The following is a 47,706-nucleotide window of genomic DNA, read 5'->3' on the forward strand; positions in this document are numbered from 1 at the left end:
CTCGCCGCGCAAATGCTATACTACGACAACAATTCACCAGCTTTTTGGGGAGAATCGCGATGTCCGCAAACGAACTGAGCGCCGGGCTTACGGAAAAAGTCAACGAGTATAGAATGATGAGCGCGCCGCTCGAACAGGCCATGCGCGAATTGGAGTACGCCCAGTCGCTGCTCAAAGCGCGGGCCGAGGACGATATCGCAAAGACGGTTCCCGCGCTGGGCGCCCTGGCGGACATTCTGGGGATTTCAGCGCTGGATCTGCTGACGTCGCCCGATCGCATGGCGTTTCTTCAGGAAGCAATGACGCGCCAGGAGATCAGCGCCGAGGAAGTCGGCCATTTGATGCGCGCGCAGGTGGAATCCGCACAGTCGCGCGATGAGCTCAAGGCGCTGGGACTGGGCGAACAGATTTCACAATGACACAGCAACAAAAAGGGGAAGGAGCCGCATGCTCCTTCCCCTTTTTGTTTGAATAAACACCGAAATGAACGGTCCAGCAATTAATGTGCGGACGCCATCTCGCCCTGCCGTGGGCGGGAAATCTGATCCCAGGTATTGTTGACGCGCTGATAACACGCGACGCGACCATCAAGGCTGGCCGGCAGTACGTCCTCATGCTCAAGAACGATGCTCTTGCCATTACCGCCGACTTGCCTGTAACGCCCTGGGTTAACCCGCTGGCCTGCAAGATACAGGTCATCGTTCTGCTCGTGAAATTCAGGACCTTGCCACATTGTTACATCTCCTTAAGTGGTCGCTCGTGTTAACATGAAATAGAGTGGGTGAGCCCTTCCTTGGACTGCGTCCAATGGTATTCTTCCACGATTTGCAGGCATTCTAACTAGTTTTTTTGCGCCCATTTCAAGAGAGGAGTTTATTCTCATCAGGAACGGCGTAAGAGCCAATCGTTAATGGCGGCGATTATGCTATAATTTCCGCATCACGCCCATGCCTTCCACCACAACAAACGTCATCATCGTCAACCCCACGGCCGGCCGTGGGGAAGCGGGGAAACAAGTTCCCGCAATCCGCCGCCTACTGGAAGCGGATTCGGCCGACTGGATCTGGCTTTACACCAAGGCTCGCGGCGACGCCGAGCGGATGGCGCGCGAAGCCGCCGCGAACGGCGCATCTATCGTGGTGGCGGTCGGCGGCGACGGTACTTTGCACGAAGTGGCGAACGGATTGCTCGGATCTCAGTCGACTCTTGCCCTAATCCCCATCGGCACCGGCAACGATCTGGCCAGGGCTCTGAAACTGCACGGGAACTTGGAAGTCGCCTGCCGCGCTGTTACGCATGGAAACATTCTGCATATTGATGTCGGAGTCATCGAAGGAGCGGGATTTACAGGGCCACGCCACTTTTTGGTGATTGCAGGCACGGGGTTTGACGCACGCACCGCACAGACCGTCAATGAAGGCGTGCGATGGATCAGCGGCGCGCCCGCCTATGTCGTCGGCGCAATCAAAACATTGATGGGATTCACGCCGTTTGAACTCACGCTAACGACGGATGGCGAGAAGCGACAAACACGCGCCATGTTCGTCTCCGTGGCGAACGCCGAAACTACCGGCGGCGGCATGAAGATCGCTCCGGGCGCAAAAGTCGACGACGGTCAATTCGATCTCTGTCTGGTGGGAGCCGTGCCGAAGCTAACGCTGCTGAACCAATTGACCAAAGTTTTTGACGGGAAGCATGTACTCCATCCCGCCGTCACGATGCTGCGCGCCTCGGAAATCACGCTGGACGCCGATCCGCCGCAGCCGCTGCTGATCGATGGCGAAGTGCTGGGAACCACGCCCGCGCGCATCACGCTGATGCGCGGCGCCCTGCCGATCAAAGTTCCGGCCGAGACGCCGCCCGTTGGATAGCGCCCCGGAAAGTCTGATGGACGCAGTGATCCCCGCTGGCGGAACGATCGATGCGGCTTACGAAGCCGCCATCGGATCTCCTCACCGGGCGCTGGCGCCGATTGGGACGAGCAAAACACCGGTGGTGCAGGTTGTCGTGGACGCCCTGCGCGCGAGCGGAGCCGTTCGCCAGATCATCGCCGTCGCCGATCCGGCTCTGCAAAGAACCATTCAGGGCGTCGATCGCTGGGTCGACGCCACAGATTCGGGACCGAAAAACATTATTGCGGGTCTCTCGCTAGTCCAAACGCCGAGGGCGCTCGTCTGCACATCGGATTTGCCTTTGATCCAATCCGCGAGCATTGCGGCGTTCGCCGCGCGTATTCCCGAAGACGCGGATATCGCGCTCGGATTGGTGGATGCAAACGAGTTTAATGCGGCCTATCCCGACGCGCCGCCGTCCACATTTGTCTCACTGCGGGGTATGGCGCCGATCACTGTCGCCGGCCTGTTCGCAGTGCGGCCGAATATACTGATCGACAACAGCGACCTCCTTCAAACGGCCTTTGAGTCGCGCAAGAGCCAGTGGCGCTCCGCGCAGCTGCTCGGCCCACAGTTGACCTGGCAGTTTTTGGCTCGAAGGCTAAGTCTCACAGCAGTCGTCCAGCGCGCCGAGACGATTTTGAAGTGCCACGCCGCCGTTTTGGAGAAGTGCGCGCCTGATCTCGCATTCGATATTGACGCCGTTGAAGACTATCAATACGCTACCACCAGAAAGTGACACGAAGAACGGCGCTATGACACACGCAGCCGCCAAACCATCCCGTCCTATGCTTGTACGGGTCGCGACCGGCATCGTCGGCGCCCTGCTGTACAGCATCATGATCTTCCTGGGCGACGGCCTGCCGTTCGCCGCAGGCGTCGCCGTCTTCGCCGTCCTCGGCGTGGATGAGTTCTACCGAGCGGTTCGTAAGCAAGGGGCCGATCCCAACAAATTTCTCGGCTTCCTCGCCTGCATCGTCTTTCAATACGCCGCCTGGACACACGGCGGCGCGGCCTTCGCCTCCTATCTGCCTGCCGTTCTGATGCTGATGGTGATGGCGAACCTGACTACGGAGATGGTAAAACGACAGCCCAGCCCCATCAGCAGCGTCGGCGCCACGCTGCTCGGCGCGGTCTATGTCGGGTGGCTATTTTCTTACTTGACGCTGCTGCGCGGAACGAACGCCAATATTCTCACGCCTCCGATCCACGGAACCACGCCCGCCGAGTGGCTGGTGGTTTTCGTGACGGCGACGACCTGGCTCTCGGACGCCGGCGCCCTCTTCGCGGGCAAAGCGCTGGGCCGCAACAAATTGGCGCCCGAAATCAGCCCCGCCAAAACGGTGGAGGGCAGTATCGGCGGTTTAGTCGCCTCGGGCCTCGGCGGCGTGGCGCTCAGTTTGTGGCTGCATCTGCCGATGGGACACGCCGTCATCCTCGGCGTTCTCTGCGGATTCGCCGGCCAGATCGGCGACCTCTGCGAATCGCTGCTCAAGCGCGAATTGAAGATGAAGGACTTCGGGCACTGGATTCCCGGTCACGGAGGCGTTCTGGACCGCATCGACAGCCTGCTCTTTTCCGCGCCCCTGGCGTACTATTACATCCAGTTTTTCCTGATCAACAAACATTAGAGAATCCCATGGCTTTCAAAACGCGCTTTTCTTTGGGCGTCGCCCTCGCAATGGCTCTGGGCGCATGCCTGTACGCCGACACCGCCATGGCGCAGACGGCGGCGCCTCCGCTGCGCTGCCTGATCGTCGGCGGCGGTCCGGACAAAGATTACAATCAAGTCGCGATCGAAAGCAACGTCCGGTACGTCCAGCGCCTGCTGCCGGCCGGCACGAAACGCCGTATTCTCTTTACAAACGGAAGCCTCACGGCGGCGAACGTCCAGTACGAAGACACGCGTGGACGAGAGCGGTTTCGCCCCACCCTCCTCAAGAACATCGATGGTCCCGCGCGATACGCGACCTTTCAGAAAACCTTTGAAGGACTGGCGGCCGATCCCAAAGGTCCCTTGCTGCTTTACTTCACCGGCCATGGCAGCCCCGATGACGACGGCAGTTTCGCCAACAACGCCTACGATATGTGGGGAAACGATCTGCTCACCGTGGACACGCTGTCGGACGCGCTCGACGCCGCTCCCACCTCCACGCCCACCGTGCTTGTGATGGCGCAGTGCTTCTCCGGCGCGTTCGCCGACACCGTGTTCCGCGCCGCCAGCGCCAAGGGCCCGGCCCTGCGCCCCAACTTTTGCGGCTTCTTCGCCAGCATCTCCGTGCGTCCCGCCGCAGGCTGCACCCCCGAAGTCAACGAAGCCAATTACCACGACTTTACCTCCTACTTCTTCGGCGCGCTCAGCGGTCGAGACCGCCTTGGCAAGCCCGTGACTGGCGCCGACTACGATCACGATGGGCGCGTCGGCATGAACGAAGCCTTCGCCTACTCCCTGATCCACGATATCTCGATCGACACGCCCGTCGCCACCTCCGATGTTTTCGTGCGTCGTTACGTCAAAACCCCAGAACCGACCATTTTCCGCACCCCCTACTCCGACCTCCTGAAATGGTCCACACCCGCCCAGGCGGCCGCACTGGAAGGACTTTCCAAGCAGCTCGAACTGCGCGGCGAACTGCGCCTCATGACCGCTTATCGAACCTCCAAGCAGCGCGGCGAAGAAACGCCCGACGAGGACGCCCTCGAAGAAGAAGACGTGCTCACCGCCCGCTGGATCCGCATCGTCCGCCTCGCCAAAACCGTCGTCCTCGCGCACACGCTCACAACCGGCCCCAACGAATCCCTCAAAACCCAATACGCCTCGCTCATTCAGTCCGAAGCCGTAAACCCGATCGCGCCCAAAACCCCATAATTTCTGAAGTTATGGGATAAAATACTATCGACTTTGGAAAGTGCGATGGTCTGGGAGAATAGAGGCATGGCCAAGCAACCTATGCAAGCGTCAAAACTTGACACTTTGACTGCAATTGACCTCTTCGACGCAATCGGCGGTTCGGCGAAATGCCGCGAGCTTTCCGCCGCATTCTATGCTCGTGTGGACAACGATCCGACGTTAAGTCCAATGTTTCCGGGAAAGACCCACAAGTGCGCCATTGAGGAGATAGCGGCGTTCCTGGTTCAGTTTCTGGATGGCCCATCCGAGGACGCGCAGCGCCGGTGGTGGCTGAGCCTGCGGGAATCGCATCTCCGGTTTCAGATCGGACAAAATGAGCGGAACGCGTGGTTAGAACTGATGACTGAGACGCTTCACGATGTAGAGATCAGCCAACCCATGCGAAGCGCCTTGGCGGAACTCTTCGAAGAAGCATCGGCATATGTTGTCAATACCGGCCCGTCTGCGTCCGCGACAATACATCGATTGGAAACCTCGGATGTACACACGCAGATCCGATGTCGATGGCAACAGCAGCGCGAGTTAGACGAAATGGTGTCGGCTGTCCGCGAGGGCGAATTGAACCGGGTGACTGCTCTGATCGAAAGTCCGCTGCTGCAGTCACGATTCCAGCAGAACCGCTCGGTGTTTGCCCAATTCGTTGGTGTTTTGATCGGCAGCGGCCATAACGTCATGGCGGAGTACGCACAGCGAATTTTGCGCGATAATCCCGATCTGGCGCACGAACGCTACAGCGGCCTCACCCTGCTGCACGCAGCGTCCGCCGCCGGGAATCTGGCGCTGGTGGCGGAACTCCTGAAGCTGGGAGTCGACGCCAACATCCAAGACGAAGGCGGTCACACCCCGCTTTACCGTGCGGGAAACGAATGCGCCGGCAGCGCCGACATTGTCAGAGCATTAATTCACGGCGGCGCAAATGTGGACGCCTGTGATGGGACTAAGCGCTGCACGGCGCTGCACATGGCGGCCCGGCGCGGTAACGTCGAGGCTGCCGAGGCCTTGGTAGAGTGTGGCGCTAACATCGAAGCGCGTGATAGTTATGGCGATACGCCCCTTCGGCGCGCCGTCAATTGCGGAAAGACTACCGTTGCAGCCCTCTTACTGGCAAAAGGAGCCGATCCGCTTTCCATGGGAAGCAAGGGCCTCACTCCTTTCTCGGCCGCGCGCACAGACCAAATGCGATGTCTCTTTCAAACCCGGACCGGCTCATAATGCAACACGAAGACCTCCCATGGCGGCCTCATCAGGAACCACTTCGCGTCACACTGACGCGAACAGTTGCGATCGCGCTGATCGTCGGCGCGCTGCTGGCCCTGCGCATGGGCAGCTTGGCCTACTGGCCAAAAGCGACTCTTTTGATGCTCTGGCCGTCGTTCGGCGGCCACTGGGTGGAACTCTGGTTTCTCAACTATTTGCGCCCACGCCTTCGCGTCGCGCGTGTCGTGCAGGCCAGCGTCCGTGTTGTGGTGTGGTTCATCGCGGGCGTCGTTCTGTTTCTGGCCGTGAAGCTGACCGCATCAGCGCTGCCAGGGTTTCAGCTGCGGCGTTGGCCTGCCTGGTGGCGCGGCGGGCTGTTCTTCATCGGCATCGAGCTTGTGGCGCATCTCGCGCTGCATCTGCGCGGGCGCCCCAGTTTTTACAATTCGCGCGGGTAGAGCGCAAGCGTCCGTGGCGCATCACCCCAAAATCGAAGCCTCACACTTTTTTGACCATCTATTGAGTGAGACACGGTATTGTATTCTCGCGCGGGCAATATGTCCGCGCGAGTTTTTTCGTTTGCCTAATAAATCATGTGAGGCGTCTTATGAAAGCGTTGGTCAAGAGTAAAGCGGAGCGGGGGTTGTGGCTGGAGGATGTGCCGATGCCGAAGGTCGGCATCAACGACGTGCTGATCAAAGTCGATCGCACGGGCATCTGCGGCACGGACCTGCATATCTATCATTGGGACGCCTGGGCGCGCAAGACGATCCCCGTTCCTCTGGTGACCGGCCATGAGTTCGTCGGCGAGATCGTCGAAGTCGGCTCCAATGTCAACGACTTTTTCCCGGGCGAAATTGTCAGCGGCGAAGGGCACGTCGTCTGCGGACGCTGCCGTAACTGTCTGGCGGGCCGGCGGCATCTCTGCAAGGATACGCAGGGCATCGGCGTCAATCGCCAGGGCGCCTTCGCGGAGTATATTTCCCTGCCGATGACAAATGTCTGGCACCACCGTGAAGGCGTGGATCTGGATCAGGCGTCGATCTTCGATCCCTTCGGCAACGCCGTCCACACGGCGCTTTCGTTCCCCATTCTCGGCGAAGACGTACTGATTACCGGCGCGGGTCCCATCGGCGTGATGGCCGCCGCCGTCTGCAAACATGCCGGCGCGCGTTTCGTCGTGGTCACCGATGTCAACGAGTACCGGCTCGATCTCGCCCGCAAGATGGGCGCGACGCTGGCGGTGAATGTTCGGGAGCAAAATCTGGCGGATGTCCAAAAGCAGCTCGGCATGACCGAAGGCTTCGATGTCGGCCTGGAGATGTCGGGTAACCCGGCGGCGATGCAGGACATGATTGGGAATATGTGCCACGGCGGCAAGATCGCCATGCTCGGCATTCCCTCAGGATCGATCGATGTCGATTGGAACAAGGTCGTCTTCAACATGCTGACGATCAAGGGCATCTATGGACGCGAAATGTACGAGACCTGGTACATGATGACTGTGATGCTCCAAAACGGCCTGGACATCTCCCCTGTGATTACCCATCGATTTCACTATACGGAGTTCGAAAAGGGATTTGAAGCGATGGATTCGGGCCAATCGGGCAAGGTCATTCTGAACTGGCGCGATGCCTGACCGGAAAGGAAGAGCAATGTACGGAGCGGTGAAAGACCGGATTACGCGCGAGCTGGACGCGATCCGTGAGGCGGGCCTCTACAAAAACGAGCGGGTGCTGAGCACGCCGCAGGACGCCCACGTGCAGGTCGGCGCGGAAGCGCCCGTGCTGAACATGTGCGCGAACAACTATCTCGGTCTGGCCGAGCATCCCGAGGTTCTGGCCGCCGCGCGCGGTTCGCTGGACCGCTGGGGCTACGGCTTGGCGTCCGTGCGATTTATCTGCGGTACGCAGCAGATTCACAAGCAGCTCGAAGCCGAGATCAGCAAGTTCCTCGGCATGGAAGACACGATCCTTTACTCGTCGTGCTTCGACGCCAACGGCGGCCTCTTTGAGACCCTGCTGGGCGCTGAGGACGCCGTGATCTCGGATGAGCTGAACCACGCCTCCATCATCGACGGCGTTCGGCTCTGCAAAGCGCAGCGGTTCCGGTATCGCAACAACAACATGGAGGACCTGGAAGCCAAGCTGAAGGAAGCGGCCGGAGCGCGCACGCGCCTGATCGCCACCGACGGCGTCTTTTCCATGGACGGCATCATCGCCGACCTTCCCGCGATCTGCGAGCTGGCTGAGAAGTACGACGCGCTCGTGATGGTGGACGACTCGCACGCTGTCGGCTTCATGGGCAAAACCGGCCGGGGCACCCCCGAGCACCACCACGTGATGGATAAGATCGACATCATCACCGGCACTCTTGGCAAAGCCCTCGGCGGCGCCAGCGGCGGTTACACGAGCGGCCGGCGAGAGATCGTCGAGCTGCTGCGCCAGCGTTCGCGCCCGTATCTTTTCTCCAACACGCTGGCGCCGACCATCACCGTAGCGTCCCTCGCGGTTCTGGAAATGCTGACGAACTCCACCGAGCGCCGCGATAAACTCGAAGAAAACACGAAATTCTTCCGCAAGGGCATCACGGATCTCGGTTACACAGTCGTTCCCGGCGAGCACCCGATCGTCCCGATCATGCTCGGCGACGCCGCCCTCGCCGGCCGCGTCTCCGAAGCGATGCTCAAGAAGGGCGTCTACGTCGTCGGATTCTCCTACCCCGTCGTCCCGCAGGGCAAGGCGCGCATCCGCACCCAAGTGTCGGCCGCTCACTCACGCGAAGATTTGGAATTCGCGATCGCAAAGTTCGGGGAAGTCAAAGCCGAGCTGGGCATTTAGCCAGTCCTTAGCCGGCGAATGAATTCGCGCCTAGAAAGGCACGATGTGCCCCTCCGGGCACTCCAGAAAAGAAGCGTAATCGCCAGGTTTCTGGGGTCCACGGAGGTGGACATCGTGCTCTTCTAGCCGCGATTTCAATCGCCAGGCGCATCGCCCACGCATACTTCGGATTGAGGAAATTATCGTTATGACGTTCAAAAATACCACTGCCGCCGTCGCGCTGACGCTCAGCGCGGCCGCGTCAGCCTTCACCGCTTCGCCGCTTCTCGCCGCCGACGCACCGTCCTCGCCACTCTTTTCGGCAAAAACGATTCAGGTACACGAAGTATACTCGCAAGTTGCGGGACCAAGCAGTCTCGTTCCCGTTTACACGTTTGACGTCAAGGTCATCCGTCCCGGCAAAGTCAAGGTCCTGATGTCGGTGAACCAGGATAAAACGGGCAAGCCTAACCAGTATATTGACGACGGCAAGGTCGAGCGTGAGTACAATTCCTCCAAAAACACCTTTACGATCGTCGATCCCAAGACGGCCGGCAGCTCACATTCGCAGCTTCGCGGCATGTCCATGCTCGACAAGTACTTGACCGCGAAGGGGCAGCCGGAAGCGGGCTCGACACGCGCCATCACCACCGAAACCGTCAACGGTCAAGCCTTTACGGTCATTTCGGACAAGCAGCCTCCGCGCCAAAGCGGCCCCGGCAAATTTTACGTGGTGACCAGCCAGCTTTGGATCAGCAAGGCGACGAAGCTTCCCATCAGAAACAGCTTCATGATGGAGACAGATGGCAAAACCCGCGAAACGGGCCGCATGACCTTCTCAAACTGGGTACTGAACAAACCCATTCCAGCGGCCCAGGTCGCCTGGAACCCGCCGGCGGGCGTCACGCTCGGCTCCGAACCGAAGCTTCTCGCCGCCGGCGCCGTCGCTCCCGACTTCGCGGTTCAGACAGCGGACGGCAAAACCGTTCACCTCTCCGACTTCAAAGGCAAGATCGTCGTGCTGGATCTGTGGGCAACGTGGTGCGGCCCCTGCCAGGCAAGTATGCCCCATCTGGACAGCGTCTACAAAGCCACCAAAGATCAAGACGTACAAGTCCTCGCGGTTTGCGTGTGGGATAAAAAAGAGGCCTACGACAAGTGGCTGACCGAAAAGGCGCCCACCTTCAGCTTCCCAACCTACTTCGAAAACGCCAGCAACGATGCAAGTTTCGCGACAACCAAATACGGCGTGACCGGCATCCCGACACAATACGTCATCGACAAAGACGGCAAAATCGCCGCCAGCAACGTCGGCTACGGCGACGGCGATCACCGGCTCGAAGAGCAGCTGAAGAAGCTCGGCCTCAACCTTCCGGCGACGACTGCGAGTGCGGAAACGAAGTAGTTCTTTGGTCACCCGATCCTTGTCTCGGTAATACAAAGAAAACTTGGCGGCCGAAGACTGAAGTCAGTCCTCGGCCGCTTTGCTTTCAAGGGCCGAAGACGATATAATGATAGTGAGAAAATCATGTTCAACACACTTTCAGAGATCCGGGTGAGGAAATTTCAGAGATGACGCCCAAACAAACTGCTGTCGCCGCCGCTCTCGCTCTCTGTGTGGCGGGAGCTGCGTTCACGGTGTTCAAGCTTCGCGGCGAGCATTCGGTCTCCCCGTTTGCCATGGCAAAGACTATTCAAGTACACGAAGTCTATACGAAAGGTTCGCAGCGAGGCGGCAGATCAACGCCTAGCCTTGAGTTCGACGTCAAGATCGCTCGCCCGAACAACATCAAGATTCTGGTCACGCAGGGTCAGGATAAAACAGGAATCTTAAAACCGCATCAGTATGTCAGCGACGGTATGGTTGAGCGCGAATATAACGGCGATAATAATACTTTTACCGTGGCCAATCTGCCCGCCGACGGCAAATCGCGCTCTCGGATGCGCGGTATGTCGATGGTGGACATGTACCTCAGCGAGAACAGTGCGCCGGAGGAAGGCGCGACCCGTACGATCTCTACCGAGATGATTGACGATCAGGCCTACAAGGTCATATCGGATCAGCGGCCGAGTAAAACGTCGCGAGGTGAACCCTATACCTTCACCGAGCAAATGTGGATCAATCAGCGGACACAGCTTCCTTATAAAGATGTTTTTATGACGACGCGGAATGGCAGAATCCAGGAAGTCGGACGCATTACCTTCTCGAATTGGGTCTTCAACAAACCGATTGCGCCCGATCAGCTGGCCTGGAACCCGCCTACAAACGCCAAAGCATACACAAAGCCCCAGCTTCTGAGTGCTGGCTCTGCCGCCCCTGACTTCACGGTTTTCACCTCCGCCGGCAAAACAACCCATTTGTCTGATTTCAAAGGCAAGATCGTCATCCTCGATTTGTGGGCAACCTGGTGCGTCCCCTGCCAGGCGTCCATGCCGCATCTGAACAAAGTTTACGCTGCAACAAAAAATCAAGGCGTGCAAGTTCTCGCAGTCTGCGTATGGGATAAGAAAGACGCGTACGCGAAATGGAATGCCGAGAAGGCGTCCAGCTTTCAATTTCCCACTTACTTCGACCCCGCTCCGAATAACGACTCAAGCTTCGCCTCTATCGACTACGGAGTGACAGGCATCCCGACACAGTATGTGATCGATAAAGACGGAAAAATCGCCGCCGCCATCGCCGGCTACGACGACAGCCACCAGCTTGAAGACGCCCTTACCAAGCTAGGCGTTACTCTTCCGAAGTTAACCGCCAGCACGGACATCAAGTAAGCCGATATCCATCGTGAGACAAAACGGGCGGAGACTGATGATAGTCTCCGCCCATTTCGTTTTTTAGATTTCTCGCTTAATTTTCTCCACAAAATCATCCTGATTTATGCATAATGTATACACGCATATGGACCAAATTATAGTGCAAAAACAAATTTGAAGGCGATAGCATTTTGTTATTCAGGTGGCGCTAGCGTCGGCCAGCCTGGAATAACGTTGTTGGGGTCCGGTACATACGGCCCCCCAATTCGAAGGCGCAACTCCGATTCCAATTCCTCTATCAAACGGTCCCGCGCCTCATCATCCGCCACGGAGTATTCTGTCATCAAGCGCAGCGTGTCGTGAATTCTTTCCATCGCTTCGATCGAAGATTTTCCCACCTTAGTCCACAAATTCTCGTCGTCTGTACAGACCGTGATCAGCCAAATCTGCTTGAGCATGGACATATAATCTTTCGCCACGGATGAGATTAATTCATTCGTGACTGATATATCCGCCTCGGTGTAGGTATCGGGGTGGGATTTTTGAACCAGCACCGTATATTTTGCTTCACATCTTGTCGCTAGACAGTAACGAGAATCGCTTGCAGTGGCTTCACAGATCTCGATTGCGGCGTCAAAGCAATACTTCCATGCGCTAACTGTGAAGACATCGAAATGCCCCACGCACTCGCCCCGCGTGTAGAGCTCTAAATATTTCAGTGCGATTTTGGTGGAGGAAGTCGTGACATCATTAGCCATGGCTTCCCGCACCAAAAAGTCATCGTGAGATTTACCGTTGGAAATATCTTTTAGCATACGTATTTACAAATCCAATGCATTATTTGCCGGACGCGTCTAAATCAGCGCCAGAACCGGCAGCACGCCCGGCGTTTCCACACTTTCACGCAGGTCTTCCACAACTTTGGCGAGATACGCCGCCAGTTCATCGAGCGACTCCGACGCCCATTCGCCGAAATCGACAATAACACTCATCAGTTCTTCATCAGGACCACGCTGTGAGACGGAGTGTTCGACCTTCCAGCCTGAACTGTCACAGGAGACTTCGAACCGCCATTCGGCGTCGGAACCATCGAGAAAGGCTGCGGCGACGGATGAACTGAAGGTGATGATCGGCGCCGGGGCGGCGCTGTCCCGCATTTTGCGGTCGAAACTGCGTGGGGGCGTATCATAGACGCGTGCTTCCTTGACGCTGGAACGTTTGAGCAGCCAGCCTAACAAGCCGCGCATCTCGGCGCGTGCGTGCGAATATACTTGGAGAAATTTGAGAGCGGCTGTTGTTTCTGAGTCCATTACTTACTTTCCGGAAAACCTGCGAGAGGAGACTGAAGAACTTCGCTCCAATGGACATTTTACCTAATCCAGGCCGCCAAGTATGACACAGATGGGCCGCGGGGAATATCCAGCGCAAGTCAAGCCAAAGGCGTCTGCGGATTTCGCAGACGCCTTTGGCTTGTTTACAACGCGAATTTATCTTACCGATGGTCTGCGAGGTCGCCCCAGGTGGTTTCGAGGTAGTCGATCTGCCGCGCGTGGCCGGCCATATGATCGGCGGGGACAGTCATCCAGAAGCTGTAGGGCAGTTCCGCAAACGCCGTCACAACCATCGTATCCAGCGTCTCAGGCATCGCCTTATTCAGAGCCGCGACTACGGCGGCGGTGCTGTCTTCGAGGTAGTTCACAACGGCTTCACGGGTATCGATCCCAGGAGGAACGACGCGCATTTGTTCGATGGCCTGCGCCGAGTCCATCGAGAGGGGCCAGGGATCACCCTCTAACAGAGTGGCGAAGGCAAAGTTGGCGGCGGCGCAGTGCACGGCGATCTGCAAGGGCGTGCGGGCGGTGGGCGCTGGCGACCAGTTCAGCTTTTCATCAGGAACACAGGAGAACGTGCTGAGCAGCAGGTGCTGGGAACTCGACAGGGCGCTCTTCGTACGGTCGATCGATTCCATTGCGGGCGATGTGATTGTTTCCATGGTGTCTCATTTCCTCTTGGGGTTATTGTGCGTGAATGATCAGTCTTCCAAAAACGCCTTCAATCGGGACAGCGCGTTATCCCATTGCTTGGAAACCAGGTCAAGATACTCTTTGACCTCTTCCATCGGCTCCGGGTTGAACTCGAACAGGCTCTCTCGGCCGGCGCGCATGCTTCGCACGAGCCCCACTTCTTCCAAAACACGAAGGTGCTTGGTCACGGCCTGCCGCGTGATGTGGGAGCCTTCCGTCAGCCGCGAGATAGAATACGGCTGACCACCGCAGAGCTTCGCGACCAGTGAAAGCCGCGTTTCGTCGCCCAAGGCGGCGAAGATGGCGGCGCGTTGAGATTGATCGGCGCCGCCGCTAGGGTGTGTTTGTAACATAGTTCTCGATGTTCTCTAACTGCGATTCCCAGCCTCCCTCGTCCATACGGAATGCTTCCAGACGTCGGTCGCTGGGAATATTCTCGAAACCGGACTCGACCACGCGCAGCAGCGTGCCGATTTTGGTTTCCTCTAAAGTAAATTCGACGAGCGTGGGTGTCTCCGTCGAGTAATCGATGGCGGGATCGATGGCTGCGGGATGCCAATTGAAAGAGAAATAGCGCTCGGGCTGTATTTCCTTGATGACGGAATTCCACTGGACGTGCTCATATCCTGGATAAGTCATATGCCCGGTCGACGTCTGACCTGAGACAAATGGGCCGTCGATTTTCACACGAAACCACTCGCCGAACTCACGATGATCCGTCAGCGCGCGCCAGACACGCGAAACGGGAGCCTTCAACTCAATCTGCTTCTCAATACGGTCGTTTGACATTGGGTTCTCTTCGCCTTTCGCTAATACGCAACTTAGTAATTGCATATTAGCACATCAAGACAGAAAACGCAACACTTTGGTTGCTTTTTTTTGCGAAATAAAAGCGCCTGCGGATATCCGCAGGCGCTTTTCAACGACTTATGCTCGGCTATTGCCCTTTACCAGCGCCATGAACTCCTGGCGGGTGGCTCGGTCGTCGCGGAACAGTCCCATGACATGGGAGGTAACCATGGTGGAGGCTTGCTTTTGGACGCCACGCATGAGCATGCACATGTGCGCGCCTTCGATCACAACGGCGACGCCTCGGGGGCTGAGCGCGGTTTCGATGGCTTCGGCGATCTCGGTGGTCAGGCGCTCCTGAACTTGCAGGCGACGCGAGAACATATCGACGAGACGCGGGATTTTGCTCAGGCCCACAATCTTACCATCGGGGATGTACGCGACATGGACCTTTCCGTAGAACGGCAGCATGTGGTGTTCGCACATCGAGTAGAACTCGATGTCCTTGACAACCACCATGTCGTCGTAATCTTCATGGAAGATCGCGCCGTTCAGAAGCGTCTCGACGTCTTGCTTGTAGCCGCTCGTCAAAAACTTCAGCGCTTCGGCGACGCGGTGCGGCGTGCGCAAGAGGCCTTCGCGATCCGGGTCTTCGCCGACGAAGCTCAGGATGTCACGGTACTTGTCTTCCAGTTCTTCCTGGCTGACGTTTTTTTTGGGAGCGTCGCTGGTGCGCTGATCTCGGGCTGGTCGGATTTCCACTTCCTCGATGTTCTCCTCATCGTGCACAGACAAAAATGACATGACTTCTCTTCTTCTAAGGCTCTTCGCCGTAATATTCAAATACGTTGCGCGGCGTTTCGCGGACGAGCACACGGTACAGCTTGGCCGGACCGAGCGGCGCGTTCGCGAGGCGGTTCGCCAATTTCTCCCAAATCACTTTAGTGACATTTTCCGAGGTCGGATTGAGGCCGGAGAACTCGGGAACGTCGTAATTGAGATGCTTGTGGTCGAATGGCCGCAGCACCTCTTCTTCGACAATCTGATCGAGCAGCGCCATCGGCGCGATCTCGCCGGTGCGGGCGTCGGGCGCGCCGGAGAGCGTGATCTCGATCTCGTAATTATGGCCGTGCCCGTTTTCCCAGTTGCACTTACCGAAGATCTCAGCGTTCTCTTCATTGGAGAGGCTCTGGGAATGCAGGCGATGCGAGGCCGAAAAATCATACATTCGCGTCACGGTCAGCAATGGCTCGTCCCTTTCCATACTTGCAGACGATAGCGTCGCCCAATGCACGTCCGATTCCCAAAGTGTCAGGCGCACAAGACGCCCTTGCGGCGGCATTTTGCCGATGCACCGCTCCCAGAGAAAGCGCGCCAGGTTTTCGGGAGTGGCGGGCGTGGACTGGAGGGCGGAAACGTCGCGGTCGAGGATCTTGCCGTCCAGCAGCGCCACAATCTCCGACTTCATTACGGCGTCAATATCGCGAATATTGACGACCATTCCGGAATCGGGATCGATCTCGCCGGCCACAGCGAGCTCGCACGAATAATCGTGACCTCCGGCCCGGCCGGTCAGACTCCCCGTATCTCCCGCCGAAAATCGCGCGCGGCGGCAGAGGCGAATGGTCATGCGGATCGCTTTCTGTCTCAGAAACCAGCCTGCGCCATGATTGGCGCAGGCTCAATTATATTCCATAGAACAAGGATTGTGATGTGGTCGGTTCCCGAGGATGAGAACCGCGCTTGAAGATTTTTCGATCTCTAGTGCTCGACGCCGTCACTGCCCTTGATCTTGTCGGGCAAGTACACAAGATCCACAGAGCCGCGATAGGAACGATCTCCGACCACTGTACGCTCAGACGACGGCAGCGAGAAACTGGCGGACTTTAACAGGTTAACTTTGACTCGCACGCCACTCAATGCATCCACAGGATGCGTTTCCGTCGTGGCCAATCTCATGGGATCAGGAGCCGACGGCGTTTCCGGCTGCGGCGCTTCTGGGACAACGCTAATCGGCGGCTCGGTTGTCTCATGCGTCGGAACGTCATGCTTGGCGACCTGCGTATTGCCCGGATGCTTGATCGCAGGCGCGGCGGGATGCGTGGGCCCGTGCGGGACGCTCGCGACATGAATATCGGGAATCGGCCGCAGCGGCGTCTTCACATGTGCGTCATCCGAGGAATGAATTTCCTGGAGCGGTTTCAGCCGCTTCAGAACATCATCCTTGGCTCGATTTTCGGCTTCATCCGAATTATCGATCGAAGGGCGCGAATTGGCGGCAACGGAACGGCTCTGAGAGTCTTCCGTGGACAGCCGCTTCGCAACTTGCGTATTCGAAGGGCGAGGCGTAGGCGTCACAGGAGTGATGATATTCGGCGTAACGGGAACCGGCGTTGTGACGGTCGGTTTGGTCGAAGGCGGCTGAGACGCAACCTGCACTTTCCCGGGTCCTGAGGTCGGGCGATGCAATGTAATTTGGGCCACAACCACCGCGCCGATCAAAATCGCGAATGCGGCGGCGAAGGCGGGGCGATAGAAAAGCGGCGCGCGGACAGGGCGAGCGCTCTTCCCTGTTTCCAGGTCGGCGATCGCGCTGCGGATGCGGCGGCTCATGTCGGGGGGCGGCAGAACGGGTTCGCGGTGCGCGAGCACGGCGTTCGTCGCCTGCATCCATGACAGAGCGCGGCGGCAATCCTCGCACTCAGACAGGTGCGCCTCCACGCGGTCGGATTCCGCAGGGGCGGTCATTTTGTCGGAGTACAGCGAGAGCAGCGGCTGGATGCTGCTGCATCCGTCGCTGGGATCGACAGGCTTCCGATGGGTCACTCGAGAAAACCAGGCGGAAAAATTCATCTCGTCGCAAGGCCTTTCGCTGGCGCGGTAGTACTTAATTGGCTAGACAGCGCAGTTTCGAAAATGTTTCATGATTTCTCGGCAGGATTTCACCGACCGTTCCGCCAATTGGAAAAGCATCATGGCAGACAAAAACGACGACACATTCCTCGGTGGAGGAATCAAATTTAATAGCGCGGGGGCGGGCGCCCCTCCGAGTGAACCCGTCACGGAAATTACCCCTCAGGGAATGCAGCCCCATCAGATCCGCGCCGCGATTATCATCAGCGTGGTGGTAGTGATGGTCATCGCGCTCTTCACAATCAGCATCGGACTTACCGAGAGAGATGCAGGCGGAAAACATAAGACGCTTGCCCCCAAACCAAAACCGGAGCAAGGCGACAAGGCGTTCTAATAAGTTTCCACTCGAAGCCGTACCTTCTATTTTCGGATGATCACTCAGAATAATTGAGGCCCTTGGCGAAATGGCATTCAATTTGCATGAAGTCCATTGCGCCATCCCATGGCCGACTGTACTTCCCACTCGACCGCCGGCCCGCTTGCGCGTCGCGGTCACCGCAAGGAGAATTTCGTTTCTATGCCGGAGCAAAAGCGCCCCGAAATCACGTTTGGCACGGACGGCTGGCGCGGCATTATCGCCGAGGACTTCACCGGCGCCAGTGTCCGTCTCGTCGCTCAGGCAGTCGTGAACTTCCTGAAGCGCGGCGACACCCCGGGCGCGCCCACAATCTATATCGGCTACGATAACCGCTCCCAGTCTGAGTATTTCGCAGCGGAAGCCGCCAAAGTCGCGGCCGCGTCGGGCCTTCAGACGATCCTGTCCAGCGCCGCCTGCTCCTCCCCCGCCGTTTCCTACAGCTGTTACGCCGGCGAAGCGCGCGGCGCGATCATGATCACGGCCTCGCACAATCCGCCCCAATTCAACGGTCTGAAGATCAAAATGGGCTACGGCGGATCGGCTCTGCCGGGCATGGTCACACAGATCGAAGAAGAACTGACCGCTCTGCTGAACGCCGGGACTTACTCGGTGGATGTCCCCGCCAGCGCAATCGACTTAGTGCATCAGACCGACCTGCGCCCTGCGTACTTCGATGGACTGCGCAAAGTCGTGGACCTCGGCGTCATCGGCGCCGCCGGATACAAAATCGTCGTTGACGCCATGCACGGCAGCGGCGCCGGCTATCTGCCGAGCATCCTGGAGAATACCGGCGCGCAGATCACGGAAATTCGAGGCGATCGTAACCCGGTCTTCGGCGGGATCAATCCCGAGCCGATCCCCCAGAACCTCGGCGCCCTCCGCGACGCCGTGCTGGCCACAAAGGCCGATGTCGGCGTCGCCATCGACGGCGATGCGGACCGCGTCGGCGCCATGGATTCTCAGGGAAATTTCGTGGACAGCCACCGGATCTTCGCCATCGCCCTGCGCCACCTTTACGAGAATAAGGGCCTGCGCGGCAGCGTCGTCAAGACCGTCTCCACCACCCGGCTCATCGATAAGCTGTGCGCCAAATACGGACTGGAGCTGCGTGTTGTCCCCATCGGCTTCAAAAACATCTGCGAATGGATGCTGAAGGAGCAGGTGCTGATCGGCGGCGAAGAGTCGGGCGGCATCGGCGTCCTGGGCTACATCCCCGAGCGCGACGGTCCCCTGATGTCCCTGATCCTGCTCGAATCGATGGCGATGCGCAAGCAGCGCCTCGAAGAACAGATCGATGAATTGATGGCGGAGTTTGGCCCGCACGAATACAATCGCGTAGACCTGCATCCTAATCCCGCCAAGATGCCTGCGATTATCCAAACGCTCAAGGACGACAACCCTACGAACATCGCCGGCTGGGAAGTGGAAGCCATCGACCGCACCGACGGCACCAAGTTCGACTTCGCCGACGGCTCCTGGCTCCTGCTGCGCGCTTCCGGCACCGAACCCGTCGTCCGCGTCTATTCCGAATCCTCTTCGCAGGAAAACGTCGCCAAATTAATCGCCGGCGGCGTCCAAATCGTCGAGAACGCCTGACGCCATGGATACGCCTCGCCCCACCCCGCTCCGGCCCGACGACTGGCCGGAGCATCTCCCTTCAGCTTTCTATACCAGCCTCGAAGAGTTCAACACCCGTCAGTACTACAAATGCCACGAGACATTGGAACTGCTCTGGCTCGCGGACAAAGGCTCCGTGCGTCAGCTCTACCAGGGCGTGCTGCAAATCGCCGTCGGCTGCTTCCATCTCGTCGAGCGCCAAAATTGGCGCGGCGCCGTGAACAAGATCGACGCCGGGGCGCGGCGATTAGAGATGACGGGCGTTCAGAATATACCAGCGGGCGAGATCGGAATATATGGCGTCGATTGGCGAATGCTGCTTACCGATTCTGACCGGCTGCAAGCCCACTTGCGAGATTTAGGTGAGACCCAAGTCCACCACGCCGACCTCTCACTGCTGCCTCAAACGCGATATATTCCCACAAAATAATTGGCCAATTTTTTTCTTCAAAACGCGGGAACGAACATCTCTCAGCCGACGTTACATGAACAGTTAGATAACTGTATAAGTATAAAACCAACTAAAACAGACTAAATAAGGAGATCACAATGAGCAACTTAACGGGCAAAGTAGCAGTAGTCACAGGCGCATCCAAGGGTATCGGCGCGGGGATTGCGAAGAGCCTGGCGGCGGCCGGCGCATCGGTCGTGGTGAATTACAGCTCCAGCAAAGAGGGCGCGGACAAAGTCGTCGCGGAGATCGTCGCCAGTGGCGGCCAAGCGATTGCCGTTCAGGGCAGCGTCGCGAACCAGGAAGATGTTACGCGTATTTTCTCAGAGGCGAAGACAGCTTATGGATCACTGGACATCCTGGTGAACAACGCCGGCGTCTATCAATTCGCTCCGCTGGAAGCCATCACCGAGGATCACTTCCATTGGCATTTCAACACGAACGTGCTCGGCCTGATCCTCGCGACCCAGGAAGCCGCCAAGCATTTTGGCCCCGCCGGCGGGAGCATCATTAACATCGGCTCCGTTGTCAGCCGAATCACGCCGCCCAACTCCACCGTCTACACGGCGACCAAGGGCGCCGTGGACGCCATCACCGGCGTACTTTCGAAAGAACTCGCGCCCCGCTCGATCCGTGTGAACTCCATCAACCCCGGCGGCGTGGAGACCGAAGGCACGCACAGCGCCGGCATCATCGGCAGCGACTTCGAGAAGCAGATGGTCGCCCAAACCCCGCTCGGCCGGATCGGCCAGCCCGAAGACATCGCCAACATCGCCGTCTTCCTCGCCTCCGACGCCTCGGGATGGCTCACCGGCGAAACCCTCCTGGCTGGCGGCGGCATGAAGTAATTTCCGAATATTCCCTCCGCCTGATACAGACGGAGGGAATAACTTTTACTACACACGCCATCAGACCAATATATTTTTGATGGTCGCTCAAATAGAAACCGGATCAACCACAACAATTCCGGTTCCTATGGCAATTCTCTGAATATGGCTGACATTGTATGTTAGCATATGCGTACATTGATGCGCTTGTGCGACAGCGACAAGACGCGCATCGTGTACTTGCTTCCCTTCAATCGCTCCCCGAGTAACAATGTCACGCCAAAGAAGATAGATATCGTCGACTTCTGGAAGACGAGCAAAAAGCGATTCAATCTTCGAAAGATTTTGATCTGCTTCAGCAGCAGTCATGCCAAATCCATTGATGCTCAAAGGACGTGTGGCGACATTTCTGAGTTCGATCAAATTTTGTGCGGTAATACAAAGCTCAGCCTGTTGACGCCGAAGTCTACTTAATGCCGTTAAAGTCAAGACATGCTGCGAATCTGTTGGATCTAGCCTCAAAATGATATTGGTATCGAGCAGATATCGCCCCGCATCACTCATAGATAAACTCACGAGTTAGCTTTTCTGCCAGTAGATGATTACCTCCCCAATTGAAGCTTACGAGCTGGCGCTCCCATTCATCTTCAGGCTGTAGTTGTGTTGTCGCCGTCGTGAAATGCTCGGCGATAATTTGTAACGCATAGGCTGCCGTATCTTGCCCGTGCATCTCTGCTTCCCGCTGAAGACGTTCGCCAAGTTCGGGCGTTACATTCAATTGGATCGTCATTTCAACCTCCGAACAAATACTAGATATTTTGCTAGTGTTCTATCCTATGGGTATAATACCCCAATGTCCCGTAACCATTCTAAGTCCGCCGCCCTGTACGCCGAGGCGGTGCAGTATATTCCTGGCGGCGTCAACTCTCCCGTGCGTGCATTCAAAAGTGTCGGCGGCGATCCGCTCTTTATGGAGCGCGGCGTCGGCAGTCATATCTATGATGTGGACGGAAACGGCTATATCGACTACGTGATGTCGTGGGGGCCGTTGATTTTCGGGCACGCCGCGCCGAGGATTTTGGAGGCGATTGCGGACGCCGCGTCGCGCGGAACGTCGTTTGGGGCGAGCACGGCGGCGGAGGTGGCGCTGGCGAAACGAATCGTCGCCGCTGTTCCGAGTATTGAGAAGGTGCGACTGGTCAGTTCGGGAACGGAAGCGGTGATGAGCGCGGTGCGGGTGGCGCGTGGGTTTACGAAGCGCGATCTGATTATTAAGTTCGAGGGAAATTACCACGGGCACTCGGATGGATTTCTGGCGAAGTCGGGGTCGGGGCTGGCGACATTTGGGCTGCCGGACTCGGCGGGTGTGCCGGCGAATTTGACCCGCGATACGATCACTCTTCCTTATAACGACATTGGCGCGTTCCGGGAAGCATTTGCGGCGCACAAGGGCGAAGTGGCGTGCGTGATGCTGGAACCCGTTGCGGGCAATATGGGGGTTGTGTCCCCGGTCGCCGGATTTCTAGAGACGCTGCGTGAGTTGACAGCGGCGGACGGCGCGCTGCTGCTGTTCGATGAAGTCATCTCAGGATTTCGGCTTTCGGTTGGCGGCGCGCAGCAGATGCTGGGCGTCACGCCCGACCTGACGACGCTGGGCAAGATCATCGGCGGAGGCTTGCCACTGGCGGCGTACGGCGGACGGGCGGACATTATGGACGTCGTCTCGCCGGTCGGGCCGGTCTATCAGGCGGGAACGCTTTCGGGCAACCCGCTGGCGGTCGCGGCGGGACTGGAGCAGCTGACGATTCTGGAAGAAGGCGGCCCGGAGATGTACGATGATCTCACACGAAAGATCGGACGACTCGCCACGGCGACGCAGGCCGCCGCCGACCGCGTGGGCGTTCCCGTTCAGATCAATCGTATTGGCTCGATGATGACGACGTTCTTCACCGACACTCCCGTCACGGACTACGCAACAGCGAAAACGGCGGACGCCGCGCGCTACGCCAAGCTGTTCCGGTCGCTCCTGGAGCAAGGCGTCTACTTCGCACCTTCGCAGTTCGAAGCGGCGTTCGCGAGCACGGCGCATACGGAAGAGGACCTCGACGCGACGATCACGGCGGTAGATAAGGCGTTCGATGGGCTGGTTTGATATCCCTCGCGTCGATGAGCCCGAGGAGATCGACGATCCTACGCAGCCATTTGATGAGATCGCGGTCTCAATGGGAGACGTCGCCCGCTCTAATCGATGGTTCGGCGGGACACACGCCGTTGTGAGCCATGTCGCGCGTCTGCTGCGCGGCGCGCCGCGCGGAACGGAGATCCGCGTGCTGGATATCGCGACGGGAAGCGGCGACATCCCCCAGGCGCTGATCGCCTGGGGAAAGCGGCGCGGACTGCGGATCACCGCCGTCGGCGTGGACAACATGCCCGCCATGCTTCGCCTCGCTCAGGAAGCGGCTCCCGAAGTCGGCCTGGTCCAGGCCGACGCCCTTCACCTCCCCTTTCCTCCCCGCTCCTTTGACATCGCCATCTGCGCCCTGGCGTTCCATCATCTCGGCTTCGATGCCTCGGCGCAGCTCTTAACCGCAATGGACGCGCTGACAACGCGCGGCTTCATCGTAACGGACCTGCGGCGAGATAAGCTCTCGATGATCGGCGTAGACGCCGCCCTGGCGCTCATGCGCTCCCATCCCTTCACCCGCCATGACGGCCCCGCAAGCGTCCGACGCGCGTTTACACCGCGCGAATACGCCAAGATGATCGCCCTCAGCGGCGTGCAAAACGTCCATATTTCCTCTCATCTTTACTACCGAATGGCGCTCGTGCAAAACAAGAGTGGGGCGCCTCGGAGATGGGTATAACCATTAAGATCAAATAGAAGCGTTTCTAGCGGAGCGCGGTTACCGAGTCGTGCTAGCTCGATCACCTGCGACTCCCGCGCGCCAAACCCTGCGGCGATTACCTCATACACAACCTGCCGCGCTGCGAATGCGGGGCCTGCGCTGCGAACTTTTTGATGAGGACCATTCCACCGTTATGCATACTGAAAACACCGTGTACATTCAAGGCCCCAAAGCGCGCATCTTCGAGCTTGCTTGCAGCACCCAAAATTGGCCCACGATTCTGCCGCATTATCGACGTGTCGATGTTTTGGAGCAGTCTGAAGACGGCCTGCGTAAAGTGGTGGAAATGGCTGCCGTGCGTGATGGATTTTTGCGCCCTGGGGTCAAATTCCCTGTCCAGTGGCGCAGCGTACAGATCTGCGAACCGAGGCAGGGACGGATCCTATTCAAGCATATTGGCGGAATAGCGACCGGCATGTGGGTCGTCTGGACGCTGGAGGATGACCCCTGGGGACGCGGCGTTCGCGTCACCATTGGCCACGACCTGACCTATCCTTTTGACTTTCTGAACGGCTGGTTCGCCCGCGATGTGGTCGGCGAAGGTTTCGTCCACGCCATCGCGGGTCGCACGCTCCAAACGATCAAGCAGCTCGTCGAAAACGAAACACGCCTCATGAGGGCGCAGTAGACTGGAATCTTCTTTGACACACACATCGCAGCGCCGCGTCGTCGTCACGGGCATCGGCGCGATTACACCCATTGGGATCGGAGTCGAGGGTCTGCGCGCGGGCTTGCGCGCGGGACGCTCCGCTGTCACGCCCATCACGCGCTTCGACGCCTCCCCGTTCGTGACGCGCATCGCCGCCCAAGTCCCCTCCTTCGATCTGGCCCCTTATTTAGACGGCAAAAAGCTAAAGCGCTTGGACAAGTTTTCCCAGTACGCCGTCGCATGCGCCAAAATGGCGCTCACCGACGCCCATCTGGACCTGGACGCCACAGACCGCGAGCGCGTGGGCGTTTGCCTCGGCACAGCCCTTGGCGGCGTCGGTTTTGCCGAAGAGCAATATCCTAACTTTTTGTCACAAGGCGTGCGCGGCGTCAACCCAATGCTGGCGCTCAGCGTTTTTAATGGGGCAGGCTCCTGCAACGTGGCGATCGAGATCGGCGTGACCGGCCCCGCCACCGCGAACGGCGACTCCTGCGCTTCCTCGCCGATCGCCATCGGACGCGCCGTCGATCTGATCCGGGACGGCAGCGCGGACATCATGCTCGCAGGCGGATCGGAAGCGCCGCTATCCCCTCTCTGCTTCGGCGCCTTCGCGATCATCCGCGCCATGAGCCAGCGCAACGACGACCCCGAGCACGCCTGCCGTCCGTTCGATACCGACCGCGACGGCTTTGTCATGGCCGAAGGGGCCGCGATGCTCGTCCTGGAAGAGTTTGAAAGCGCCAAAGCGCGGGGCGCCAAGATCTACGGGGAGATACTCGCCCACGCCTTCACCAACGACGGGTTTCACATGACCCAGCCGCGCCCCGACGGCAAACAGGCCGCGCGCTGCCTTACCCTGGCGCTGGATCGCGCCGGCCTCAACCCCGATCAGATCGACTACATCAACGCCCACGGCTCCAGCACCCCGCTCAACGACAGCACGGAAACCAGCGCTATCAAGCAAGCCTTCGGCGCGCATGCGGACAAGATCCCGATGAGCAGCACCAAAAGCTTCCATGGCCACGCCCTTGGCGCAACAGGCGCCTGGGAAGCCGCCATCAGCCTGCTGACTCTTCAAGACAATTGGGCTCCCCCAACTCTCAACCTCACCCACCCCGACCCAAACTGCGATTTGGACTACATCCCTGAGATGGGGGGACGCCAAATCAACGCCAATCATATCCTCTCGAATTCGTTCGGCTTTGGCGGAATTAACGCGTGTTTGGTATTTGGACGCATTTAATGGAATAATATTTTAGCCACGACCAACTCGTGGGGATATCCGCACAATACGCCGCTGTTGACCGAAGATGAGAGGAAACCCTGTCATGAATACTATGGTACACGCCGGATTTCCGATGGTCCTAAAAATGGCTCCTCAATTTCTTTGACATTTCGTCAGACCTGTGATATTGTGTATACACTCGAATTCCATCGGGCAAGCGACATATCCCACGAACTGGTTTCGTGAATTGTACACGGGTGGTTTTTAAAATTTACAACATCAATTTGATTTTGATATTTTTTTGATGGACTATTCGTATACTCAAACATCGGTGACAGTCAGGAGAGCGACAATGAAAACGCTTGCACTGTATTTCACCGCTTTAGTCGGCGTAATTATTCTATTCGTTACAAAGGACCTAATTAAATGTCGAACCAAAACAAGTTTCGTGGCTTCACTTTGATTGAATTGCTCGTTGTTATCGCCATTATTGCGATCCTCGCAGCTATTTTGTTCCCCGTCTTCGCCAAGGCTCGCGAAAAAGCTCGCCAGACCAGCTGTCTGTCCAATGAAAAGCAGCTTGGCCTCGGCCTCCTACAATATGCCCAGGACAATGAAGAAACATTCCCAGGCGGCGTAAACAATCTGGGGCGCGGATGGGCGGGAGCAATCTATCCCTACGTTAAGAGCGCTGGCGTCTACAAGTGCCCAGATGATTCGACCGCGCCCCAGGCGAATATGGTGCAGACTCCCCTTGCCGAAGTCGACTCGCCGACGTCTTACGGCCTGAACGGCAATCTGACCGGCCGTAATACATGGGTTGGCCCGAAAAGCGCCTCGATAGCGAGTTGGAATGCCCCCGCGAACACGGTGGCGCTGTTTGAGATTAATGGTATGACCGCTCCTCTGGGCGTCGCGGGTGTTGTCGATGTCCGCTCCGTTGTTGCCTGCGGCCCGGACGGCGGCGGCGACGGCGGCTGGGACGGCGGCGGTCTCGCCCTCGCTCAGAATGGCATTGGCACCAGGAATGTCGTCGCGGGAACATTCCCACAGGGTGTCCACTACGCGACGGGCATTCTCGGAAACCCGCCGCGCACTAGCGGCGCCGCCACCTACGAAGGTTCACCGACCGTTTCCGCCATCAAGCCCGGTCGTCACACCGACGCCACGAACTTCCTGATGGCTGACGGTCACGCGAAGTGGATCCGCAGCACCGCAGTCTCCGCTGGCCCGAACGCCAGCACATCGATCGACGCCCAGAGCGGCAGCCAGGCCGCCGGCACCAGCGCCGCTGGATTTGCCGCGACCTTCAGCGCGATCTAAAGTACGAAGCTTGCTTTGCACCAAACCAGCGGCCGGTATATGCAGTTTGCACATACCGGCCGCTGGTTTGGTTTACAAAAAGATCACGAGTTTATATAAACAAAACGTTTTTGATAATCTTTTGAGATTAGCTCGGTATACTCCTCGCTGTCAGTGGCGTTCAATGTAGTCGTCCCTCCCAAAGACGCTTAAGCAATATTCTCCCGTCATCGCTGTAGATGTCGTAATTCCATCATGTACGTAAGGAAATCGATATGTCACAGCAACTTAAATCCCGCGGCTTTACTCTGATCGAACTGCTCGTGGTTATCGCCATCATCGCGATTCTCGCCGCTATCCTCTTCCCTGTCTTCGCGAAGGCCCGTGAGAAGGCTCGCCAGACCAGCTGCACCAGCAATATGAGACAAGTGGGCCTCGGCATCCTGCAGTACGTACAGGATAATGACGAGGCGTTCCCAGGCGGCGTAAACGCTTTGGGACGCGGATGGGCGGGAGAAATCTACCCGTACGTGAAGAGCACCGGCGTCTACAAGTGCCCAGATGATTCGACCGCGCCCCAGGCGAACATGGTGCAGACTACCCTTCCCGAAGTCGACTCGCCAATATCTTACGGCCTGAACGGCAACCTGACCAGCCGCAATCGATGGATTGGTCCACAAGTCACCACGCTGGCGGGTCTTAACGCGCCCGCGAACACGGTGTCGCTGTTTGAGATTAACGGTATCACAGCTCCTCTGGGCGTCGCGAATGTTGTCGATGTCCGCTCCGTTGTTGCCTGCGGCCCAGACGGCGGCGGTGATGGCGGCTGGGACGGCGGCGGCGCCGCTCTGAACCAGAACGGCGTTGGCACTCAGAAGAACGGCGTGTCGCAATACTTCCCGCAGGGCGCCCACTATGCGACCGGCATTCTCGGTAACCCGGCGCGCACCGGCGGCGCCAACACCTACGACGGCTCGCCGACCGTCTCCGCCATCAAGACCGGTCGTCACACCGACGCCACTAACTTCATGATGGCTGACGGTCACGTGAAGTGGATCCGTGGTACGGCGATCTCGACCGGACCCAACGCTTCCACATCGACCGACGCGCAGAACGGCAGCCAGGCCGCCGGCACCAGTGTCACCGGATTTGCCGCGACCTTCAGCGCGATCTAAAATCACTCGAATCGAATGAAATCGAGCCGCACTTCCCGTTAAAGAAGTGCGGCTCTTTTTGCCTTTAAACGCGAGCATAGATTACAAATCATCAATGCTCTTGTGCGTCACTACATTTCCCGCATGGTCCAGTTCTACGAACGGGTTACAGGCGATTTCCCACAAATTCTCCTCGACATCGGCGACATACGCGTTGTACCCGCCGAAGAACGTCGCCTCCGGCCGCTTCACAATCTTGACGCCCCGCGTTTCCAGAGAAGCGACCAAATTGTCCACCTCCGATTCCGACGCCACGTTGTAAGCCAGCGTAAATGGTTTAGCGCCGTGCGTCAAATCCGTCAAGTTTGCATCCTTCGCCAAATCCTCCTTGCCGAAGAACCCCAGCAGAAATCCATTCATCAGGAAGAACACGATATCTTTGTTCGCGGCGACCGGCGTCCATTCGAACTTCTCTTCGTAGAACGCCCGGATAGCGGCAAGATCGTTGACGCCAATGGTGAGAAGGGATAGTCTTTGTTTCATGGGTTACAACTCCTGAATACAAATGATGTTCTCACGCCATCGTCTCCAGCATCTCCGCCGTCACCGCATAGCGCAAAGGTTCACCGCGCCGCCATCGATCGAATTCTTCGATGGCGTAATCGGCCATTCGCAGGATTTCGTCGCCATGCGAGCCGGCGAGGTGCGGAGAGAGGAAGACGTTCGGCTGGGTTCGAAGCGGAGAATCGAAAAGCGGCGGCTCCGGGTCGGTGACGTCAAGGAGAGCGACGAGATCCGGACGAACGGCGAGCACGGAGGTCATCTCGTCCTCGCGAACCGTCCCTCCACGTCCCGTATTGATGAACACGGCGTTCGGACGCATGGACGCAAAGTGCGCGCCAGTCAGCATGCCAATGGTAGCGGGCAGCTGGGGCAAATGGTTAGAGACGACGATGGCGCGCGCGAATGCTTCTTCGAGCGTCGCTTTTTCGACGCCCAGTAGGACCGCGTCACTGTCGAGAAGATAAGGATCGTAGACGATGACATGGAGGCGATAGGCTTTCAAAAGCTCGATCACCTTGCGGCCGATCATGCCGGCGCCGAGCAGGGCAACCGTCTGATCGAAGTTTCCATAGGGGGTGGTCCGAGGATCTTCCGAAGAGACAGCGTACCGGCGAATGCACTGGAAGTAGCCTTTGTTCGCGAGCACAATCTGGGCGACGGTGAACTCGGCCACAGGCACGCCATTCGCCGCCCAGGCGCTGACGAGGGTAATCCCACGCTCCAGCAGCGGACGCGCGATCCGCTGCACGCTGCCGGCGGCGTAAAACACCGCCCGCAGGCGTGGCAATCGGTCCAGATGCTCGGCTTGAAGCACCGGCATCCCCCACCCTCCGAAGATCGCTTCCACATCTTGCAGTTCCGGAAGGTGGTCCGCCAGATTCTCGGTTGTGAGACGATGAGGATAAATGCTCGCCCGCTCGGCGATAGCGTCCCGGCGGCCCTGTCCATACACAAGGTCAAGTCTCGCTTCGTCGCTCGCGAACGCGACAGTCATCGGCTTCATCGTCATTACTCTTGCGACATCAGCGTTTCGAGCCGCCCCATCATATACGCCCAGCCATCCGTGTTATCGCCAAGGGTCTTTTCGGCAGTCAGTGCGGGAAGCGAAGCGAACCCGCTTTCCTTCACCTTGACTAACGTACCGCCGGGAACTTCCGTAAGCCGGAACTCAACCAGCGTATGCGGCTCAGCCAGCACATCCCCTAGAAATCCATCCGGAGCCTCAGAGCCGCATGGAACCCAATTGTAGGCAACGTAATCGTGTGGATCGATCGTGCGAACGTACAACTGGATTTCCTTCTCACCAAAGGTGAAAACCGGTCGCTCCCCCACCTCAATTTTACCCTGCACCGTGTCCGGGAACCAGGCGACGATCTGGTTAGGATCGACGATCGCATTAAAGACGCGCTCTTTCGACGCGCGCACCGTGATTTCTCTCTCGATTGTGTCTTGCACCGTGGTGATCATTAGCAGCCTCCGGGTTGCATTATATCAGACACTGACAAAATACGCAACCATTTGGTAGCTTTTCGTCACCGAAAGATTTCTGTGAGAGATCCTAGCAGGACATTATCCCCACCATCAAATCCAACGACTACAACGCGATCCGCCAGGGCCGATGAAGTGAGTTTCGCATCTATCGTTTTCAAAATCGCCGGAATTACAAGACAGGCATAGCCTAGGCAAAGAACATATTCGGCCAGCAGTATGGCATCTTCCTCCTGCTAAACAGTACGGTAAACGGTGTGCAGGATTTGCGATTTCGCAACATACTGGCTGGGGCGATAGGTATCCTGCCGAAAGCACGCCCAATCCAGGCTTTCTGGAGAATAGTCGCGAGGTGAGCCGGAAATGTAAAGCGCGCAGGAAGCCTCGTCGTCGATCACCGGATTGAACATGCCACACCAAAATGTCTTGACGGCAGGCGGAACGGGTTCATTGGTGAACACTGAGACGAGCCATTGCCGCAGACGCGCTTCATCCTCCACATAATTGAGAATACGGATTGAATTCCAGAGGTTGCTGGGATAGACGGTGTCGCAATAGTCGATCAGCGCCGCCATGCCGGTGTTGACGTTGGCCGCGTCAGCCACAATTTTGACCATTGAATCATAAGCCGCCGCGATATCGATGTCCATAGCGATCCTCAGCAATCAAACCAAACAACCATCCGCACGTTTTCCGAGCCGTAATCGCGAGTGAGGCTTTCCATGAGCTGAAAAAGCAAGCGCCATTCGCGAGATCCGTCAAGCGCTTCCCTCCGAGAAATGTTCTCAACACGATAAACAAACCCACTCTCCGTCCAGGCCGCGCCTTCCGTGACGTTGTCGCCATCATTGGCGGACGCTTTACCTCGGAAAACAAGATCGCCATTCGTCAGTTCATAGCGGTGCGGCCTGATGTCGAGAACTTCTTCGCTCCAATCGATCTTCTGGATCTCCGACCACATAATCCAACTTTCGCCGAAGATTTCTTCCCATTCCAGATAATTGGAGCTGGCCGCTTCGGAAATATCGTCGGGAAGTCCTCGCGATGCAGCAATGGGAATGAACGGCGCGAACGGTCGAACCCCGAAAAGACAGCTAAACATGTCGTAATTGCTCGGCGCAAAGGCGTCCAAGCGAATTGCTCCATGCCAGCTCGCCGCATATGGCCGTATCTCGATCCAGCCATTAATATCTACGCTCATGCTATATCTTTCGGTAGGCTTTAGTGACTCAGGATCGTGTAAAACCCGAACAAGACAAACCCGGCGTCGATGATCAGGGCGCGGCGTTTTTTGCCTTCGAAGCGGCGGCGGGCTTTGAGGTCGCCGGGGGGGAGGCGTTTTTCGAGGAGATTGAAGTAGGCGAGGCTGATCGCCCGGAATATGCATCCGAGGGCGACCAGCACTCCACCGAAGATTTTGATGGGGTTCAAAGGTTTATGACTATTTGAAGTTCGTGAACTGGAGCGGGGCTTCGATCTCTTCGGAGCCTTTGAGCAGGGCGATGACGGCCTGAAGGTCGTCGCGGCTTTTGGAGGTGACGCGGACCTGTTCGTCCTGGATCTGCGCGTTGACCTTGATGCCCTTGTCTTTGATCAGCTTGACGATCTTCTTCGCGGCTTCCATCGGGAGGCCATTCTTGATCGTGACGACCTGGCGCACGGTGCCCTTGGTCGCTTCTTCGAGCTTGCCATACTCCAGGAACTTGATATCGATCCCGCGCTTGATGAATTTGGACTGGATGACGTCGATCAGCGCCGTCAGGCGGGCCTCGTTGTCGGCGCTCAAGGTGAGCTTGTCTTTCTCATGCTTGATCTCGGCCATCGAATTGCGGAAGTCGAAGCGGGTCTCGATCTCGCGCTCAGCCTGATCGATCGCGTTCTTGACTTCCTGCGGATCGGTCTTCGAAACAATGTCGAAACTGGAATCTGTGGCTGCCATAATGTGCAGTTCTCCTTCAGTCAATAATTTCTCGCCGGTCTGCATCCACGCACCCGGCGGCTATTCCCTTTATCATACCCGTTCCAGGACGCTGCCCCGCGCAACTCGTTTGCCGACCGCCTGTATTTCTGCTATAATAGTGGGTAGGAGAACATATGTATGGCGGTCAAACCGTCCGAAGAACCACGGACCCCGAAAAAGCCCCGAGCGCCGCGAGCCGCCCCCGCGCCTCAGAAAGCCAAAAAGACCAAGCCGGCTCGCAACAACGAGCGGTTTGCCCACGATATGTGGGGAATCGGCTTTATGACGCTGGGCGCGATTCTGCTCGTCAGCCTGATCTTTGAGGGCAAGGCGGGCGCGATTGGCGACGCCCTGGCGAATGGGATGCGCTGGCTGGTGGGCGTCGGCTCCTGGGTCATGCCATTCTTCATCGCCAGCATCGGCGTCATGCTGGTCCGGGGACGCGAGCAGCATACGCGCGCGAACTACATCGGCGGCGGCGCCACGCTGTATCTGATCTTCATCACCTGGTGGCACATGGGCCATACCAATGTGCTCAACCAATCGATGAATCCGGACCGCGCCGGCGGCGAAGTCGGTTACCTGTTCTGCTCGCTGCTGCGCATGCTCTTTGGCGCCAACGATGTTTCCAGCCATATTCTCATGTCCGCCCTCGCCATCGGCGCCGTCGTCTGGACGACCGATATGCGGCTGCTGCATCTATTCGAACGCACGGTGGAAGGCGGCAAGAAGCTGACGCCTCCCGTGACCAATACGGCCAAGGCCATGCAGCGCGGCGCCGCCGCCGCCCGTGAGCGCGCCGCCATCGCACGCGAAGAGCGCCAGATAGCGCAGGAAGAAGAGCGCGCCGAGCGCGACGCCGAACGGGCAAGACAGGAAGAGCGCAAGCGTGAGGAACGCGCGCGACGCATGATCGAGACGATGGACGCCCCGGTTGTCAAGAAGGCGAAGGCGGAACCGATCGCCGAAAGCCCCACGTTTGCCGCCGAAGCGCCTGAGCCGGTCGCTCCCATAGCTCCAATCATTCCAATCATCCCCATCCCGGCGGCGCCACCCACCCAGATCACTCTGCCGGCGTTTCTGGATGGTATCGATGATGACGCGCCGACGATCCCGCAGATCCCCATCAAGATGCTAGCTCCCAAGCCCGCGCCGGCTGCTCCGCTCGTCATTCCCGTCGGCCTCGCCGACGACGGAACCAAGCGAGAATACACCCTGCCGCCACTGGAGATTTTGAACGAGCCGCCACCCAAGCCCGTCCGGTCCGCGCAGGCGATCCAAGAAAAGCAAGCCGTTTTGATGCAGACGCTCAACGACTTCAAGATCGGCGCGAACGTCGCTCAGGTCGCGATGGGGCCCACGGTCACGCGCTATGAAGTGCAGTTGGAACCGGGCATCTTAGTGAAGAAGATCGTCAGCCTGGCCGATAACCTGGCGATGTCGCTGGCCGCCATCGATGTGCGTGTCGAGGCCCCCATTCCCGGCAAGAGCGCCATCGGCATCGAAGTGCCAAACGATGTGATCGAGATGGTCACGCTGCGTGAGTGTCTTGCGACGAATGAGTTCATGAATGCGCCGAGCAAGCTGACCTTCGCGCTCGGCAAAGATATCGCTGGCAACTTCAAGTATGCGGATCTCACGCGCATGCCGCATCTTCTCATTGGCGGCAGCACCAACAGCGGCAAGAGCGTCTGTCTGAATGTCATCATCTCCAGCATCGTCTACCGGGCGACGCCGCGCGAAGTGCGCTTCGTCATGATCGACCCGAAGCGCGTGGAGCTGTCGCTGTACGACGGCATTCCCCACCTGCTGGCGCCGGTCATCAAGGATGTCAAGCTCGCCGCCGGCATCCTGCGCAGTGTCCTTCAGGAGATGGAGGAGCGCTACGACCGCTTCGCCCAGCTCGGTACGCGCAACATCGAAGGCTTCAACAACCGCGTTCCCCCGGAAGAACGCCTGCCCTTCATCGTCGTCATCATCGATGAGCTCGCCGACCTGATGATGCAGCAAGGTCCCGAGGTGGAAACTTCCATCTGTCGCCTCGCCCAGCTTGCCCGCGCCACGGGAATCCACCTGGTGATCGCAACCCAGCGTCCGTCTGTCGACGTCATCACAGGAACGATCAAATCCAACGTTGGATCGCGGATCGCCTTCTCCGTCGCAACGGTGATTGACAGCCGGACCATCCTAGACCAGGGCGGCGCTGATCGATTGATCGGACGCGGCGATATGCTCTATCTCCCCATCGACGCTCCCAAGCCCGTCCGCGTGCAGGGCTGTTACGTCGGCGAGCGTGAGACCGAAGAGCTCGTGAAGTACCTGCGCGGCCAGGAAGAGGCCGTCTACACGATGATCCCGTCCGAAACGAGCGCTAGCGGAACCCGCGACGAGTTCGACGACGACGGCTCCAGCGACCAGCTCTTCGAACCCGCCGTCCGCTGGCTCGTGGCGCAGGGTTCCTGCTCCACCTCCAGCCTCCAGCGTAAGTTCAAAGTCGGCTACACCCGCGCCGCCCGTCTGGTCGAAACGATGGAAGCGCTCAATATCGTCGGCCCACAGGATGGCGTCAAGCCACGCGAAATTTTGCTGCGGCCCGAAAATCTTGAAGCATGGTTCTCCGGAAAGGGTCAAGGAGATTTAGGACAGGGATAAGATTGGCTCTCATTTCCGTTGTATAATATGGAATAACCAAGTGCGAATGCTTGGTCGTTGAAATTATTGCTGATTATTTGCCTGCCGCCGCGAAAGGATTTGTGACGCCAATGATGGATCAGGAAGAAAACTATTACTTCCTTGAAGGCAACCGCCTTCGCGTGGAAGGCCGCATTCCCCAGGCAATTGGGTCTTATCTCGAAGCGATCCGGCGGCGTCCTAATCACACGGCCGCGCACTTCAACATCGCCGTCGCCTACACCCTCAGCGGCCAGCATCAGCCCGCGCTACTGCATTACCGCGAAGCGCTACGGTTCGATCCTGAGAACGCGACGATCCATCTGGCCGTCGGCAATCTGCTCACCGAGCTCAAGCAATGGGATGAAGCTATCCGGGAATACCGGCTGGCGCTTGACCTCGATCCCACGCTCGCGGCCGCACATGTCAGTCTTGGCAATATCCTGATGGACCGCGGCGCAGCCGATAGCGCCATCGATTCCTATCGCGAAGCAATCGCGCTGGATCCCGACCACGCCGACGCCTACTTCTCCCTCGGCAACGCCCTGCACAGCAAGGGCTGGCTTGACGCCGCCATCGCCTACTGGCAGGATACGCTGCGCCTCAATCCCGAGCACGGCCGCGCTCATTATAACCTCGGCAGCGTCTTCTACTCCATGCAGAAGTATGACGAGGCGACACGGCATTACCGTGAAGCGCTGCGCATCAGCCCGGAGTTCGCCGACGCCCACCATTATCTCGGCGATCTGCTCAGCGACCAGGGCGATATCGACCTCGCCATCGCGGAGTACCGCAAGGCTCTGAAGCTGAACTCCAAGCATGTGGACGCCCGCAACAATCTAGGGCTCGCCCTGCGCGTCAAAGGCCAGCTGGACGCCGCCATCGCACAGTGGGAAGAAGCGATCCGCCTCGAACCGGGATACGCGGAAGCACATCATAATCTCGGTGCGGCGCTGTTCGTCACCGGCAATTTCCATATGGGCCTTTATGAACTGCGCGAGGCGATCCGGCTTCAGCCGACTCACGCCTGGGCGCATTACAATCTGGGCGTCGCGCTCAACCAGATGGGAAACATCGACGGCGCTATCGCCAACTGGCAGGAAGCCGCCCATCTGAACCCGAATCTCGTCGGCGCGCACTTCAATCTGGGAAATGCGTTCTACAAGCGCGGCAGCACGGACCAGGCCGTTTCGAAATGGCGCGAAACCCTGCGCTTCGATCCGGAGCATCCCTGGGCAAATTTTAACATCGGCGGCGCGTCGCGCACCCTGCCCTCTGTCGACTACTCGCACGCTCAGGCGGAAAGCACGCTCAAGCAGCATCCGGTGGTCGCAAGCCGCATGTTCAGCGCCACGGGGGCGTCTCCCCGCTCCTAGCTCCTCAGCAAACCGGCGGCGACGCATTTGCGCCGCCGCCTTTCCATGTCACTGTCAATCATTATCTTAACTCTGGAGTGTTCCTTGAAGTCCCTTAAGCTCGTCTGCTACGCATCGTTAATATTTGCCATTGTCCCGGCTGCGCACGCCAAGCCAGTCCAAAAACGTCCCGCGTCGAAAGCGCGCCCCGCCGCTGCTCCCAGCATCGCACGAACGCTGCAAGGTTTCTATAACCGCAGTAACGCCGCCGCCAATCGTCTTGATCTTGACGGCGCCATGCGATACTATTCTCAGGATTTTAAAGTCATTGATCCTCAGAAAAATGAATATGATCTTGGCGAAATTCGTTACCGATTGAGCGCGCTTTTTGACTCCGCAAAGTCGATCAAAGGCGTCACCACCGTCGCAAGCGCCACTCAGCGCGGCAACACAGCAACGGCGCTCATTCGAGAAGTCGTGCAGGGCGTGATTATCGATCCGAATACGGGCAGGAGAAGCACATTTACGGAGCGCCAGGTCTCACGCGACACCTGGACGCATACCGACGACGGCTGGATGTGCACGGCATCGCAGCAGATTTCCGATACAGCAACGCTCAACGGACGGGCCGTTACCGCGCCGAAATCGGACCAGGATAGCGCTTCCGGGGACGTAAACGCAACTCCCGCCTTCGGCGCGATTCTTGGCAATCAATAGAGTCACGTATAGGGCAGCTGGCGAATAAGATAGCCGGCGGCTGAAGTCGCGCCTACAAGAGCGCAAAAGTCCACCTTCGCGGACTACAATATCCTAGACGGCGCCGCCTAAAACCACGTTTTTATTCAGCGGTATCGACAAGGACAAAGTAGTCCACGCAGGTGGACTTTCGCGTTTTTGCAGGCGCGACTTCAGTCGCCAGCATCGGCCATGTTGTGCGTCAAGAATTTTGCGAAACGCACAACACTAACTCGATTTTAAATCTTCCATTCCCCATTCTCATGGATCACCACGCCGTCGGCGTAAATCGCTCCCCCACCCGCCTCGGGACGCATATCGCAGACCATGTCCCAATGAACCGCCGAGGAGTTGACGCCGCCGGTCTCGGGGTAGGCGTTGCCGAGCGCCAGATGGAACGTACCGCCGATCTTCTCATCATACAGCGTGTTGCGTGTATAACGCTTCACGCCGTAGTTATTGCCGATCGCGACTTCTCCCAGCGCTCGCGCCCCGGCGTCCGTCTCCAGCATCTCTTCCAAGAACTCTAGACCACTGGAGGCTTCCGCGTTCACCACGCGGCCACTCTCGAACGTCAATTGGATGTCATGCACTTCGTGGCCCAGGTGCGCTGTCGGAAACGTATAACGCACACGGCCATTGACAGAGTTCTCTACTGGACCTGAGAACACTTCGCCACTCGGGAAGTTTCGATGTCCGTCGGAGTTGACCCAGCGGCGGCCTGCGACGGACATCGTGATATCCGTATCGACGGCGACAAAGCGCAAATGCTTGACGCCGTTCAGGTAATCGACATAATGCTGCTGCTTTTGTGAGAACTCACGCCATGCGGCGGCGGGATCGTCTTTGTCCAGAAACATCGCGGACATCACGAACTCTTCATACGCGCGCAGAGACATGCCTGCGTTCTGAGCCGCCGCCGGCGTGGGATAGAGCGTGAGAACCCAGTCTGCTTTCTTCACCCCGCGCTCGGACAGCGACTTGCGGATCACGCTGTTGGCCTTCTGCGCCTTCGCCTGCTTCGCCGGATCGACTCCGGACAGCCCTGCTGTGTTAGTCGGCGCCATGATCGTGCAGAGCGCGTCCACGGTTTCGAACTCGAACTTACGGATGGGCGAAACGAATTCCAATTGCGCGTCGCTGGCCGTGGTTAAGAAGACTTCATCCAAACCATCGAGCAGCACTTGAATGTGGGGATGCGCGCCTTGGCGCAGCGCCGCTGCGTAGACTTCGCGCCCCAGGGGAATACCCGCCTCCTCCACACGGATCAGAAGCTGCTGTTCAGGCGTAAGGCTCAAACTATACTGGATCATCGTATCGGCCCATTTGATCAAGCGCGGATCCGTCATGGTTTCTTCGGCCTCTCATAAATGCAAATAATATTTGTGAGCCTACGGGAAGGCGTCGCCAGAAACTGGCCTTTGTAGTACATCCCTAAGGAAGCGCCCGCATCCAGGTTCATCGCGCCGACACATCCCAGCGACAGCATAATCTGCGCTTCACGACGGAATGTGACCGGGGTCTGGATGTGAGCCAAAATGAGATGCATGTCGGAAGTGTACCCAATCGCCATACGAGATGTCGAACCCATCACATGTGGGTCGGAAAAGCGCTCTAACTCCGGATTGACATCGATCTTACCATCCAGCACCAGCGCAGGGCCGCAGGCGATCACCGTGCGGTATCCCGTCCAATCTGCGGCATGTCCCCAGTCCACGCGGCGCATCTCCGGCGCCCCATCCGTCTTAATCGCCAGCGCCGTTCCCATGCGGCCGCTATGGATCAATTTCCCTTCCGCAACAAGATCGCCAATTGGGTATTTCGTGATTTTATCAAAATATGCGCCGTTGATCGCCGCAATGGGACGATTGCGCTTAACCATGGAGGAGAACAGCTCATCGCCGCCATGAAAGCCTGTGCATACCTCGGGACGCATGGAGACGCCAGGGCTTGTCAGGTTGACTGCGATATAAGTCACGGAGGCGCCGTCAATACGCGTATGGATTAGGGCGGTATCGGCGGCGCGCACGCATGAGTTCGCGAGAGTGATGAGAGTAAGAACAGCAAAGATCGGAAGATATCTTCTGAACATAACGGCTCCCAAAAAGAAAAAGCCCTCTCCCTTCCACGCAGCGTCTTCGAAAAGAACATCTGGCACAGAAGGAAAAGGGCTTTCCATGATATTCGACTAGGCTTTGAAGATACCCTTGAACTCGGTCAGCGACTTGCGCAGCGAGTCGACGGTGGTTTCACTGAGCGCCTTATCGCGGGCGATGGCTTCCGGTACGTCCGGATACTTCTCGCTCAGGAACGCCAGGAACTCGCTTTCGAAGCGGCGGACCGATTCGACCGGCAGGCTGTCCAGGAAACCGGACGTCGCGGCGAAGATCGCCGGGACCTGCTTCTCCAGCGGGAGTGGCTGGTTCTGCGGCTGCTTCAGGATCTCGACGAGGCGAAGACCGCGCGCGAGCTGCGCTTGGGTCGCTTTGTCCAGGTCGGAAGCGAACTGCGAGAAGGCCTGAACCTCGCGGAACTGAGCCAGTTCGAGCTTCAATCGTCCGGCGACGTTCTTGTCCTTCATCGCCTTTGTCTGGGCGGAGCCGCCGACGCGGGAGACGGAGATACCGACGTTGACCGCAGGGCGGACACCGGCGTTGAACAGGTCGCTCTCAAGGAAGATCTGGCCGTCGGTGATCGAGATAACGTTGGTCGGGATGTACGCCGAAACGTCGCCCGCCTGGGTCTCGATGATCGGCAGCGCCGTCAGCGAGCCGCCGCCACGCTCCTTGGACAGCTTCGCCGCACGCTCCAGCAAACGGGAGTGCAGGTAGAAGACGTCGCCCGGATACGCCTCGCGGCCCGGAGGCCGACGGAGCAGCAGGGAAACCTGGCGGTACGCCACGGCCTGCTTCGACAGATCATCGTAAACGATCAGCGCATGCTTGCCGTTGTCGCGGAACCACTCGCCGATACAGGCTCCCGTGTACGGGGAGATGTACTGCTGCGACGCAGGGTCGTTGGCGGTCGCGGCGACGACGGTGGTGTACTCCATCGCGCCGGCTTCTTCCAGGGTGCGGATGATTGCAGCCACGGTGCTGGCCTTCTGGCCGATAGCGACGTAGATACAATAGACATCCGTGGTCTTCTGGTTGATGATCGTGTCGATCGCGATGGCGGTCTTGCCCGTTCCACGGTCGCCGATGATCAGCTCGCGCTGACCGCGGCCGATCGGGATCATCGAGTCGATCGCCTTGATGCCGGTCTGGAGGGGTTCCTTGACGGGCTGACGGTCGACGACGCCCGGGGACACGCTCTCAAGAAGCGCGAACTCGGTGGCGGCGATCGGTCCCTTGTCGTCAATCGGCTCTCCCAGCGCGTTCACGACGCGGCCGATGAGGGCCTCGCCGACGGGGATCTGAACGATCTTGCCCGTGCGCTTGACGGTATCGCCTTCGCGGATGCCGGTTTCGGATCCGAGAAGAACAGCGCCGACGTTGTCCTCTTCGAGGTTCAGCGCCATACCCTGAATGCCGCCGGGGAACTCCAGGAGCTCTCCGACCATGCAGTCCTTGAGACCGTAGATGCGCGCGATGCCGTCGCCGACCTGCAGGATGGTGCCGACGCCGACTTCCTCGATCTGCGACTTATAGCTATCGAGCTCTCGCTCGAGGATAGACGTAATTTCTTCCGGCTTGATGGCCAATTAAATAGCTCCTCCCTGTGTGCGGGACCCAAGCAAATGCGCTTCCAGGTTCTCCAGGCGGCCACGGACGCTTCCGTCGATGACCGTGTCCCCAATGCGCACGACGACGCCGCCAAGAATGGCGGGATCGACCTGCGTGGTCAATATAACGGTTTTACCAGTCAGTTTCCGAACGCTGGCGGCCAGACCGTCGGTTTGAGCCGGGGTCAGCGCCACGGCAGAGGTTGCGAGCGCCTCAACGGTGTTGTGGAACTCGGCCAGCAGTTCACGGAAATCACGGATTGTCTCGGTGACAAGCTCCTCGCGTCCCTTACGGATCAGCAGCTGGAGGAAGCTCAGCGTGGTCGCCGTAACACGGTCCCCAAATGCGTCGCTCGCCACTTTGTTCTTCTGCTCATCCGAGACTAGCGGCTGAAGCAGGACCGCGCGCAGGTAAGGCACGTCCGCGAGGAAGCGCTCCACCAACGTCAGGTCTTCGGCGACCGCTTCGATGATCCCGTCGCGCTGGGCCACGCTGAACAGCGCCGCTGCATATCGCTTTGCGACTCGAGTATCTTTCATTAGGCGGTGGTCCCCGTCTGGGCGCCGCCGCCGATCGCGTTGCCGCTGACGCCGCGACCGTGTTCGACGATCGCGCCGGCGCCGACGCCGCTGATGAAGTCATCGACAAGAGCCGTGTGGCGAGCGGGATCGAGCGATTCGCCGATCACTTTACCGGCGGCGGTAATTGCCAGCGACACGATCTGCTGACGCATCTCCAGGAATGCCTTCTGGCGCTCCCGCTCACTGTCGCCGCGGCCTTTTTCAATAATCGCTTCGGCCTGCTGGTTAGCGTCCGCCACCAGATTATCGCGCAGAGTCTGTGCTTCCTTGACTGCGGCTTGGATCTTCTCGCGGGCCTCGGTTTCAATGCCGGCGAGCCGCTGCTCGTAATCCCGGCGGGTCTGCTCCATGGCGGCGCGGTCGGCGTCCAGTTGATCGTAGGTCGCCTTGATGTCCGCCTGGCGCTGATCCAGGAACCCGAAAACCTTCGGAAAGACCAGGCGCTGCAAGAAGAAGAACAGTAAGAGTAGACCGAGAATCTGCGTGATGATCAAATGCCAGTCGATACCGAGGGCATTAATAATCTCGTTCATAGTTGTCCTACAGGCGTCGCGCCTGTCGTTTGGCCGTCCGCCCGATCCAAAACCGAGCGGACGGCTCGATAATTAGTGATTCGCCAGAAGCTGGGTGACCTGCTCGGCGCTCGGGAACTTGGCCAGAAGGATGAAGAAGATGACGAACGCGTAGATCGCCAGCGCTTCGATAATCCCGAGACAGATGAACATCGTGGTCTGGATGCGGCTGGCGGCTTCCGGCTGGCGGGCGATGCCCTGCAGCGCGGCAAACGACGCTAGACCCTGACCGATGCCCGCGCCTACGGCGGCGAGGGGAAGAGCGAGACCCGCGCCAAGCGCGAGAAGACCGAAGTAAATGGCTGCCATGTCGTAACTATGCTCCTTTAGCGTAAATACCGTGAATGTAACAGATTCAAAATTTTGCGTTAACGCTTACGCCGCGGGGACGTAAGCCGCGTCGTCGACACGCTCATCAAGGCTCTTATGACCGTGATCGTCATCGTGGCTGTGATCCGCCGTCGCGATGCCAATGTAGGCGGAAGACAGCAGCGTGAAGATAAAAGCCTGAAGAATGCCGGTGAACAGCATCAGCAGGTACACCAAAAACTGCGCCGGAATGTGCGTGGTGTTGACGACGCTTGTCACGACGTAAGAGATGTAATCCTCGCCATAGATGTTTCCATAAAGGCGCATCGCGAGCGACAGCGGCTGGGCCAGCGCGCCGACCACTTCCGTAAGCAGGAACAGCGGAATGAGCGGGATGATCCCGGGTCCGAGGAAGTGCTTCAGATATCCGCCGAAGCCCTTCGTCTTGATGGACCAGTACTGTACGTACACAAAGACGATGAACGCCAGACCCAGATTGGTGCTGAGATTCGCCGTCGGCGCGCGCAGCGGAGTCACGGAAAGTAAATTACAAAGCAGGATGTACATGAACAGGGTCATGACGAGCGGCACGTGGCGCTCGCCGCCCGGTCCCAGCAGTCCCATGAACAGGTTGCGCAGTCCATCGACCGCGACTTCCCAGAGGTTCTGCAGGCGGCCCGGCACGCGCTGCGGCTTCGCGAAGGCTGCGATCCCCGTTCCCAGCAGGATGGCGGCGACCAGGATGCCGTAAATGACACAGGTCCAAAGCTCCGGTTTTTCAAGCGGTTCTGTCGGCATAGTTGTGATGTTCTCTTCGTGTGTTACTTCGTCGTAGATCTTACGAACAAATTTTCAAGCGGCGAAAGCTTAAAGCGGCTTCGCAGACCGCATCGCGCGGCTGGCGGCGACGATGATGCATAGCTGCGTCACCGAAAAAACGCCGACGAACGCCAGCAAAAACGGAATCAAGTGGTCCTTGACGAACTGGAAGATCGAGATCATTCCGATCGTCAGGAGCGCATACTTGAAAACCAGCATTCCGCCCAGGCGCCACAGGGCCGTGGATCGGTTCTTCGCCTGCGCGCTTCCGGAACCGGCTTTGCGCTCAGCTTCCATGCCCATCAAATACTCGGGCACGATCCGGCTGATCATATGCAGCGACCAGAAGACCGCGAAGGCGACGACGGTTCCGGCGACGGCGCCCAGCGCCGGCCAGTTCTGCCGTACGATCAGCAGCACTCCGATAATCAGCGCATCCAGAGCGACGGCGGTCCGTGACAAGCTCTGAAAGGACGGTAATTGAAAGTCTTCGGACGGTAACGGGGCGCTCGTTTTCTTTGGCGAAGCGCTAGTATTTTCCGGTCGTTGTTCCAGCGTCATAAATGTTTAGCCGCCCGGCCGTTTTCCACGGCCATTCCGGGTCGTCGTCAGCAGGCGAATCATGTTCGCGAATCCACCGAAAACTCCCAGAAGCAGCCCGACAATCGTAAACCAGGGAACGGTCGTATGGTAACGCTTATCCAGCCACTGTCCGATAAAAATAAAGATACCGACCGTAATCGCCAGGGTCAGCGCCGCGGTGATCGCGACCCCATATCCCTGAACGCCCTGCGCGAGCAGCCGGTCGTCGTCGTTGTGACGCGACGATTGGCCGCCGTCTTCGGCGCGCGGCCTTGTCTCGGCGCGATGGGTCGAGGGCGTCCCCTTGCCAAGACTGGGTCGAGTGAAGGTGATTTCCGGAGGAGCGGGCAGAGATCCGAACGACGGAAGTGACACTGTCTCTTCGTCTTTGCCGGTCTCTGATGTTGGATCGTCCTCGCCCATGAAAGCCCCCCTCAACGCGGGCTGTTTACACCAATTTCCGCGCATTAGTATATCACAGCGAGCCGCCGCGAGTCAATACATTGCGCATTTTTTCACGAATTGGTCGAAATAAACGTGGAAGATCGCGGAACTTTGATGGAACAAACAGCGCTGTATCATACTCCAATAGGGCCGGTCCAATACCCTGTTTCACCGTTTTGAACACTTTATGATTTTTAGAGCGCCAATGATGGAGCCGACTTGAGCACACCTGATTCACAACAAAAACCGATCTTCTACGACGAGTCCCAGCGCCGTGGCGGCGTACTTTCCTTTCTGATGTACGCTCTCGCCCTCTTCTGCGTTCTGGGAGCGGGCGTCTTTCTCTTCAGTATCGCCGGCAACCCCGTGATGATCGCCTCGCCGATCGGCGGGGCGGCGTCGCCAAAGGGACTGCGCAGTCTGGGCGAACAGATGCACCTCGCGGCCGCCCAGCATCCTGCGGTAAGCGGCGTCAAGCAGCCCGGCGACCTGCGGTCCCGAGTCCTGCGCGCGGTTTTGCGACGCGACGCCGGTGTCCAGGAAGCACAGCGCCGACTGCGCGCCACGATCAAGGGTGAACACGCCGTCACCCCCATCCCGGCGGCCGCCATCGCTCCGGGCCACATTCGAGGCCCCGTACGCGCGGCGTTTTATGTCAACTACGAAAAAAGCAGCATCGACTCCCTGCGCGAACATATCGATCAAACGACCCACTTAATGCCGGTATGGATCGAGATCAATCCTCAGGGATCGGACATCAACGTGACGCGCGATATCTCCACGCGCTCCGGAGGAACCCAGGTCACGCTGGGCGAGACGTATGACGACGAAGCCATCCGTCTTGCCCGCAGCCACGGCATCCCCATTATCCCCGTCGTACAAAACGCAAGCGAAGGCGAGTTTCGCGGCGAATGGGTCCATGCGCTGGTCAGCGATCCCAAAAAGCGCGCGGCGATGATCGAAAAGCTGCGCGCCTTTGTCATTCAGAACAAGTACCAGGGCGTGAACATCGACTTCGAGACCGACAGCGCGGACGATGAAAGCGGCTTGACGGCCTTCATGACGGAACTCGGCGCCGTGTTCCATCCGCTGGGCCTGCTCGTGACCCAGGATATCCAGCTCGACAGCGCCTCCTACGATCTGCCGACACTCGCCAAATGCTGTGACTTTGTGATCCCCATGATCTACGACGAACACGGGGACGGCACGCACGACGGCCCCCTCGCCTCCTGGGACTGGTTCCAGGCGCAGCTTGACGATTTCCTGACACAGGTCCCCGCCGACAAAGTCGTGCTCGGGATCGCGAACTATGGGTACGACTGGGCCGCTGGAAGCACGTCTCCGCAGGACGTCTCGTTCGAACAAGCCTGTCAAACCGCCAAGGATTCCCAGGACGGCGAGGACGGCGTGATCAAGATCGACCGCGACACGCTGAGCCCTTACTTCACCTATTACGACGACTCGAACGGCCAAGGCGACAAAGAGATCGCGCACAAGGTCTGGCTGGAGGACGCCGCCAGCGCCTACAACAAAGTGATCGCCGGCGAGCGCCGCCATCTCCTCGGCGACGCGCTCTGGCGACTGGGCTCGGAAGACCCCAGCCTCTGGACCTACTTCAATCACGATCGCCCCGCTATCGGCGAGAGCTTCGATATTCGAAAGCTCACCGACGTCACGTACAATTACTTCGGTACGGGCTTTATCGGCCAGGGAGACGTGCTTTACATCAAGCAGTCGCCCACAAAGGGGCAGCGCGATCTGACGATAGATCCCAAGACCCGCCTGATCGTGGGTGAAAAGTTCAGTCGCTATCCCTCGCAGTACGTCATCCAGCGTACGGGCCTAGTGGACCAGACGACCGGCAAAAACACCGGTCCTCTTTACAAGAAGATCGCTTTGACCTTCGATGACGGCCCCGATCCGCGCTGGACGCCCCAGATTCTCGCGATCCTGCATCGATATCACGTTCCCGCGACATTCTTTGTCGTGGGCGAAAACGCGCAGGCAAATCCCAGCCTGTTGACACGCGAGTGGAACGAAGGGATGGAGATCGGCAACCATTCGTTCACGCATCCCGAGATCGACCAGATCTCCACGCCGCGCATCAAATTAGAGCTGGACGCCACCCAGCGTGTGATCGAAGCGCTGACAGGACATATGACCACTCTCTTCCGCGCGCCGAACCGCGCGGACTCGGAGCCAAGCACTCCCGCCGACCTGGACCCGATCCTTCAAGCGCACAAACTCGGCTATGTCTTCATCGGAGAACAGATCGATCCGACCGACTGGAAGCCGGGCATCAAATCCGAGCAGATCGTCCCATTCGTATTGAACCATGCGGATGACGGCAACTGCGTGCTCCTGCACGACGCCGGCGGAACCACGCGCGCCGAGACGATCAAGGCGCTGCCTCGAATCATCGAGGGGCTGCAAAAGCAGGGATACAGCTTTGTCACCGTCTCGCAGATCATGGGCCGCACACGCGATCAGGTCTTCCCCGCAATCTCGCCCAAACAGCGGATTACGGCCGATATCAACCGCGCGTTCATCTACGCGACTTATGTCGTCGGAAACGTCCTGACTGTCTTGTTCCTGACGGCGATTTTCCTGGGTATCGGGCGCATCGTCATTATGGGCGCGCTGGCGACCGTGCAGGCGCGACGGGAGAAAGCTCGAACATTCGTCTCCGATTTTCTTCCCTCGGTGAGCGTCATTATTGCCGCCTACAACGAGGCGAAGGTCGTGAACAAAACCATCGCGACGCTGCTGGCGAGCGATTACCCGCGTCTGGACATCCTGGTCGTCGACGACGGCTCAAAGGACGGCACCGCCGACGTCGTCCGCGCGGCGTACGGCCATAGCACACAGGTTCAGGTGATCACCAAGCCCAACGGCGGCAAGGCGTCGGCGCTCAACCTGGGCATTCAGCAATGTCAGGGCGAGATCATCGTTGCCCTCGACGCCGACACAGTCTTCACGCCTGCGACCATCGGGAACTTAGTGCGCCACTTCGCCGATCCACAGATCGGGGCCGTGTCAGGCAACGTCAAGGTCGGCAACCGCAAGAACGCCTGGACGATCTGGCAAGCCGTCGAGTACATCACCAGTCAGAACTTCGACCGCCGCGCCTTCGACCTATTGAACTGCATCACCGTCGTCCCCGGCGCGGTCGGCGCGTGGCGGCGCGACGCCGTCGTGCTCGCCGGCCTTTATTCTTCGCAGACGCTGGCCGAAGATACGGATCTGACATTAAAAGTCCGCAAGCTCGGCTACAAGATCGTCACCGACAACGACGCTCTCGCATACACCGAAGCGCCGGACGGCTGGAAGGACCTGATCAAGCAGCGCTACCGCTGGGCCTTCGGCACCCTGCAATGCCTCTGGAAGCACCGCGACGCATTCGGCAACAAGCGCTACGGCGCCCTGGGCACAGTCGCAATGCCGTCGCTCTGGCTCTATCAAATCGTGTTCCAGGCGATCGCGCCGCTGGTCGATATCGGCATACTCTGGGCGATCTTCACGCAGTTCGTCGTCAAGCCGACCACAGACCATACAAACCTGATCATGCTCCTCGGCTACTGGGCTGTCTTCTCCACCGTGGAGATGGCCGGCGCCGCGCTCGCCTTCCATCTGGACCGCGAAGACAAGCGCCTGATCGCCTGGCTCCCCTTGCAGCGGTTTGCCTACCGACAGCTCATGTACGTCGTCATCTTGAAATCACTGCGCTCCGCCCTGTTCGGCAAGCGCGTCGGCTGGGGAAAATTGGAGCGCAAGGGAACGGTCACCACGCCCAAAGGCGGAGACACGCCGCTTGGCGGATCTGAACAAGAGGCTCCCGAGGTTCGGTCTTAGCGGGTAAAAACGCCTCGCGGGTATGCCGCGAGGCGTTTTTTGTCGGATAGCCCCTCCGCTCTAATTCTGGGGGACTAGGAATCAATGTCCTTCAAAAATACGACGGCTGGCGGTTAAAACCGCGCCTGCAAGAGCGCAGAAACCCACCTGCGCGGGTTACAGAGTCCAAAACGTGACCGCCGTACAAGGCGCATATTGTAGACGGTATCGGTTAGGATTATGCAGTCCGCGCAGGCGGACTTCCGCGCTCTTGCAGGCGCGG

General features: G+C 58.5%; 52 protein-coding genes. 25 read left to right on the forward strand and 27 right to left on the reverse strand.

What is annotated here, in order from left to right:
- The first annotated feature begins 59 nt into the window (after positions 1–59).
- Entirely contained in the window at positions 60–419 is a 360-nt protein-coding gene (locus ABIZ35_RS13915) for a hypothetical protein (protein WP_348220514.1), read from the forward strand.
- A gap of 80 nt (positions 420–499) precedes the next feature.
- Here ABIZ35_RS13915 and ABIZ35_RS13920 read toward each other — a convergent pair whose 3' ends face one another.
- Complete coding sequence (locus ABIZ35_RS13920) at positions 500–733, reverse strand: hypothetical protein (protein ID WP_348220515.1); 234 nt, start codon at positions 731–733, stop codon at positions 500–502.
- Between the two features lie 214 nt (positions 734–947).
- On the opposite strand from ABIZ35_RS13920, the gene ABIZ35_RS13925 reads away from it, so the two are divergent.
- The 10 genes from ABIZ35_RS13925 (at position 948) to ABIZ35_RS13970 (ending at position 11,591) form a co-directional block, all read left to right on the forward strand.
- A complete protein-coding gene (locus ABIZ35_RS13925) occupies positions 948–1,871 on the forward strand; it encodes a diacylglycerol kinase family protein (protein ID WP_348220516.1) in 924 nt (307 codons plus the stop codon).
- A 16-nt stretch (positions 1,872–1,887) separates the two neighbouring features.
- Entirely contained in the window at positions 1,888–2,631 is a 744-nt protein-coding gene (locus ABIZ35_RS13930) for an NTP transferase domain-containing protein (RefSeq protein ID WP_348220517.1), read from the forward strand.
- A 16-nt stretch (positions 2,632–2,647) separates the two neighbouring features.
- Complete coding sequence (locus ABIZ35_RS13935) at positions 2,648–3,523, forward strand: phosphatidate cytidylyltransferase (protein ID WP_348220518.1); 876 nt, start codon at positions 2,648–2,650, stop codon at positions 3,521–3,523.
- Positions 3,524–3,531: 8 nt separating this feature from the next.
- On the forward strand, positions 3,532–4,761 hold the full coding sequence (locus ABIZ35_RS13940) for a hypothetical protein (RefSeq protein ID WP_348220519.1): 1,230 nt from the start codon (positions 3,532–3,534) through the stop codon (positions 4,759–4,761).
- A gap of 66 nt (positions 4,762–4,827) precedes the next feature.
- A complete protein-coding gene (locus tag ABIZ35_RS13945) occupies positions 4,828–6,015 on the forward strand; it encodes an ankyrin repeat domain-containing protein (protein WP_348220520.1) in 1,188 nt (395 codons plus the stop codon).
- Positions 6,015–6,458, forward strand: a complete 444-nt coding sequence (locus ABIZ35_RS13950; RefSeq protein ID WP_348220521.1) for a hypothetical protein — start codon at positions 6,015–6,017, stop codon at positions 6,456–6,458. Before ABIZ35_RS13945 ends, ABIZ35_RS13950 begins: the two co-directional genes overlap by 1 nt.
- Before the next feature lie 149 nt (positions 6,459–6,607).
- Entirely contained in the window at positions 6,608–7,639 is a 1,032-nt protein-coding gene (gene tdh, locus ABIZ35_RS13955; protein WP_348220522.1) for an L-threonine 3-dehydrogenase, read from the forward strand.
- A gap of 16 nt (positions 7,640–7,655) precedes the next feature.
- The gene (locus ABIZ35_RS13960) at positions 7,656–8,840 is read left to right on the forward strand and encodes a glycine C-acetyltransferase (protein WP_348220523.1); all 1,185 of its coding nucleotides are present in this window, start codon (positions 7,656–7,658) and stop codon (positions 8,838–8,840) included.
- 187 nt (positions 8,841–9,027) lie between these two features.
- Complete coding sequence (locus tag ABIZ35_RS13965; RefSeq protein WP_348220524.1) at positions 9,028–10,224, forward strand: TlpA disulfide reductase family protein; 1,197 nt, start codon at positions 9,028–9,030, stop codon at positions 10,222–10,224.
- Positions 10,225–10,391: 167 nt separating this feature from the next.
- Entirely contained in the window at positions 10,392–11,591 is a 1,200-nt protein-coding gene (locus ABIZ35_RS13970; protein ID WP_348220525.1) for a redoxin domain-containing protein, read from the forward strand.
- Positions 11,592–11,767: 176 nt separating this feature from the next.
- Here the strand turns inward: ABIZ35_RS13970 and ABIZ35_RS13975 are convergent, their stop codons facing one another.
- The 8 genes from ABIZ35_RS13975 to ABIZ35_RS14010 all read right to left on the reverse strand — a co-directional run bounded on the left by ABIZ35_RS13975 (position 11,768) and on the right by ABIZ35_RS14010 (position 17,212).
- Positions 11,768–12,388, reverse strand: a complete 621-nt coding sequence (locus ABIZ35_RS13975; RefSeq protein WP_348220526.1) for a hypothetical protein — start codon at positions 12,386–12,388, stop codon at positions 11,768–11,770.
- A gap of 39 nt (positions 12,389–12,427) precedes the next feature.
- Positions 12,428–12,883, reverse strand: coding sequence for a hypothetical protein (locus ABIZ35_RS13980; protein ID WP_348220527.1), 456 nt, complete (start codon positions 12,881–12,883; stop codon positions 12,428–12,430).
- Between the two features lie 182 nt (positions 12,884–13,065).
- Positions 13,066–13,566, reverse strand: a complete 501-nt coding sequence (locus tag ABIZ35_RS13985) for a DinB family protein (RefSeq protein WP_348220528.1) — start codon at positions 13,564–13,566, stop codon at positions 13,066–13,068.
- Between the two features lie 39 nt (positions 13,567–13,605).
- On the reverse strand, positions 13,606–13,950 hold the full coding sequence (locus ABIZ35_RS13990) for a metalloregulator ArsR/SmtB family transcription factor (RefSeq protein ID WP_348220529.1): 345 nt from the start codon (positions 13,948–13,950) through the stop codon (positions 13,606–13,608).
- On the reverse strand, positions 13,931–14,386 hold the full coding sequence (locus ABIZ35_RS13995; RefSeq protein ID WP_348220530.1) for an SRPBCC family protein: 456 nt from the start codon (positions 14,384–14,386) through the stop codon (positions 13,931–13,933). Before ABIZ35_RS13995 ends, ABIZ35_RS13990 begins: the two co-directional genes overlap by 20 nt.
- Positions 14,387–14,524: 138 nt before the next feature.
- A complete protein-coding gene (gene folE / locus ABIZ35_RS14000; RefSeq protein ID WP_348220531.1) occupies positions 14,525–15,190 on the reverse strand; it encodes a GTP cyclohydrolase I FolE in 666 nt (221 codons plus the stop codon).
- 13 nt (positions 15,191–15,203) lie between these two features.
- On the reverse strand, positions 15,204–16,016 hold the full coding sequence (locus ABIZ35_RS14005; RefSeq protein ID WP_348220532.1) for a 6-carboxytetrahydropterin synthase: 813 nt from the start codon (positions 16,014–16,016) through the stop codon (positions 15,204–15,206).
- 131 nt (positions 16,017–16,147) lie between these two features.
- The gene (locus tag ABIZ35_RS14010) at positions 16,148–17,212 is read right to left on the reverse strand and encodes a zf-HC2 domain-containing protein (RefSeq protein WP_348220533.1); all 1,065 of its coding nucleotides are present in this window, start codon (positions 17,210–17,212) and stop codon (positions 16,148–16,150) included.
- A 148-nt stretch (positions 17,213–17,360) separates the two neighbouring features.
- On the opposite strand from ABIZ35_RS14010, the gene ABIZ35_RS14015 reads away from it, so the two are divergent.
- The 4 genes from ABIZ35_RS14015 to ABIZ35_RS14030 all read left to right on the forward strand — a co-directional run bounded on the left by ABIZ35_RS14015 (position 17,361) and on the right by ABIZ35_RS14030 (position 20,573).
- Entirely contained in the window at positions 17,361–17,633 is a 273-nt protein-coding gene (locus ABIZ35_RS14015) for a hypothetical protein (protein ID WP_348220534.1), read from the forward strand.
- Between the two features lie 183 nt (positions 17,634–17,816).
- Positions 17,817–19,253, forward strand: coding sequence for a phosphoglucomutase/phosphomannomutase family protein (locus tag ABIZ35_RS14020; RefSeq protein WP_348220535.1), 1,437 nt, complete (start codon positions 17,817–17,819; stop codon positions 19,251–19,253).
- 4 nt (positions 19,254–19,257) lie between these two features.
- Positions 19,258–19,704: a DUF309 domain-containing protein gene (locus ABIZ35_RS14025; RefSeq protein ID WP_348220536.1), complete on the forward strand. Its 447-nt coding sequence runs from the start codon at positions 19,258–19,260 to the stop codon at positions 19,702–19,704.
- A 119-nt stretch (positions 19,705–19,823) separates the two neighbouring features.
- Entirely contained in the window at positions 19,824–20,573 is a 750-nt protein-coding gene (locus ABIZ35_RS14030) for a glucose 1-dehydrogenase (protein WP_348220537.1), read from the forward strand.
- Between the two features lie 87 nt (positions 20,574–20,660).
- Here ABIZ35_RS14030 and ABIZ35_RS14035 read toward each other — a convergent pair whose 3' ends face one another.
- On the reverse strand, positions 20,661–21,128 hold the full coding sequence (locus ABIZ35_RS14035; protein WP_348220538.1) for a PIN domain-containing protein: 468 nt from the start codon (positions 21,126–21,128) through the stop codon (positions 20,661–20,663).
- Positions 21,109–21,342, reverse strand: a complete 234-nt coding sequence (locus ABIZ35_RS14040; protein WP_348220539.1) for a hypothetical protein — start codon at positions 21,340–21,342, stop codon at positions 21,109–21,111. The genes ABIZ35_RS14035 and ABIZ35_RS14040 overlap by 20 nt, the downstream gene beginning before the upstream one ends.
- Before the next feature lie 63 nt (positions 21,343–21,405).
- Here ABIZ35_RS14040 and hemL point away from each other — a divergent pair, with 63 nt between their 5' ends.
- The 6 genes from hemL to ABIZ35_RS14070 all read left to right on the forward strand — a co-directional run bounded on the left by hemL (position 21,406) and on the right by ABIZ35_RS14070 (position 27,809).
- Positions 21,406–22,704 carry a glutamate-1-semialdehyde 2,1-aminomutase gene (gene hemL / locus ABIZ35_RS14045; RefSeq protein ID WP_348220540.1) on the forward strand — a complete coding sequence of 433 codons (1,299 nt, stop codon included), beginning with the start codon at positions 21,406–21,408 and terminating at the stop codon, positions 22,702–22,704.
- A complete protein-coding gene (locus tag ABIZ35_RS14050) occupies positions 22,691–23,416 on the forward strand; it encodes a methyltransferase domain-containing protein (protein WP_348220541.1) in 726 nt (241 codons plus the stop codon). The genes hemL and ABIZ35_RS14050 overlap by 14 nt, the downstream gene beginning before the upstream one ends.
- 175 nt (positions 23,417–23,591) lie before the next feature.
- Positions 23,592–24,086, forward strand: a complete 495-nt coding sequence (locus tag ABIZ35_RS14055; RefSeq protein WP_348220542.1) for an SRPBCC family protein — start codon at positions 23,592–23,594, stop codon at positions 24,084–24,086.
- A 13-nt stretch (positions 24,087–24,099) separates the two neighbouring features.
- Positions 24,100–25,350, forward strand: coding sequence for a beta-ketoacyl-ACP synthase II (fabF, locus tag ABIZ35_RS14060; RefSeq protein WP_348220543.1), 1,251 nt, complete (start codon positions 24,100–24,102; stop codon positions 25,348–25,350).
- A gap of 408 nt (positions 25,351–25,758) precedes the next feature.
- On the forward strand, positions 25,759–26,655 hold the full coding sequence (locus ABIZ35_RS14065) for a DUF1559 domain-containing protein (RefSeq protein WP_348220544.1): 897 nt from the start codon (positions 25,759–25,761) through the stop codon (positions 26,653–26,655).
- Between the two features lie 254 nt (positions 26,656–26,909).
- On the forward strand, positions 26,910–27,809 hold the full coding sequence (locus ABIZ35_RS14070; RefSeq protein ID WP_348220545.1) for a DUF1559 domain-containing protein: 900 nt from the start codon (positions 26,910–26,912) through the stop codon (positions 27,807–27,809).
- 81 nt (positions 27,810–27,890) lie between these two features.
- On the opposite strand, the gene ABIZ35_RS14075 is transcribed toward ABIZ35_RS14070, so the two are convergent.
- The 7 genes from ABIZ35_RS14075 to ABIZ35_RS14105 form a co-directional block, all read right to left on the reverse strand.
- On the reverse strand, positions 27,891–28,331 hold the full coding sequence (locus tag ABIZ35_RS14075) for a VOC family protein (RefSeq protein WP_348220546.1): 441 nt from the start codon (positions 28,329–28,331) through the stop codon (positions 27,891–27,893).
- A gap of 31 nt (positions 28,332–28,362) precedes the next feature.
- Complete coding sequence (locus ABIZ35_RS14080) at positions 28,363–29,355, reverse strand: hydroxyacid dehydrogenase (RefSeq protein WP_348220547.1); 993 nt, start codon at positions 29,353–29,355, stop codon at positions 28,363–28,365.
- A 5-nt stretch (positions 29,356–29,360) separates the two neighbouring features.
- On the reverse strand, positions 29,361–29,819 hold the full coding sequence (locus tag ABIZ35_RS14085) for an SRPBCC domain-containing protein (RefSeq protein WP_348220548.1): 459 nt from the start codon (positions 29,817–29,819) through the stop codon (positions 29,361–29,363).
- 257 nt (positions 29,820–30,076) lie between these two features.
- Positions 30,077–30,490 (reverse strand): hypothetical protein, encoded by a 414-nt coding sequence (locus ABIZ35_RS14090; protein ID WP_348220549.1) that lies wholly within the window; start codon positions 30,488–30,490, stop codon positions 30,077–30,079.
- A gap of 8 nt (positions 30,491–30,498) precedes the next feature.
- Positions 30,499–31,041, reverse strand: coding sequence for a hypothetical protein (locus ABIZ35_RS14095; RefSeq protein WP_348220550.1), 543 nt, complete (start codon positions 31,039–31,041; stop codon positions 30,499–30,501).
- Between the two features lie 20 nt (positions 31,042–31,061).
- Complete coding sequence (locus ABIZ35_RS14100) at positions 31,062–31,271, reverse strand: hypothetical protein (RefSeq protein WP_348220551.1); 210 nt, start codon at positions 31,269–31,271, stop codon at positions 31,062–31,064.
- A 10-nt stretch (positions 31,272–31,281) separates the two neighbouring features.
- Positions 31,282–31,779 carry a YajQ family cyclic di-GMP-binding protein gene (locus tag ABIZ35_RS14105; RefSeq protein ID WP_348220552.1) on the reverse strand — a complete coding sequence of 166 codons (498 nt, stop codon included), beginning with the start codon at positions 31,777–31,779 and terminating at the stop codon, positions 31,282–31,284.
- Positions 31,780–31,938: 159 nt separating this feature from the next.
- Here ABIZ35_RS14105 and ABIZ35_RS14110 point away from each other — a divergent pair, with 159 nt between their 5' ends.
- The 3 genes from ABIZ35_RS14110 (at position 31,939) to ABIZ35_RS14120 (ending at position 36,542) form a co-directional block, all read left to right on the forward strand.
- Complete coding sequence (locus ABIZ35_RS14110; RefSeq protein ID WP_348220553.1) at positions 31,939–34,452, forward strand: DNA translocase FtsK 4TM domain-containing protein; 2,514 nt, start codon at positions 31,939–31,941, stop codon at positions 34,450–34,452.
- Between the two features lie 110 nt (positions 34,453–34,562).
- Positions 34,563–35,846, forward strand: a complete 1,284-nt coding sequence (locus ABIZ35_RS14115) for a tetratricopeptide repeat protein (protein ID WP_348220554.1) — start codon at positions 34,563–34,565, stop codon at positions 35,844–35,846.
- A gap of 84 nt (positions 35,847–35,930) precedes the next feature.
- Positions 35,931–36,542, forward strand: coding sequence for a hypothetical protein (locus ABIZ35_RS14120; protein WP_348220555.1), 612 nt, complete (start codon positions 35,931–35,933; stop codon positions 36,540–36,542).
- A 257-nt stretch (positions 36,543–36,799) separates the two neighbouring features.
- On the opposite strand, the gene ABIZ35_RS14125 is transcribed toward ABIZ35_RS14120, so the two are convergent.
- The 9 genes from ABIZ35_RS14125 to ABIZ35_RS14165 form a co-directional block, all read right to left on the reverse strand.
- Entirely contained in the window at positions 36,800–37,909 is a 1,110-nt protein-coding gene (locus ABIZ35_RS14125) for an aminopeptidase (RefSeq protein ID WP_348220556.1), read from the reverse strand.
- On the reverse strand, positions 37,906–38,652 hold the full coding sequence (locus ABIZ35_RS14130) for a phosphodiester glycosidase family protein (protein ID WP_348220557.1): 747 nt from the start codon (positions 38,650–38,652) through the stop codon (positions 37,906–37,908). The genes ABIZ35_RS14125 and ABIZ35_RS14130 overlap by 4 nt, the downstream gene beginning before the upstream one ends.
- 96 nt (positions 38,653–38,748) lie before the next feature.
- Positions 38,749–40,263 carry a F0F1 ATP synthase subunit alpha gene (atpA, locus tag ABIZ35_RS14135; RefSeq protein ID WP_348220558.1) on the reverse strand — a complete coding sequence of 505 codons (1,515 nt, stop codon included), beginning with the start codon at positions 40,261–40,263 and terminating at the stop codon, positions 38,749–38,751.
- On the reverse strand, positions 40,264–40,824 hold the full coding sequence (locus ABIZ35_RS14140) for a F0F1 ATP synthase subunit delta (protein ID WP_348220559.1): 561 nt from the start codon (positions 40,822–40,824) through the stop codon (positions 40,264–40,266). It lies immediately after the preceding gene.
- Positions 40,824–41,399: a F0F1 ATP synthase subunit B gene (gene atpF, locus ABIZ35_RS14145; protein WP_348220560.1), complete on the reverse strand. Its 576-nt coding sequence runs from the start codon at positions 41,397–41,399 to the stop codon at positions 40,824–40,826. The genes ABIZ35_RS14140 and atpF overlap by 1 nt, the downstream gene beginning before the upstream one ends.
- A gap of 72 nt (positions 41,400–41,471) precedes the next feature.
- The gene (gene atpE, locus ABIZ35_RS14150) at positions 41,472–41,747 is read right to left on the reverse strand and encodes an ATP synthase F0 subunit C (RefSeq protein ID WP_348220561.1); all 276 of its coding nucleotides are present in this window, start codon (positions 41,745–41,747) and stop codon (positions 41,472–41,474) included.
- Positions 41,748–41,813: 66 nt separating this feature from the next.
- Positions 41,814–42,545: a F0F1 ATP synthase subunit A gene (atpB, locus tag ABIZ35_RS14155; RefSeq protein ID WP_348220562.1), complete on the reverse strand. Its 732-nt coding sequence runs from the start codon at positions 42,543–42,545 to the stop codon at positions 41,814–41,816.
- Positions 42,546–42,614: 69 nt separating this feature from the next.
- Complete coding sequence (locus ABIZ35_RS14160) at positions 42,615–43,127, reverse strand: hypothetical protein (protein WP_348220563.1); 513 nt, start codon at positions 43,125–43,127, stop codon at positions 42,615–42,617.
- 6 nt (positions 43,128–43,133) lie between these two features.
- A complete protein-coding gene (locus tag ABIZ35_RS14165) occupies positions 43,134–43,571 on the reverse strand; it encodes an AtpZ/AtpI family protein (protein ID WP_348220564.1) in 438 nt (145 codons plus the stop codon).
- A gap of 240 nt (positions 43,572–43,811) precedes the next feature.
- On the opposite strand from ABIZ35_RS14165, the gene ABIZ35_RS14170 reads away from it, so the two are divergent.
- Positions 43,812–47,444: a glycosyltransferase gene (locus ABIZ35_RS14170; RefSeq protein WP_348220565.1), complete on the forward strand. Its 3,633-nt coding sequence runs from the start codon at positions 43,812–43,814 to the stop codon at positions 47,442–47,444.
- Positions 47,445–47,706: the final 262 nt, after the last annotated feature.

The sequence above is a fragment of the Capsulimonas sp. genome, assembly GCF_039929585.1.
Lineage (GTDB): Bacteria > Armatimonadota > Armatimonadia > Armatimonadales > Capsulimonadaceae > Capsulimonas.

Bases quoted from the DNA above. Each gene is read 5' to 3' on its own strand.
- ABIZ35_RS14020 (WP_348220535.1), top strand. From the start codon at position 17,817: ATGCCGGAGCAAAAGCGCCCCGAAATCACGTTTGGCACGGACGGCTGG.
- ABIZ35_RS13995 (WP_348220530.1), bottom strand. From the start codon at position 14,386: ATGTCAAACGACCGTATTGAGAAGCAGATTGAGTTGAAGGCTCCCGTT.
- ABIZ35_RS14085 (WP_348220548.1), bottom strand. From the start codon at position 29,819: ATGATCACCACGGTGCAAGACACAATCGAGAGAGAAATCACGGTGCGC.
- atpE (WP_348220561.1), bottom strand. From the start codon at position 41,747: ATGGCAGCCATTTACTTCGGTCTTCTCGCGCTTGGCGCGGGTCTCGCT.
- ABIZ35_RS14095 (WP_348220550.1), bottom strand. From the start codon at position 31,041: ATGAGCGTAGATATTAATGGCTGGATCGAGATACGGCCATATGCGGCG.
- ABIZ35_RS14090 (WP_348220549.1), bottom strand. From the start codon at position 30,490: ATGGACATCGATATCGCGGCGGCTTATGATTCAATGGTCAAAATTGTG.
- ABIZ35_RS14115 (WP_348220554.1), top strand. From the start codon at position 34,563: ATGATGGATCAGGAAGAAAACTATTACTTCCTTGAAGGCAACCGCCTT.
- ABIZ35_RS13970 (WP_348220525.1), top strand. From the start codon at position 10,392: ATGACGCCCAAACAAACTGCTGTCGCCGCCGCTCTCGCTCTCTGTGTG.
- ABIZ35_RS13930 (WP_348220517.1), top strand. From the start codon at position 1,888: ATGGACGCAGTGATCCCCGCTGGCGGAACGATCGATGCGGCTTACGAA.
- ABIZ35_RS13975 (WP_348220526.1), bottom strand. From the start codon at position 12,388: ATGCTAAAAGATATTTCCAACGGTAAATCTCACGATGACTTTTTGGTG.
- ABIZ35_RS13935 (WP_348220518.1), top strand. From the start codon at position 2,648: ATGACACACGCAGCCGCCAAACCATCCCGTCCTATGCTTGTACGGGTC.
- ABIZ35_RS14165 (WP_348220564.1), bottom strand. From the start codon at position 43,571: ATGGGCGAGGACGATCCAACATCAGAGACCGGCAAAGACGAAGAGACA.
- tdh (WP_348220522.1), top strand. From the start codon at position 6,608: ATGAAAGCGTTGGTCAAGAGTAAAGCGGAGCGGGGGTTGTGGCTGGAG.
- ABIZ35_RS13985 (WP_348220528.1), bottom strand. From the start codon at position 13,566: ATGGAAACAATCACATCGCCCGCAATGGAATCGATCGACCGTACGAAG.
- ABIZ35_RS14015 (WP_348220534.1), top strand. From the start codon at position 17,361: ATGGCAGACAAAAACGACGACACATTCCTCGGTGGAGGAATCAAATTT.
- ABIZ35_RS14075 (WP_348220546.1), bottom strand. From the start codon at position 28,331: ATGAAACAAAGACTATCCCTTCTCACCATTGGCGTCAACGATCTTGCC.
- ABIZ35_RS14005 (WP_348220532.1), bottom strand. From the start codon at position 16,016: ATGACCATTCGCCTCTGCCGCCGCGCGCGATTTTCGGCGGGAGATACG.
- ABIZ35_RS13945 (WP_348220520.1), top strand. From the start codon at position 4,828: ATGGCCAAGCAACCTATGCAAGCGTCAAAACTTGACACTTTGACTGCA.
- ABIZ35_RS14110 (WP_348220553.1), top strand. From the start codon at position 31,939: ATGGCGGTCAAACCGTCCGAAGAACCACGGACCCCGAAAAAGCCCCGA.
- ABIZ35_RS14050 (WP_348220541.1), top strand. From the start codon at position 22,691: ATGGGCTGGTTTGATATCCCTCGCGTCGATGAGCCCGAGGAGATCGAC.
- ABIZ35_RS14140 (WP_348220559.1), bottom strand. From the start codon at position 40,824: ATGAAAGATACTCGAGTCGCAAAGCGATATGCAGCGGCGCTGTTCAGC.
- ABIZ35_RS14025 (WP_348220536.1), top strand. From the start codon at position 19,258: ATGGATACGCCTCGCCCCACCCCGCTCCGGCCCGACGACTGGCCGGAG.
- ABIZ35_RS14125 (WP_348220556.1), bottom strand. From the start codon at position 37,909: ATGACGGATCCGCGCTTGATCAAATGGGCCGATACGATGATCCAGTAT.
- ABIZ35_RS13925 (WP_348220516.1), top strand. From the start codon at position 948: ATGCCTTCCACCACAACAAACGTCATCATCGTCAACCCCACGGCCGGC.
- ABIZ35_RS14105 (WP_348220552.1), bottom strand. From the start codon at position 31,779: ATGGCAGCCACAGATTCCAGTTTCGACATTGTTTCGAAGACCGATCCG.
- ABIZ35_RS14160 (WP_348220563.1), bottom strand. From the start codon at position 43,127: ATGACGCTGGAACAACGACCGGAAAATACTAGCGCTTCGCCAAAGAAA.
- atpF (WP_348220560.1), bottom strand. From the start codon at position 41,399: ATGAACGAGATTATTAATGCCCTCGGTATCGACTGGCATTTGATCATC.
- ABIZ35_RS13990 (WP_348220529.1), bottom strand. From the start codon at position 13,950: ATGTTACAAACACACCCTAGCGGCGGCGCCGATCAATCTCAACGCGCC.
- ABIZ35_RS13965 (WP_348220524.1), top strand. From the start codon at position 9,028: ATGACGTTCAAAAATACCACTGCCGCCGTCGCGCTGACGCTCAGCGCG.
- ABIZ35_RS13960 (WP_348220523.1), top strand. From the start codon at position 7,656: ATGTACGGAGCGGTGAAAGACCGGATTACGCGCGAGCTGGACGCGATC.
- hemL (WP_348220540.1), top strand. From the start codon at position 21,406: ATGTCCCGTAACCATTCTAAGTCCGCCGCCCTGTACGCCGAGGCGGTG.
- ABIZ35_RS14030 (WP_348220537.1), top strand. From the start codon at position 19,824: ATGAGCAACTTAACGGGCAAAGTAGCAGTAGTCACAGGCGCATCCAAG.
- ABIZ35_RS14065 (WP_348220544.1), top strand. From the start codon at position 25,759: ATGTCGAACCAAAACAAGTTTCGTGGCTTCACTTTGATTGAATTGCTC.
- folE (WP_348220531.1), bottom strand. From the start codon at position 15,190: ATGTCATTTTTGTCTGTGCACGATGAGGAGAACATCGAGGAAGTGGAA.
- atpB (WP_348220562.1), bottom strand. From the start codon at position 42,545: ATGCCGACAGAACCGCTTGAAAAACCGGAGCTTTGGACCTGTGTCATT.
- ABIZ35_RS13980 (WP_348220527.1), bottom strand. From the start codon at position 12,883: ATGGACTCAGAAACAACAGCCGCTCTCAAATTTCTCCAAGTATATTCG.
- ABIZ35_RS14070 (WP_348220545.1), top strand. From the start codon at position 26,910: ATGTCACAGCAACTTAAATCCCGCGGCTTTACTCTGATCGAACTGCTC.
- ABIZ35_RS13915 (WP_348220514.1), top strand. From the start codon at position 60: ATGTCCGCAAACGAACTGAGCGCCGGGCTTACGGAAAAAGTCAACGAG.
- ABIZ35_RS14040 (WP_348220539.1), bottom strand. From the start codon at position 21,342: ATGACGATCCAATTGAATGTAACGCCCGAACTTGGCGAACGTCTTCAG.
- ABIZ35_RS14055 (WP_348220542.1), top strand. From the start codon at position 23,592: ATGCATACTGAAAACACCGTGTACATTCAAGGCCCCAAAGCGCGCATC.
- ABIZ35_RS14130 (WP_348220557.1), bottom strand. From the start codon at position 38,652: ATGTTCAGAAGATATCTTCCGATCTTTGCTGTTCTTACTCTCATCACT.
- ABIZ35_RS13950 (WP_348220521.1), top strand. From the start codon at position 6,015: ATGCAACACGAAGACCTCCCATGGCGGCCTCATCAGGAACCACTTCGC.
- ABIZ35_RS14080 (WP_348220547.1), bottom strand. From the start codon at position 29,355: ATGAAGCCGATGACTGTCGCGTTCGCGAGCGACGAAGCGAGACTTGAC.
- ABIZ35_RS13940 (WP_348220519.1), top strand. From the start codon at position 3,532: ATGGCTTTCAAAACGCGCTTTTCTTTGGGCGTCGCCCTCGCAATGGCT.
- ABIZ35_RS13920 (WP_348220515.1), bottom strand. From the start codon at position 733: ATGTGGCAAGGTCCTGAATTTCACGAGCAGAACGATGACCTGTATCTT.